This is a genomic window from Paenibacillus radicibacter, assembly GCF_024721995.1.
Taxonomy (GTDB): domain Bacteria; phylum Bacillota; class Bacilli; order Paenibacillales; family NBRC-103111; genus Paenibacillus_AM; species Paenibacillus_AM radicibacter.
This window is the reverse complement of sequence record NZ_JANQBC010000007.1, coordinates 1-57,671: the sequence shown is the minus strand read 5'-3', so window position 1 is coordinate 57,671 and position 57,671 is coordinate 1. Positions and strand designations below refer to the sequence as shown.

57 protein-coding genes and 1 riboswitch (1 of these 58 running past the window's edge) are annotated in these 57,671 nt (G+C 42.2%); of the genes, 16 read left to right on the top strand and 41 right to left on the bottom strand.

Going from position 1 to position 57,671, the window contains the following annotated elements; all coding sequences use genetic code 11:
• From NV379_RS13710 to NV379_RS13670, 9 genes are all read right to left on the bottom strand, one after another.
• Positions 1 to 903: the 5' portion of a DRTGG domain-containing protein gene (locus tag NV379_RS13710; protein WP_308860288.1), read on the bottom strand. It extends 441 nt beyond the left edge of the window; only the first 903 of its 1,344 coding nucleotides appear in the window; its start codon is at positions 901 to 903; the stop codon falls past the left edge of the window.
• 91 nt (positions 904 to 994) lie between these two features.
• Entirely contained in the window at positions 995 to 1,273 is a 279-nt protein-coding gene (locus NV379_RS13705; protein ID WP_258207884.1) for a hypothetical protein, read from the bottom strand.
• 64 nt (positions 1,274 to 1,337) lie between these two features.
• Positions 1,338 to 2,168 (bottom strand): PRD domain-containing protein, encoded by an 831-nt coding sequence (locus NV379_RS13700; protein WP_258207883.1) that lies wholly within the window; start codon positions 2,166 to 2,168, stop codon positions 1,338 to 1,340.
• The gene (locus NV379_RS13695) at positions 2,165 to 3,634 is read right to left on the bottom strand and encodes a PTS transporter subunit EIIC (protein WP_258207882.1); all 1,470 of its coding nucleotides are present in this window, start codon (positions 3,632 to 3,634) and stop codon (positions 2,165 to 2,167) included. Before NV379_RS13695 ends, NV379_RS13700 begins: the two co-directional genes overlap by 4 nt.
• Positions 3,635 to 3,653: 19 nt before the next feature.
• A complete protein-coding gene (locus NV379_RS13690; protein ID WP_258207881.1) occupies positions 3,654 to 4,484 on the bottom strand; it encodes a carbohydrate ABC transporter permease in 831 nt (276 codons plus the stop codon).
• A 16-nt stretch (positions 4,485 to 4,500) separates the two neighbouring features.
• Entirely contained in the window at positions 4,501 to 5,451 is a 951-nt protein-coding gene (locus tag NV379_RS13685) for a carbohydrate ABC transporter permease (RefSeq protein ID WP_258207880.1), read from the bottom strand.
• A gap of 88 nt (positions 5,452 to 5,539) precedes the next feature.
• Positions 5,540 to 6,913: an extracellular solute-binding protein gene (locus NV379_RS13680; RefSeq protein ID WP_258207879.1), complete on the bottom strand. Its 1,374-nt coding sequence runs from the start codon at positions 6,911 to 6,913 to the stop codon at positions 5,540 to 5,542.
• 206 nt (positions 6,914 to 7,119) lie between these two features.
• Positions 7,120 to 7,452, bottom strand: a complete 333-nt coding sequence (locus NV379_RS13675; RefSeq protein WP_258207878.1) for a YlbF/YmcA family competence regulator — start codon at positions 7,450 to 7,452, stop codon at positions 7,120 to 7,122.
• Between the two features lie 12 nt (positions 7,453 to 7,464).
• Complete coding sequence (locus NV379_RS13670; RefSeq protein ID WP_258207877.1) at positions 7,465 to 8,619, bottom strand: DUF445 family protein; 1,155 nt, start codon at positions 8,617 to 8,619, stop codon at positions 7,465 to 7,467.
• Positions 8,620 to 8,806: 187 nt separating this feature from the next.
• Here NV379_RS13670 and NV379_RS13665 point away from each other — a divergent pair, with 187 nt between their 5' ends.
• The 4 genes from NV379_RS13665 to NV379_RS13650 are packed head-to-tail and all read left to right on the top strand — an operon-like array spanning position 8,807 to position 13,634.
• A complete protein-coding gene (locus NV379_RS13665; RefSeq protein WP_258207876.1) occupies positions 8,807 to 10,009 on the top strand; it encodes a YheC/YheD family endospore coat-associated protein in 1,203 nt (400 codons plus the stop codon).
• Between the two features lie 14 nt (positions 10,010 to 10,023).
• A complete protein-coding gene (locus NV379_RS13660) occupies positions 10,024 to 11,391 on the top strand; it encodes a YheC/YheD family endospore coat-associated protein (protein ID WP_258207875.1) in 1,368 nt (455 codons plus the stop codon).
• A complete protein-coding gene (locus tag NV379_RS13655) occupies positions 11,392 to 12,525 on the top strand; it encodes a YheC/YheD family endospore coat-associated protein (RefSeq protein ID WP_258207874.1) in 1,134 nt (377 codons plus the stop codon).
• Positions 12,526 to 12,533: 8 nt separating this feature from the next.
• Complete coding sequence (locus NV379_RS13650; protein ID WP_258207873.1) at positions 12,534 to 13,634, top strand: YheC/YheD family endospore coat-associated protein; 1,101 nt, start codon at positions 12,534 to 12,536, stop codon at positions 13,632 to 13,634.
• A gap of 51 nt (positions 13,635 to 13,685) precedes the next feature.
• On the opposite strand, the gene NV379_RS13645 is transcribed toward NV379_RS13650, so the two are convergent.
• Positions 13,686 to 14,363, bottom strand: a complete 678-nt coding sequence (locus NV379_RS13645) for an HAD family hydrolase (RefSeq protein WP_258207872.1) — start codon at positions 14,361 to 14,363, stop codon at positions 13,686 to 13,688.
• 192 nt (positions 14,364 to 14,555) lie between these two features.
• Here NV379_RS13645 and NV379_RS13640 point away from each other — a divergent pair, with 192 nt between their 5' ends.
• The 3 genes from NV379_RS13640 to nagA are packed head-to-tail and all read left to right on the top strand — an operon-like array spanning position 14,556 to position 17,315.
• Complete coding sequence (locus NV379_RS13640; RefSeq protein WP_258207871.1) at positions 14,556 to 15,416, top strand: MurR/RpiR family transcriptional regulator; 861 nt, start codon at positions 14,556 to 14,558, stop codon at positions 15,414 to 15,416.
• Positions 15,416 to 16,150: a glucosamine-6-phosphate deaminase gene (nagB, locus tag NV379_RS13635; protein ID WP_258207870.1), complete on the top strand. Its 735-nt coding sequence runs from the start codon at positions 15,416 to 15,418 to the stop codon at positions 16,148 to 16,150. Before NV379_RS13640 ends, nagB begins: the two co-directional genes overlap by 1 nt.
• Positions 16,140 to 17,315 carry an N-acetylglucosamine-6-phosphate deacetylase gene (nagA, locus tag NV379_RS13630; RefSeq protein WP_258207869.1) on the top strand — a complete coding sequence of 392 codons (1,176 nt, stop codon included), beginning with the start codon at positions 16,140 to 16,142 and terminating at the stop codon, positions 17,313 to 17,315. Before nagB ends, nagA begins: the two co-directional genes overlap by 11 nt.
• Positions 17,316 to 17,374: 59 nt before the next feature.
• Here the strand turns inward: nagA and NV379_RS13625 are convergent, their stop codons facing one another.
• From NV379_RS13625 to NV379_RS13575, 11 genes are all read right to left on the bottom strand, one after another.
• A complete protein-coding gene (locus NV379_RS13625; RefSeq protein ID WP_258207868.1) occupies positions 17,375 to 17,803 on the bottom strand; it encodes a phage holin family protein in 429 nt (142 codons plus the stop codon).
• 154 nt (positions 17,804 to 17,957) lie between these two features.
• A complete protein-coding gene (locus NV379_RS13620; protein ID WP_258207867.1) occupies positions 17,958 to 18,698 on the bottom strand; it encodes a 3D domain-containing protein in 741 nt (246 codons plus the stop codon).
• A 6-nt stretch (positions 18,699 to 18,704) separates the two neighbouring features.
• A riboswitch (cyclic di-AMP (ydaO/yuaA leader) is annotated at positions 18,705 to 18,873 on the bottom strand.
• 193 nt (positions 18,874 to 19,066) lie between these two features.
• Positions 19,067 to 19,636: a manganese catalase family protein gene (locus NV379_RS13615; RefSeq protein ID WP_258207866.1), complete on the bottom strand. Its 570-nt coding sequence runs from the start codon at positions 19,634 to 19,636 to the stop codon at positions 19,067 to 19,069.
• 53 nt (positions 19,637 to 19,689) lie between these two features.
• Entirely contained in the window at positions 19,690 to 19,953 is a 264-nt protein-coding gene (locus tag NV379_RS13610; RefSeq protein ID WP_258207865.1) for a spore coat protein CotJB, read from the bottom strand.
• Positions 19,954 to 19,977: 24 nt separating this feature from the next.
• Complete coding sequence (locus NV379_RS13605; protein WP_258208124.1) at positions 19,978 to 20,184, bottom strand: spore coat associated protein CotJA; 207 nt, start codon at positions 20,182 to 20,184, stop codon at positions 19,978 to 19,980.
• Positions 20,185 to 20,322: 138 nt separating this feature from the next.
• On the bottom strand, positions 20,323 to 21,633 hold the full coding sequence (locus NV379_RS13600; protein WP_258208123.1) for a hemolysin family protein: 1,311 nt from the start codon (positions 21,631 to 21,633) through the stop codon (positions 20,323 to 20,325).
• A 65-nt stretch (positions 21,634 to 21,698) separates the two neighbouring features.
• Complete coding sequence (gene yfkAB / locus NV379_RS13595) at positions 21,699 to 22,829, bottom strand: radical SAM/CxCxxxxC motif protein YfkAB (RefSeq protein ID WP_258207864.1); 1,131 nt, start codon at positions 22,827 to 22,829, stop codon at positions 21,699 to 21,701.
• Between the two features lie 87 nt (positions 22,830 to 22,916).
• The gene (locus NV379_RS13590) at positions 22,917 to 25,127 is read right to left on the bottom strand and encodes an MMPL family transporter (protein ID WP_258207863.1); all 2,211 of its coding nucleotides are present in this window, start codon (positions 25,125 to 25,127) and stop codon (positions 22,917 to 22,919) included.
• 54 nt (positions 25,128 to 25,181) lie between these two features.
• Positions 25,182 to 26,276: an HD-GYP domain-containing protein gene (locus NV379_RS13585; protein WP_258207862.1), complete on the bottom strand. Its 1,095-nt coding sequence runs from the start codon at positions 26,274 to 26,276 to the stop codon at positions 25,182 to 25,184.
• A 114-nt stretch (positions 26,277 to 26,390) separates the two neighbouring features.
• Positions 26,391 to 27,209: an undecaprenyl-diphosphate phosphatase gene (locus NV379_RS13580; RefSeq protein ID WP_258207861.1), complete on the bottom strand. Its 819-nt coding sequence runs from the start codon at positions 27,207 to 27,209 to the stop codon at positions 26,391 to 26,393.
• A gap of 89 nt (positions 27,210 to 27,298) precedes the next feature.
• On the bottom strand, positions 27,299 to 28,738 hold the full coding sequence (locus tag NV379_RS13575) for a bifunctional metallophosphatase/5'-nucleotidase (RefSeq protein WP_258207860.1): 1,440 nt from the start codon (positions 28,736 to 28,738) through the stop codon (positions 27,299 to 27,301).
• A gap of 122 nt (positions 28,739 to 28,860) precedes the next feature.
• On the opposite strand from NV379_RS13575, the gene NV379_RS13570 reads away from it, so the two are divergent.
• Together NV379_RS13570 and NV379_RS13565 are read left to right on the top strand one after the other, a co-directional pair.
• Positions 28,861 to 29,895, top strand: a complete 1,035-nt coding sequence (locus NV379_RS13570) for a ThiF family adenylyltransferase (RefSeq protein ID WP_258207859.1) — start codon at positions 28,861 to 28,863, stop codon at positions 29,893 to 29,895.
• A 126-nt stretch (positions 29,896 to 30,021) separates the two neighbouring features.
• The gene (locus tag NV379_RS13565; RefSeq protein ID WP_258207858.1) at positions 30,022 to 31,119 is read left to right on the top strand and encodes an HD-GYP domain-containing protein; all 1,098 of its coding nucleotides are present in this window, start codon (positions 30,022 to 30,024) and stop codon (positions 31,117 to 31,119) included.
• A 123-nt stretch (positions 31,120 to 31,242) separates the two neighbouring features.
• Here the strand turns inward: NV379_RS13565 and sufB are convergent, their stop codons facing one another.
• The 6 genes from sufB to NV379_RS13535 all read right to left on the bottom strand — a co-directional run bounded on the left by sufB (position 31,243) and on the right by NV379_RS13535 (position 37,170).
• On the bottom strand, positions 31,243 to 32,640 hold the full coding sequence (gene sufB, locus NV379_RS13560; RefSeq protein ID WP_258207857.1) for a Fe-S cluster assembly protein SufB: 1,398 nt from the start codon (positions 32,638 to 32,640) through the stop codon (positions 31,243 to 31,245).
• A gap of 51 nt (positions 32,641 to 32,691) precedes the next feature.
• The gene (gene sufU, locus NV379_RS13555) at positions 32,692 to 33,117 is read right to left on the bottom strand and encodes a Fe-S cluster assembly sulfur transfer protein SufU (protein ID WP_258207856.1); all 426 of its coding nucleotides are present in this window, start codon (positions 33,115 to 33,117) and stop codon (positions 32,692 to 32,694) included.
• Positions 33,104 to 34,330, bottom strand: a complete 1,227-nt coding sequence (locus NV379_RS13550) for a cysteine desulfurase (RefSeq protein ID WP_258207855.1) — start codon at positions 34,328 to 34,330, stop codon at positions 33,104 to 33,106. Before NV379_RS13550 ends, sufU begins: the two co-directional genes overlap by 14 nt.
• Positions 34,327 to 35,622, bottom strand: coding sequence for a Fe-S cluster assembly protein SufD (sufD, locus tag NV379_RS13545; RefSeq protein WP_258207854.1), 1,296 nt, complete (start codon positions 35,620 to 35,622; stop codon positions 34,327 to 34,329). Before sufD ends, NV379_RS13550 begins: the two co-directional genes overlap by 4 nt.
• Positions 35,623 to 35,638: 16 nt before the next feature.
• Entirely contained in the window at positions 35,639 to 36,472 is an 834-nt protein-coding gene (gene sufC / locus NV379_RS13540) for a Fe-S cluster assembly ATPase SufC (RefSeq protein WP_258207853.1), read from the bottom strand.
• 116 nt (positions 36,473 to 36,588) lie between these two features.
• Positions 36,589 to 37,170, bottom strand: coding sequence for a DUF1802 family protein (locus NV379_RS13535; RefSeq protein WP_258207852.1), 582 nt, complete (start codon positions 37,168 to 37,170; stop codon positions 36,589 to 36,591).
• A 161-nt stretch (positions 37,171 to 37,331) separates the two neighbouring features.
• Between NV379_RS13535 and mtnK the strand changes: the two genes are divergently transcribed.
• Together mtnK and mtnA are read left to right on the top strand one after the other, a co-directional pair.
• Positions 37,332 to 38,555 carry an S-methyl-5-thioribose kinase gene (gene mtnK / locus NV379_RS13530; protein WP_258207851.1) on the top strand — a complete coding sequence of 408 codons (1,224 nt, stop codon included), beginning with the start codon at positions 37,332 to 37,334 and terminating at the stop codon, positions 38,553 to 38,555.
• A 27-nt stretch (positions 38,556 to 38,582) separates the two neighbouring features.
• The gene (mtnA, locus tag NV379_RS13525; RefSeq protein WP_258207850.1) at positions 38,583 to 39,662 is read left to right on the top strand and encodes an S-methyl-5-thioribose-1-phosphate isomerase; all 1,080 of its coding nucleotides are present in this window, start codon (positions 38,583 to 38,585) and stop codon (positions 39,660 to 39,662) included.
• 105 nt (positions 39,663 to 39,767) lie between these two features.
• Here the strand turns inward: mtnA and NV379_RS13520 are convergent, their stop codons facing one another.
• A complete protein-coding gene (locus NV379_RS13520) occupies positions 39,768 to 40,082 on the bottom strand; it encodes a YunC family protein (RefSeq protein WP_258208122.1) in 315 nt (104 codons plus the stop codon).
• A gap of 166 nt (positions 40,083 to 40,248) precedes the next feature.
• Here NV379_RS13520 and NV379_RS13515 point away from each other — a divergent pair, with 166 nt between their 5' ends.
• Positions 40,249 to 40,743 (top strand): hypothetical protein, encoded by a 495-nt coding sequence (locus tag NV379_RS13515; protein ID WP_258207849.1) that lies wholly within the window; start codon positions 40,249 to 40,251, stop codon positions 40,741 to 40,743.
• 54 nt (positions 40,744 to 40,797) lie between these two features.
• Here NV379_RS13515 and NV379_RS13510 read toward each other — a convergent pair whose 3' ends face one another.
• From NV379_RS13510 to NV379_RS13490, 5 genes are all read right to left on the bottom strand, one after another.
• Complete coding sequence (locus tag NV379_RS13510) at positions 40,798 to 42,681, bottom strand: EAL domain-containing protein (RefSeq protein ID WP_258207848.1); 1,884 nt, start codon at positions 42,679 to 42,681, stop codon at positions 40,798 to 40,800.
• 264 nt (positions 42,682 to 42,945) lie between these two features.
• Positions 42,946 to 43,323 (bottom strand): DUF423 domain-containing protein, encoded by a 378-nt coding sequence (locus NV379_RS13505; RefSeq protein ID WP_258207847.1) that lies wholly within the window; start codon positions 43,321 to 43,323, stop codon positions 42,946 to 42,948.
• Positions 43,324 to 43,346: 23 nt separating this feature from the next.
• The gene (locus NV379_RS13500) at positions 43,347 to 43,628 is read right to left on the bottom strand and encodes a hypothetical protein (RefSeq protein ID WP_308860287.1); all 282 of its coding nucleotides are present in this window, start codon (positions 43,626 to 43,628) and stop codon (positions 43,347 to 43,349) included.
• Positions 43,629 to 43,701: 73 nt separating this feature from the next.
• Positions 43,702 to 44,217 (bottom strand): DNA-deoxyinosine glycosylase, encoded by a 516-nt coding sequence (locus NV379_RS13495; protein WP_258207846.1) that lies wholly within the window; start codon positions 44,215 to 44,217, stop codon positions 43,702 to 43,704.
• Positions 44,218 to 44,259: 42 nt separating this feature from the next.
• Positions 44,260 to 46,395, bottom strand: a complete 2,136-nt coding sequence (locus tag NV379_RS13490; RefSeq protein WP_258207845.1) for a DNA topoisomerase III — start codon at positions 46,393 to 46,395, stop codon at positions 44,260 to 44,262.
• 276 nt (positions 46,396 to 46,671) lie between these two features.
• Between NV379_RS13490 and NV379_RS13485 the strand changes: the two genes are divergently transcribed.
• Together NV379_RS13485 and NV379_RS13480 are read left to right on the top strand one after the other, a co-directional pair.
• Positions 46,672 to 47,454 (top strand): MerR family transcriptional regulator, encoded by a 783-nt coding sequence (locus NV379_RS13485; protein ID WP_258207844.1) that lies wholly within the window; start codon positions 46,672 to 46,674, stop codon positions 47,452 to 47,454.
• A 5-nt stretch (positions 47,455 to 47,459) separates the two neighbouring features.
• Positions 47,460 to 48,116, top strand: coding sequence for a GNAT family N-acetyltransferase (locus NV379_RS13480; protein ID WP_258207843.1), 657 nt, complete (start codon positions 47,460 to 47,462; stop codon positions 48,114 to 48,116).
• Positions 48,117 to 48,245: 129 nt separating this feature from the next.
• Here NV379_RS13480 and NV379_RS13475 read toward each other — a convergent pair whose 3' ends face one another.
• Positions 48,246 to 49,250 (bottom strand): YdcF family protein, encoded by a 1,005-nt coding sequence (locus NV379_RS13475; RefSeq protein ID WP_258207842.1) that lies wholly within the window; start codon positions 49,248 to 49,250, stop codon positions 48,246 to 48,248.
• A gap of 183 nt (positions 49,251 to 49,433) precedes the next feature.
• Here NV379_RS13475 and yhbH point away from each other — a divergent pair, with 183 nt between their 5' ends.
• Positions 49,434 to 50,588, top strand: coding sequence for a sporulation protein YhbH (yhbH, locus tag NV379_RS13470; protein ID WP_258207841.1), 1,155 nt, complete (start codon positions 49,434 to 49,436; stop codon positions 50,586 to 50,588).
• A gap of 6 nt (positions 50,589 to 50,594) precedes the next feature.
• Positions 50,595 to 51,989, top strand: a complete 1,395-nt coding sequence (locus NV379_RS13465; RefSeq protein WP_258207840.1) for a SpoVR family protein — start codon at positions 50,595 to 50,597, stop codon at positions 51,987 to 51,989.
• A gap of 74 nt (positions 51,990 to 52,063) precedes the next feature.
• Here the strand turns inward: NV379_RS13465 and NV379_RS13460 are convergent, their stop codons facing one another.
• From NV379_RS13460 to NV379_RS13430, 7 genes are read right to left on the bottom strand one after another with little or no spacing between them, the layout of a single operon-like run.
• Complete coding sequence (locus NV379_RS13460) at positions 52,064 to 52,591, bottom strand: DUF5381 family protein (RefSeq protein WP_258207839.1); 528 nt, start codon at positions 52,589 to 52,591, stop codon at positions 52,064 to 52,066.
• 17 nt (positions 52,592 to 52,608) lie between these two features.
• Entirely contained in the window at positions 52,609 to 53,394 is a 786-nt protein-coding gene (locus NV379_RS13455; RefSeq protein ID WP_258207838.1) for a YfjC family protein, read from the bottom strand.
• A gap of 30 nt (positions 53,395 to 53,424) precedes the next feature.
• Positions 53,425 to 54,759, bottom strand: coding sequence for a YfjB-related protein (locus tag NV379_RS13450; protein ID WP_258207837.1), 1,335 nt, complete (start codon positions 54,757 to 54,759; stop codon positions 53,425 to 53,427).
• Positions 54,760 to 54,788: 29 nt separating this feature from the next.
• Positions 54,789 to 55,118, bottom strand: coding sequence for a hypothetical protein (locus NV379_RS13445; RefSeq protein ID WP_258207836.1), 330 nt, complete (start codon positions 55,116 to 55,118; stop codon positions 54,789 to 54,791).
• 39 nt (positions 55,119 to 55,157) lie between these two features.
• Positions 55,158 to 55,355 (bottom strand): hypothetical protein, encoded by a 198-nt coding sequence (locus NV379_RS13440; protein WP_258207835.1) that lies wholly within the window; start codon positions 55,353 to 55,355, stop codon positions 55,158 to 55,160.
• A gap of 13 nt (positions 55,356 to 55,368) precedes the next feature.
• The gene (locus NV379_RS13435; protein ID WP_258207834.1) at positions 55,369 to 56,772 is read right to left on the bottom strand and encodes a hypothetical protein; all 1,404 of its coding nucleotides are present in this window, start codon (positions 56,770 to 56,772) and stop codon (positions 55,369 to 55,371) included.
• Positions 56,773 to 56,781: 9 nt separating this feature from the next.
• A complete protein-coding gene (locus NV379_RS13430) occupies positions 56,782 to 57,468 on the bottom strand; it encodes a hypothetical protein (RefSeq protein WP_258207833.1) in 687 nt (228 codons plus the stop codon).
• Positions 57,469 to 57,671: the final 203 nt, after the last annotated feature.

Below are 57,671 nucleotides of genomic sequence, written 5' to 3'. Positions count from 1 at the left end.
CTTGCGATGATCATCAACAACAGGAAGCAGATCAATTCCTTCCCACACCATCATATGAGCGGCCGAAGCTACCGAAATATTCCGACTTACGGTAATCGGGTTACGTGTCATTAACTTGTCTACGGTCTGATCACTACTTGCACGCACCATATCTTTTGGCGTCACCATACCTATAATGCGCTGCGAATCATCCACGACTGGAAAGCGGCTGTGTCCGGTTTCTTCTAATAAACGCTGCCAATCGCTGCGTGTGGAGTTGCTTTTGAGCGTATATAGACCCTCTGTCGGTGTTGCGAGCAGTATATCTTCCACCAGCATAATCTTTTTCATAATCATCCGGTCATATAAGGCACGATTAATCATCGAAGCAACGGTAAATGAATCATACGAGCATCGAATAATCGGTAATTCCAGCTGATCTGCTAATCGCTTCGTCTCATCTGATGTTTCAAATCCCCCGGTGATGAGCACGCCTGCGCCATACTGCAAAGCAGCCGTGTGTGCCTTGTAACGATTCCCGACAATAAGCAGTGATCCCGGCTCAATATAACGTACCATCGCATCCTGCTGCATCGCCCCAATGACGAATTTATGCAAAGTCTTATCCAGTCCACTCGCACCGCCAAGCACTTCGCCTTCCACAATATTCACTACTTCACCGAACGTGAGTTTATCAATATTTTGACGTTGCTTCTTCTCGACCCGAATCGTACCTACCCGCTCTTTTGTCGATACAAGCCCGATGTTCTCTGCCTCTTTAATTGCTCGGTATGCGGTTCCCTCACTTACACCAAGATTCTTCGATATTTTTCGAACCGAAATCTTACTTCCTAAATTTAAGCTCTCTATGTATTGTAAAATCTGTTCATGTTTTGTGATCATTTCTCCATTTTTCTCACTCATCTGTTACACCCCAATATTAGAACTCTGTGCTAATCTGTATAACCCATTATACCCATATACGTTCTGATAAGTAAAAAAAGCAGCATCTCTGCTACTTTCGTACTTGAAGCACTTTGCGTTTACCCATCATTCGCTGCTGTGCTTGCCATTTTTTCACGCGCTGTACCTTCTTGAGCTGTTCTTTCTTCGCCTCATCCACCGCAACCATTTCTCTGAAATTGGCCGCAAGAATAATCAAGGCAAACACCAGCCACACCGCACTAAATACGGTTTGCAACGTCCAGCTCGCTTCAAATATAAGATGAGGAATCGCGTAGAGCAGCATCCCTAGCGCTAAGCAAAAATATAATATCCGCTTCATCCCTTTCATGATTTCCCCTCCAACATAGACTTGTACAATTCATCTATATGTAGGGAAATGAAGAAACATGCCCTTATTTAACGGGTACATTAAACCTTTCAATATGCAAGGTTAAGAAACCAATTTCGTCTTCTACGACAGGTAACTGTAGTTTCTTCTCAATCGTTACGGATAGTTGTTTCGCCTTCTCATACGATGCTGAGCATTCTTCTTTTATTTTGGACAAAAGGGGATTCTGGATCGACTTCTGGTTGCGTACGCGATCAATTAAGCTTTTGAGATGAGAAATAAACCGAATTGTTGAAAAACTACTTTCAAATTGAATCCCGATCGTCTTCGCCTCTTCAATAATTTGCGAAACAAGCCGAACTAGCTCCAGAGAATCTACCGTTCTTGTTTTGCTGCGAGAAGCATGAAAATGCATCGCAAGAAATGCAATCTCATCATCGGGAAGCTCGACATCAAGCTGTGTATTTAAGAATACAACCGCACGCTTGGCAATATCGTACTCTTCACTGTATAGATGCTGAATTTCATAGGCAAAAGGATTCGTAATCGCAATTCCACGTCTGGTGCGCTCAACGGCAAAGTTAATATGATCCACAAGCGCAGCGTGAATCGTCTCAGAGAAATCACCTGCAAGCTGACTATGTGCATACGCAATCACTTCTTCTGTCACACCAATAATTTTGGCATCAACTGAAGATAACACTTGCTCATAATGTTCAAGGACTTCAGAGGTATGAATGAGGAACTCCTGCGATACCTCCGATTCATCTAACTTCATCCCTGGCGTACGCTTAAATCCGATGCCTTTGCCAAACACGATCGAATTCTTGCCCGTAGAAAGCTTCGCCATCACCACATTATGTGAAAGCACATGTACAATCTTCCTCGTAATCATACAAGCCCCCCTACCCGGTATGTAGACATTCTTTTCTCGATGCTATCCTTAATCAATTCTGAATCCGTACCAAATACGATATGGACACTGCCACTGCCCATTTGCATCACACCAAAGGCACCGAATCTCTTCAGTTCAACTTCGTGTACAACGACATCATATTTTAACTTTAAGCGAAGTCTAGTAATGCAGGCATCCACGGATACGATGTTGTTCATCCCTCCAACTTGTCGGAGCACTAAGCTTACTTGATCTTCAATGGTATATGCACTCTGCTCAGCAGGTATAACCTCCACGCCTGAATCCTCCGCAAATTCTCGTCCTGGTGTTCGAAATCGAAATAGTCGAATTAATACTAGAAATACCACATAATACATAACGGAATAACACACGCCAACAGCTAGGAGCAGCGCTGGACGACTAGCTAAATTCCAATTCAACACAAAATCTATAAGTCCTGCCGAAAATCCAAATCCAAGTCGAATATCTAGCAAATAAACAATAACCATTGCAATTCCTGTTAGAAGCGCATGAACAACATAAAGCACGGGTGCTGCAAACATGAATGTGAATTCGATCGGTTCTGTTACCCCTGTAAAGAATGAAGTTAAACCTGCACTTAACAATAAAGGAACGACAATTTTACGCTGATCTTTATGTACAAATTTCATCATAGCAAAGGCTGCTGCAGGTAGCCCAAACATCATAATTGGGAAGAATCCTGTCATAAACATCCCTGCACTTGGATCACCTGCAAAGAATCTTGCCATATCGCCATGAACAATATCCCCTGTTGCTCCTGTATACTCACCAATCTGAAACCAAGATATCGAGTTAATAATATGATGCAGTCCGGTTGGAATGAGCAAGCGATTTAAGAATCCGTATATAAAGACTCCAGTCCCTCCAGCAGAGACAATCTCCATCCCAATTATGCGAATCCATTGCTGAATCGTCGGCCATATAAATCCCATACCTACTCCAACAAGCACCATCGTAAGGGAGGTGATGATCGGAATGAATCTTTTGCCACCAAAGAAACCGAGTACTGCCGGCAACCTAATATTCTTATAATTCCGATAATAATAGGCAACAATAAGTCCCGTCATCATGCCCCCTAATACACCCATATCCAGCCGTTCTGTCACTTTACCCGTGGCATCCACAATATCATAATTCGCAAGCACCTTTGCAAACACCATATAACCGACCGTTGCAGATAATGCTGCAATGCCATCTCCAGCTGTAAAACCAATTGCGATACCAATTGCAAAAAGCAGGGGCAAGTTATCAAAAATAACTTCACCACCTGCATGACACACCTTGGCTATTTGCTGTAGTAAGCTATGCTCAAATTCCATTCGCCCAATACGCTGCAAAATGGCTGAAGCAGGCAATACAGCAATCGGAATCATCAGCGATCTAGCGATCGTCTGCAAAAAACCTAATAATCTCAATTTCATCATAGGATGCCTCTCACTCTTCTTACTTGACTGCACCAGCCGTAATCCCGCCTGAAATCTGCCGTTGGAACAAGACATACACGATAAAGACTGGAATCATCGAGATCACTAGTGCTGCAAAGAGTGGTCCATATTCTGTCTTATATTGCATTTCTACTTGCATAACAGCGATGCCGACAGGCAATGTGTAGGTCTCTGGACGACTGACAAGTACAACTCCATATATGTACTCGTTCCAAATCGTTAAGAAATTCATGATCGTCACTGACATTAAGCCTGGCTTCGATAAAGGTAGCATAATTTTGAAAAATGTTCCATACAAAGAAGATCCATCAATCGATGCGGCTTCCTCAATTTCGCGCGGCAATGTCTTGAAAAAGCCAACCATGACGAAAATCCCGAACGGTAATTGGTAGGCTGCATACACGAGAATGAGACCAAATAGTGTATTACTTAAGCCCAGCGAGCTCAGCAAGAAGAATAACGGTACTAGTCCCATAATGAGCGGGATCATGAGTGCAGACACATACATGAAGAACAAGAATCCTCTGAGTTTAAACGAAAACCGCGCGATGACATACGAGGTTGACGCGGACAAAATCAAGGCAAGTGCTGTACTACACACCGTTACAATGACCGAGTTTATTAGAAAATGTCCAATGTTGTAGTTGTTCCATACATTCGCAAAATTGTCCCACATCAGTGGTAACTTCGGAAAGTCCCATGGTTTACCGAGTATGAATTGTTGATTGCTCTTAAGTGAGCTTACAAATGTCCAGAATAACGGATAGAGCACCATCAGCGCCCAGAATCCCAAGAAGATATAAAGAATAATTCGCAATACTTTACTCATTCCAGCACCCCCTTCATTACATCTCGTGAACTTCTCTGCGTAACAATCTGGATAAAATGGCTGTTGTAACTAGCGAAGCGAGCAAGATCAGCACACCAATGGCTGCAGCATAACCCATATGGGATTGTCTAAAGCCCATTTGGTACAAATACGAACCCATAACTTGCGTGGCATTATCTGGTCCGCCTTCTGTCATGATCCATACGATGACTAGGGAGCCATTGAGTGTTGTAATCGTGATATGTAAGATAGAAGTTTTCACTTGTTCCCATATAAGTGGGAGCGTTATTCTGAAAAATTGCTTGGCTCCTGTCGCTCCATCAATTTCACTCGCTTCATACATTTCCGATGGAATCGACAAGATCGCTGCTATGAGCAGTACCATATAGAAACCTATCCCTGCCCAGATGGAAGGTACAAGTATCGCCCAGATGGAATGTGAGTTGCCCAGCCATACGGTGCTGACAGGCTCTAACGTAAACAAAGACAGGAAACTATTCAGAAATCCGAGCGAAGGATGATAGACTGCACGCCAGAGTACGGCAATAACCGCTACGGAGATAATGTTCGGTATGAAGAAGATAACTCGGAAGAAGGATGCCCCCTGCACACGCATGCGTGTTACAGCAACAGCAAACAAGGTTGCGAGTACGACAATCCCTATCACTTTTCCGATAACGAGAAAATAGTCATTCAGTAGCCCGATAAGGATGATCGGATCATTCGCCATTTCTTTGTAATTATCAAGTCCAATAAACTTCATGCTCTCTGCACTACCTGACCAATCGAAGAAACTGACATATAAACCACGTAAAAGTGGGTATACGGTAAAGATACAATAGAAAATAAAGGTCGGTAATAAGAATACCGTCATGAACACTGTGCGGTGCCGCTTAGCCGTCTTCAAGCTTGATTTTTTCGTGGGTAGAAGAGGGGGCTTTGTTGCTTCAATCTTCGGACTCGACATATCTTAACCTCCGGTTCAAGTGGAATTAGAAGAGGATAAGGGGGAATACACCCTTACCCTCAAGCTACGTGTTCCGCCTTATTCAACATTATTTCTTTGCTTTGTTCGCCACATCAACAAGACGTTTGATCACTTCATCTGCAGTAATTTTCTTTTGCGTAAATGCAACTAGCGCATCATTACGTACTTTCTCATAGTCTTTATTGACGGCAATAACAGGAGCTACGATTGTATTCTTGTCATTGAAAGATTTTGCTGCATCCTTCGCCATTGCACCTGCTTTGGAAGACTCCAAATCTGCTTTCAAGTTCATTGGAACTCCTGCAAGTTCAGCCCACTGAACAGCTGATTTCTCCGTTAAGATGTACTGCACGAATGCTTTAGCTGCTTCTGGATTTTTCGATTTCTTCGCGATTGCCATTTGGCTTGTGTAAGGAACGACAACAGATGGTTTACCTGCATCTTGAGCGATCGAAGGAATGAAACCGAATGTAAATCCTGCTGGAATATTCGCTTTCATTTCATTCTCAACCCATAGACCATTTGGAATAAACGCATCTTTGTGCTGTAAGAAAAGCATTTGCGAATCGGTATGGTTAATCCCTACAGAAGCTGGATCGATGAAACCTGCATCACGAATTTGTGCAAGCTTATCTAAAGCTTTCTTAAATGGATCAGAAGAGAACACGGTTGGATCAAGTGCTTCGATTTTCTTCAAGATTGAAGCATCGCCGCCATTTTCCGAAATGATAGCTGAATCTAAGAATCCACCACTGATGTAATACGGGTACATACCTGTGTGAATGTAAGGCTTAATTCCCGCATCTTTAATGGTTTTGGATACTTCCATAAAGCTTTGGAAGTCAGTTGGTGTTTTCCAACCTTTTTCCTTAAACCAAGCTTTATCATAGAAAGTACCCCATGATCCGAATACGAGTGGGATTGTAAAAGTTTTGCCGCTATAATCAATTGGCTTGGCAATTAACAAGTCAGAAATTTGTTTGCCATCGGCATTCTTCGCGCCTTTGAACCAATCGGTAATATCCAAGAGCTGATCGTCTTTAACCATTTGCGCTTCGTTGGAACCCGCTCCATCGATATAGACGACATCGGGTGGATCACCTTGAATCCAACGCGGCTGCATTTGGTCGTTAATTTTTGGACCTGCAGACTGCTTAATTTTTAAATTCGGATGCAATTTACCGAACTCTTCAACCATCTTCTTCCACCAAGCATCCCCATAACCACCTACGAAATACTGGATCTCGAAATCACCTTTGAGCGTATCTGTGCTACCTGCTGGCGTAGCAGCCGGCGTTGCTGCTGCAGTAGATGCTGGTGTAGGTGTTGCTGCTGCAGATGGGCTAGGTGATGTTGCTGCTTCTTTACTACCACAACCCACACTTACAGCAAGTAAGGAAGCAATTACAGCTCCAGACAATGCGACTTTTTTCTTTTGCATTTTTCTACTCATCTCCCTTTTATAACGATATTTGGTATTAGTCATATCCCGCCTGATGAGCGCAAAAAAAGGGCATAGTTAAGAAGAATAATCTTCATAACTAATGCCCTTTCGGTAACATGTTATTGGTTGAATATGAATTTAAAACGATCATACATGAAATAATTGGAAGCGTCAACAGAAAATTGTAACTTCCGGTTGCAACACTACGCTAAATCTTGGAACGGAGCCGCGATGATTTTCTGTACATCTTCCATCAATACGGAAAGACGACGCTCTGCATCGAACAACTCCGCAATAACTGGATTTGCGCCAACTGCTTCGAACATCTTTTGCAAGTCTTGCATTTCATCTTCCGGTGGCATTTGTCCAGTCATCATTTGATTTTGCATTTCCGCTTGGCGAGTTCTGAAGTCTACCAACATCTTCTTCGCCTCTTCGTTCGCTTCTACTTTCTCCTTAGCCGCTTGCATCGCTTGAAACTCTGGGCAAGAACGAATAGCCTTTGCTAATTCATACGCGTTGTCATGTAAATTCATTGTTGTGTCCCCCTACAAGAAAATTTGAATAACCCCAATTAAACAGCCCAACAAAACGCCTAGCCAAGTAATAGCGCGGAACTCTTTGCCAGACAAACTTAGAATAATCATCTCGATTCGCTCAATTGGGAAGTCTGCGACTTGTTTCTCTACAATCGCAGGTAAATCAATAGCATTAATGACTCGATCTATTCTTGATTCTACAAATCGGAGAACGCGATCAACCACATATGGGATATGGGAAGTCAGCCAACTTGTACGCTCCTGCGTTAACAAGTCATTTACTTTCCTATCTCCAAGTCGTGTAAGCCATGATTCCCAAGGAATAACTTGATCCATCTGCTCCTTAACCCAACCGATGCCTCCGTTGTTAGACAACCACTGCAAGACCGAATCAACAGTCATGTCTTCATAAGTTTCCATCTTACGAAGAAGAAACTTCTGGATGCTCTCCTGCACCATCGGCGAATCCAACTGCTCGAATATCGCGCTGCGCACTTTACCTAGCATCTTGTCTTCATCCATAAACATGCCTGCTAGAGCACCTAAGAATCCACCTGATTTCTCAAGAAATTGCCCGGACATCCGGCGAAGCATACGTTCCCCGTTTAAGGTTTGTAGCTCTTTCTTTAATTCGCTGACAAGTGAGGTCACAATTGTTTGAGAAATAAGAAGCTTACGATCATCATTCCAATTCGGAATACATTCCCCAAGCTTCTTATTCGCGAAATCACCTGATGACCACAAGAGATCAACTGCATCGTGCGAACGCGCTCTCATCCACTCTGCGACTCTTGTTTCCCATACGGCTACTTCTTCTGCAGGCAAATACTGCAGCGCTAGTTCGCGGATGGTCTTCTCCTGCGTGCTTAAGGACTCAAGCCCATCTGTTAGCTTACGTTCAATCGTCATTCGTAATTCAGGAGAACGAAGCGCACCTTGAATGCCTTCAGAAGTTACTAGATACTCGCCTACTACTTTACCTAAAGATTGCCCAATTTCATCCTTGCGCTTTGGAATTAGACCTGGTGTAAAGGGTAGTTTGCGCCCAAATAAATAGATTGGATGACGAGGATGAAACAGCATTTTAATTGCCAAATGATTCGTTACACCGCCGATAAACCCAGCAATCGCGATACTCGCGACATTCGTCCATAAAGGATTCATACGATTATTTTCCTTCTTTCTTCTATAAACACACTAGGCGCGCCAAGCACAAGTGGTTTTATGTCCTCATATGATGAAGAAGTAATGGGTCACCAAACCCGCATCTTATTTTATCACAATACATGGTGAGCTGCGAAACATGTCCCTTTACTTCATTAGCACCCAATTCATGAGATCGAGGTGGACCATGAAGTCTATCACTCCAAAAGCAACAAATCAAGTGGTCGGTACCCTCGGGATCATGGCTACCCATAGCAGAAGTAAACGACATGATTTCCCATTTGCCGACGGAGCTTTTTACAGAGGTCTCTCGATCCAAAGTCAGGCACTCGATATTCAGGCTTTCGTATTCTCACCACTTGATATGGATTGGAGCTTAGAGCAGGTAAAGGGCTACTCTTGGAATATCCAATCACAATCTTGGCAGATGAATCTGTTCCCATTTCCTGAATTGATCTATGATCGCTGTTTCTATGCATCGCGCCGGGTCTATCAACAATATCAGCACATGCGCAGGAAGCTATCTGAACTCCCTGGGATACGCTTCTTAAGCTATGGACTACCAGGAAAATGGGAAATGTATCAAACCCTTCGCCAAGTGCCCGAGTTCATTCCCTATTTGCCCGTTACCGCTAAACTCTCATCTGCTCAAGTTCTATTAGATTGGTTAAAGCGCAAAGGCGAAGCTTTTATGAAGCCCAATGGAGGCAGTCAAGGTCGCGGCATACTGAAAGTCACCTCTACCTCAAATGAGAATGAACCTTTTCACATCACAGGAAGAAGTTCTAGCAATGAATCTTTGAATCAAGCTTTTCCAAATTTCACAGCACTATGGAGATGGATTCGGGCTTTTATCGGTAAACGAGACTATCTGGTTCAAGACAGCTTAAGTTTACACACCGAAGATGGAGTTGCATTTGACATCCGATCTTTAGTTCAAAAGAACGGATTCGGTGGCTGGCAAACAACCGGGATGGCTGTGCGTTGTGGTTCAAAGGACAGTATTACTGCCAATTTGCATGGAGGAGGTCAGGCAATTGCACCCGCACCATTCTTAAAAAAACGCTATGGCTATCAACAATCGCAGCAGATCATGAAACAGCTTACGATACTGTCCAAAGAAATACCAGAACATCTGGAACATTACTATGGCAGATTAGCAGAGCTTGGTTTGGATTTTGGGATTGACGCTGACGGACATATATGGATCGTTGAAGCCAACTCCAAGCCCGGACGATCCGTATTTACACATATGCACAACAAAGAAGCGCAAAAGCAAGCACTCGAGTGTCCGATCCACTATGCCCATTATTTATTGCAACGAAAAGGCGGCATGCCCTGGAAGTCGCACCAGATTGGCACCGTTAGTCGCTTAACGCATCATGCTTAGGAGGGTAATCTACAATGAGTTTGACAACATGCACCATCCATACCACACTCAAGCCTAGCAGAATGGTCTACGTATCCAACGATCTCGCACGCACTCTACATCTTACAAACTCTAAAACTATCCTCGTCCGGTTCGGCTCCAAATCATTTACTGCCCCACTTCGGGTGGTGAAAAAAGCCGGTTTACACTTGTATTTATCTAACTTGATGTTCAATTCGATCAAACTCCCACGGACAGGGGTATCACATGTCGTCTCCACCAATGGCAAAGAAATTAATCTCGGACCGCTTATCGGTATTTTCACCGCGCATACGGGTAACAATCTCTCGCCTTTTGGTGCTCGGACTTCTTTCATACGACAGATCATGCGCACGGGTAACGACAAATCATTCTTCATCGCTTTCGGACCGAACGACGTAGATTGGCAGAATGAAACCATAAACGGATACATCATGCGCCCAAATGGTGCATTCGTGCGCAAAGTTGTTCCGCTGCCAGATGTCGTCTACAATCGTTTATCTTCTCGCAAATTGGAGAAACAGCCGCAAATGGACGGATTTAAAGAACGTTTCGAGCGGCGTAATATCCCGCTATTTAACTGGAGCTTTTTCGATAAATCAGACGTATACGCCCTATTGGAAAATGACGAACAGTTCAAACACGTACCTGAATCCGTCATTAATCCATCTCCGAACAAAGTGAAAGAAATGCTGCAGGTACACCGGTTTATCTATTTAAAACCATCTGCAGGATCGCTGGGAATCGGGATTTATCGGGTAACCTTCCATCCACATCGCGGATATTTTGTCCGATATCGCAAGAACGGAAAGAACACCCTGCTTCGTTTCACCAAATTCGATGATCTCGTACGGATGCTTGGCATGCATCGTGGCATGTTAGGTTCTTATGTCGCTCAGCAAGGCATTCGATTAATTGAGATCGATAATTGTCCGATCGACTTCCGCTTCCATATGACCAAGAACTTGGATAATGAATGGGTTGTTGCTGCGATAGGCGCCAAGAAAGCCGGTAAAGGCAGTGTAACTACACATATTCGTACCGGCGGATCATTAATGACACCTGAACAAGTATTAGAGCAAGTATATGGCAATCACGCTGACGCTGTACTCAGTAATGCCAAAAATACAGCTATCAATTTAGCTCAAGCGCTAGAGCGGAACTATTCGCATCATCTTGGCGAACTCGGATTCGACCTTGGTATTGACCAACGTGAACAGATCTGGATGTTCGAAGCCAATTCCAAGCCAGGACGATCGATCTTTAAACATCCGTCTCTTAAAGCGGAAGAAAGGCAGTCATTAATGAATATTTATGATCATTGCCTATTCCTCAGCAATTTTCGCGTAAGGAGGAATGAATAAGTGTCTGCAGACTCCTCACATGAACATTCATCCTCTCCTAGCATTGGGATTCTAACGGTAGCAGATAAATCTGATCAATTCCAAGGCAACCGCTCTAACTTTATAGATCTCATACGTATTGGAAGTACTTATAATGCTAAAGTGTTTGTTGTTACAGCAGAAGACCTGAACTTAAGCAGCACTCGTGTTCACGCCTTCTGCTACGACCAGAACAATGAAGCTTGGTTTCGCCAATGGATGCCTTTCCCACAAGTTATCTATAATCGGATTCCCTACCGTCATCAAGAGATGCAGCCAGAAGTACAACAGAAAATTCAAGCATGTATCAAACAGAAGAACCTTCATCTATTCAATCCTGGCTTCTTTAACAAATGGTCCTTATACAAGTGGTTAAGTGAATCCTCTGAGACGAACGATTACATTCCAATCACACAACAATTATCGACTTCCAACGATCTAGAATCACTCATTAAATTGTTTCCGATCATCTACTTAAAACCTGTTCGAGGTAAAGCGGGTAAAGGCATTATGTTAGTCGAGCGCAAATCGCTAAATCCGATGATGCCGCTGTATAAGTTAACGATCCAAGACACAACTAAGACCCAAAACTCTCTTCATTCTACATCAGCAACCTTATGGAAAAAAATTCAAAAATATCAAAAGAATGAGGAGTACATTATTCAACAGGGTATTGATCTAGCCAATTACAAAGATCGCCCTTATGATTTACGTGCTTTGATCCAGAAAAACTCGAAGGGAGAATGGAGCTTTACAGGAATAGGTGCGAGACTCGCCGGGGCTTCGAGCATTACGACGCATGTGCCTAGAGGTGGCTCCATTGAAGACCCAGAGAAAATGCTCAGCCAAACATTCGGTAATGAACTCGCGCAAAATATTCTCAAGCAAATGAAATCGACAGCACTATTCATTGCCAAACATATTGAAAGATCTTCAGGTCAATTACTTGGTGAAATGTCGATGGATCTTGGAATCGATAAATCAGGGCGAACCTGGTTTTTTGAAGCAAACTCCAAGCCCATGAAATTCGATGAGCCCCATATTCGGAAGAAATCGCTCGAACGCATTATCCGATTCAGTATATTTTTAGCGAAAAAGAACAAAAAGAGAAGGTGAATTCGAGCATGTCTGAACAAACGCTCGGCATTATCGCCGTTTATCTAGATGGAACCACATTTGAAGAATTGGGCTATTACAAAAAACTTAGCATCTATGCCAAACAAATGGGCCTTTCCATCGCTGTATTTACGCCACTGGAATATTCCGCGGCAAGGCGGGAAATCCATGCCTATGTATATGACATCGAGGACGAAATATGGACCCGCAAATGGGTTCCAATCCCTTCACTTATTTATGATCGCTGTCGCTATCATGGCGCTGATAAATATCGAATGCTTCGGGCGTTTCGCAATAGACATAAGTTGAATTATATGGCTAAACCTCTTACAAACAAGTGGGCACTTCATCAGGTCATGTCGGAAGATCCACTGATCGGTACCATGCTTCCTAATACGAAGCAATATACAACGAATGCAGCTTTGCTAAACTTTTTGCGTAAACATAAAGTCATCTATTTAAAACCCAAGAGTGGTACCGGTGGTAGAGGTATTGTGCGTCTCCAACTGAAAGAGGATAACACTTGTGTCATCGAAGGTCGTAATGCCAATCGGACGATTATGACACCGCAGCGCATTGCACTTAAGGATATTGCGAGCAAGCTCACACCTTGGAAAATTGACGAGCGATACTTGATCCAACAAGGCATTGATCTAAGTCTGCCAAATGGCAGAGTTCATGATTACAGGCTGCTTATTCAAAAGGATGGCGAAGGGTATTGGGACATCACTGGTGTTGCTGGACGAATTGGCCCACAGCGCAGTATCACTTCAAATCTGCATGGCGGCGGTACAGCAATCTCCATGGATAAGTTACTAGAACAACGCTTTAATTCACGGAAGAAGATCAGCGAGATCGTAGAGAATGTGAATGAACTTGGCTACCAGACCGCCTACTTCTTAGAAGAACGCTATGGACAGCTATGTGAGCTTGGACTTGATATTGCGATAGATCCAGATGGTGGTGTGTGGTTACTTGAAGTTAATCCGAAGCCGTCTAGAGAGGTATTCTCCAAAATTGGTGAGACGAAAACATATCGCAAAGCGATTAAGCGCCCGCTTGAATATGCGAAGATGTTATTATCAGAGGCTTCTTTTATAGAAAAATAACTGTTGTAAATACAGAAGAACTCCCATTCCATAAGAATCGGGAGTTTCTTTTTATTGTTCAATATAATTCAATATTTCTTTAAATTCCTTAATACGAATATGTGCGCCTTCCAACTCACCAGCTGAACGGAATGTCGCATAATCACAAGCGACAACAGTCAGTCCATTCTCAAGACCTGCCTCAACATCTGATGAACGATCACCAACCATCCAAGCAGATTTCAGCTGATATTTGTTAAGCAAATGGGCAACAAGATCGACTTTCGTTGTCGTCTGATATTCCCCTGCACTGTATAAGTCTACGAACAAATCCGTAATCCCTTTAGCAGCTGCAACTCCGCGTACATAAGGTTCTTGTCCATTCGAAGCAACAAACAACTTAATACCGCGACTGCGAAGCTCCTTTAGTGTTACTTCAACTTCGTCATAAAGTTTACCATCCCCAGCAGCAAGCCCTTCTAACTCATAACGGCTAAGTAGCTCGTTCGCACGCTCATGCGCCTCAATAGATGCATCTGGCATTACTTTATCCCAGATTGTCTCCATCACCATACCTAAGCAGCTAAGCATCCGCTCCTCTGGTGGTGTTGGACCTTCAAACAAGCCCTCACTGCGTAATGTATCGAACAACTTATGATAAGCTTTCACAAGCAAAGTTTCTGTCTGAAATAAGGTTCCGTCCAAATCAAAAATCATAGCTTCAGGCACTTCGTGATGACTATTCTGCATAAGTTAGGACTCCTTTATATAAGCTAAATTTATTGTCTTGACTTCTACAATCATGTCTTCTCTTCACAACATTGTCAATCCTACCTCTTTGATATTGAAATTTGGAGTAAATTATTGTATGATATTTATGAAAATAATTTTCTTTTTTAAATAAAATTATTGTAAATACTTTTCTTGGGTCAGGTGTTCATGATGTCATCCATATTGACTGCAATTCAGGAAAAACATGAAGGTTTGAATCGACAGGAGCAAAATTTAGCCCGCTACATTCTCGATCATTCCCAACAAGTTGTTACGATGGGAATTACAGATTTAGCGGAACAATCTCAGACTAGCACAGCTACGATATCGCGATTTTGCAAAACGTTTCATTTTCAAGGATTTACTGATTTCAAAATGAAGCTGTCTACTGAGCTTGTTCAAATGCCCAGTAATGCAACTTATCAAGATATTGTCGCTGGTAATCCGATGGATCGGATTGTGCAAGCCGTAGAAGCGAATCACTTGCGCTCTATCGCAGATACAACGCGACTGATCGATTTTAAACAACTCAAACTTGCAGTAGACGCCTTGCATAAGGCGAAACAAGTTGATTTATATGGCGTAGGAACTTCTTCCGTCGTCACACAAGATTTTTATCAGAAGCTGGTTCGTATCGGTAAACGATCAACTGCTTTTCCTGACCCACACATGCAGATCACTTCTGCTTCTGCTTTATCAACAGGTGATGTTGCGATCGCTATTTCTTATTCAGGTGAAACACCAGAGACGATCCACTCCCTGCAAAGCGCGCAAGAACGAGGTGCCACAACGATCTCTCTTACAAAATACGGTTCCAATACCCTAAGCAATATTTCCGACATTCGTCTATTCTCCTCAACACTCGAAGAAGGCATGCGACGTGGAGATATGGCGTCACGGATTGGGCAGTTGCATGTAATCGACATTATTTTCACATGCTTAGTAAGTGAGCATTTTCATGAATTGGTACCAACGCTTGAGCGATCTTATCAGATGGTTAAACAATACACATATAAAGGGAGAGACAATTAATGATTATCCACGTATTTAACAGTCAGCAAGAATTAAACCAAGCAGGTGCTGGTATTATTACAGCTCTAATCCAAACTAAACCCGATGCAGTTCTAGGTCTAGCTACTGGTGGCACACCTGTCGGCATTTATGAAGAGCTAGTTAAGAACTATAACGCTGCTCGCGTATCTTTCCGCCACGCGAAATCCTTCAACTTAGATGAGTATGTTGGTTTGCCAGATGGTCATTCCGAGAGCTACCGCACTTATATGAACCACCACTTATTCGATCACGTTGATATTCAAATGGAAGAAACACATGTACCTAACGGAAATGCAGATGATGTTGATGAAGAGTGTGAAGAATACGATGCAATGATGGCTGATGCAGGTCAAGTTGACTTGCAGATCCTTGGAATTGGTCATAACGGTCATATTGGTTTTAACGAGCCTGGTCGTGAATTAACTGCAGGTACTCACCGCGTAGAACTAAAAGCAGAAACTCGTGAAGCGAATGCTCGTTACTTCCCATCCATCGATGAAGTTCCGACTCATGCGATTACAATGGGTATTGCTTCTATTATGAAGGCTAAACAAATTATTCTAATTGTACGTGGTGCGGATAAAGCAGAAATCGTAGAACGTGCTCTCTTCGGTCCAATTACAACAGATTGCCCTGCAAGCTTACTTCAAGCGCACCCGAATCTTGTCGTGTTACTTGATAATGAAGCTGGGAGTGGTTTAATTGAACAATAATCAAACCTATTGGATCATTAACGCGAATGTTGTGCTGGAACAGGAAGTCCTTAAAGGCGGAGCATTAAAAGTTGTTGGCGATAAGATAGATGCTGTATACCACCAAGGTGATGCTGCGATCCCTTCTTCTAAAGAAAATTGCATCGATGCTAACGGAAGCTGGTTGCTTCCTGGATTTATCGATATTCACGTACATGGTGGTTTCGGCTGCGACTTCATGGATGCAAAAGAAGAGTCTATCGAGACGATTGCCCGCTTCCACAGCACGCATGGTACAACAGCGATTGTTGCTACATCCATGACAGCACTACATGATGATATTTCAAGTGTGCTTGATTCTGTTCATTCCTATCAACAAAACGAAATGCCGTACGCGCAAGTCGTGGGTGTTCATCTTGAAGGACCATTCATTAATCCGAATAAAGTCGGTGCACAAAATCCAGCTTTCGTATCGCTTCCTCGCGTAGATTGGATGCAAGAATGGAACGAACAATATCCGGGTCTAATTAAAATCTTATCTCTTGCTCCTGAACGTGAAGGCGCGCTTGAGCTAATCGCATGGCTTCGCGACAACGGCATCGTCGCTTCAGCAGCACATACAGATGCGAACTATGAGCAAATGGAAGCCGCTCGCTTGCATGGTCTGAGCCATTCCGTTCATATGTATAATGCGATGAGTCCACTGCATCACCGCGAACCGGGAACAGTTGGTGCGATCCTAACGATGAACGATGTATCGGCTGAAATTATTGCAGACGGTATTCACGTACATCCTGTATGTACACGCCTGCTTGTAGCCATGAAACAACAAGATAACCTTGTCATGATCACAGATGCGATGTCAGCGACAGGTCTAGAAGATGGTATTTATCAGTTAGGTGGTCAAGACGTACTTGTAAAAGGCGGCGTAGCGCGCCTGAAAGTAGGAGACTCCCTTGCAGGAAGCACGTTAACGACTATTCGTGGTTTCCGTCACCTTGTTCAAGACATTGGACTTACCGTACCAGAAGCAAGCCGCAGAGCGTCACTAAACCCTGCTAAAGTGCTTCGTTTGAATGATACAATCGGTTCTATTCGCGGCGGTAAGCAAGCTGATCTTCTTCTAGTGTCTGAGGACTTAGAATTACAACAAGTTATCATCAAAGGTAAGCAAATTCATAGCTAATCTACACAGAAAAAAGAACCGTTATTGATTGGATAAACCCCTTTCATAACGGTTCTTTATTATTCTAAGTTGTTATTGTTCTTGTTCGTATCGTCCTTCTTCGTACGAAGAAGATCAATTGCCTTCAGCAAGATAGGCGGTATCGGCACGCCAGCCTTCGCGCTATTGTCCACAATTAGAATCCAACCGTGAGACAAGTAGTAATAGATACAACCGGTTAGAATGGCATCTTTGGTCCCTAGTAGGACGTCAAAGTTGTGGGCCATAATCACGAATAGAATGACAATCACATTCTTCAAGAAAAGTCTGTTATCTAGAAACGATCTCCAACCCTTCTTCTCCTTTAATAAATTTACAATGGCCTGTGTCGTGTATTCTGCAAACATAGTGAACAATAAGAACTGTAAAAGGAATGACCATTCCCCAAACGAATCTGTCATTACTAGCCCAAAAGCAGCCGCGATACTGTTGAATATAACCAAATACATGAATCATCCCTCCTTCTATCTTTTACTAATAGAATATGAGAAAGCTACTTGTTTTGCGCCAACGCTTGTACATAGCACGATACGCCATTTTGCACAAAAAAAAGAAGCTCAGCTTTTACCCTGAACTTCTGTTTATTTACCCTATTATTAGAACCTACAATACGTATACTTCAACGTTCTGAATTCCGAATTTCTTCGCAATGGAAGAGGATCCTGGAACGAAAATATCAATACGATTACCATTGATGCTACTGCCCATATCAGATGCTTTTGCGATCATACCTTTACCAGGCAAACCACTAGAAGAATAACCTGTAATGTAAACCTTCGAGCCCATCGGAATCACGCTTGGATCTACAGCAATCGTTCCTAATACAAGTGGGTTACCGAAGTAGTCCACAGGACCCCATTGACCATTTTCTTTCGGATCAGCAGAGTAAGCTGTTGCACGAACAGAAATTTTCTTCTTATATTTCTTCTCGCCATCTGGTGTCTTAATTGTCTTGGAACCACTTGAGCTAGAAGTTGTCACTTGTGGTTTCTTTTTCTCTGGAGCTTTACTTGCTTTAGGTTTAGCTGTTGCTGCTGGCTTAGCAGTCGGTGCTGGTGTTGATGCCGGTGCTTGCTGTGGCGCTGCTGGTGCAGCTGCTGCCATAACAGCCGCGATCTCAGCTGCATGTGCTAGATTTAATTTTTTCAAGAAGTAAGATGCAAATACATCAAGTAAAGAGTGATCTACTTCTCCTTCTTGGCTATGTAACTGCATCACAGCCGGCTCTTCATCTAAACTTGCAAGCAATTTATCGTTTGTTGCTGCATTTGCTGGTACGCTCATAGATACAAGTGATGCACCCAAAGTTAAACTTAAAATCGTATTTTTAATCGTCTTTTTCATCAATAATCTCTCCCTTTCTGATACCTACGAGGTTAGTTGTCGGGTTCGGGCTCAAGGAGTCGGCCCTACGTCTTTATGACGCTTCACCCCAAACGAATGACCAATCTTGCGATCGACTTCGTATTAAATCATCCCCCGCACTTTCGTTAATGAAAAGTTTCGGTGATTACAAGCTAACACAGATATCAGAGAGTGGGAACACACAGGAATTGGTAATTTTGTAATCTTAACAAACGATTAACACGCAAAAAAAGCAGCAAGAACAAGGGTTCCAGCTACTTTTCATTCAAATTAATATCCAATTGTTTTTGTAAAGTTTCAGGCCATACTCATGAACCTCTCACATGATTCTCATCGTTCTCTAATGTTCAGAAGATTTTCTGTCGGTCACGATCACCTTTCAAAATCTCAACAGCTTCACGGAATCTCAGGGAATGCACGATCTCTCTTTCACGTAAAAATTTCAATGAATCTTGTAAATCCACATCATCTGTCATATCTATTAACCATTGATAGGAAGCTCTTGCCTTCTCCTCGGCAGCAATGTCCTCATACAAATCTGCGATTGGATCCCCCTTAGCTGCGATATAGGTAGCAGTAAACGGCACGCCCGAGGCACTATTGTAGAACAAAGCACGATTATGGTTCACATAGCTTTCTCCAAGACCCGCCGCTTTCAGTTGATCAACCGTCGCGTCCTTCGTCAATTTATACACCATCGTTGCAATCATTTCTAAGTGGCCAAATTCTTCTGTGGCGATATCCGTCAATAAACCAATTACATTATCCGGAATCGTATATCTCTGATTCATATATCGAAGTGCAGCGGCTAGCTCTCCATCTGATCCTCCATACTGTTCAATCAAGTACTTCGCCATACGGGGATCACACTTGGAAACGCGTACTGGATATTGTAGCTTCTTCTCATATACCCACATGGTGTTTCCTCCTTAAGCCCTGGTCTTCATTGCCACTCTTCTCAATCACCCAATCATACTTGCCATGGCCACGGCGTGTCGATCCATTGCCAATTGGTGCATCCAGCTTGCTGCCCAAAGGGATTAAGTGGACCGAACTCTGCTTCAAACCTGCGCGCAAGTTCCATTCGATTGTGACTAAATTGCCTAATCTGTTCAATCGCTTGGGCATCACAAGGATGCGTATCCAAATATAAAGTCAGTTCAATAATAACGAAATCTACGGCTTGCAGATCCTTCAGCATCGAATAATAATGTTCAGGAAGCTCCTTTCTCATCGAATGTGCTCCTTTCCTCCAGAATCAAGTCTGACTCGCTTCATAGCCGGAATATAGATCTGGCCATAGTGTTCCACGCTTCAGCGCCTCATAAGGTGAATACTGCGGCAATCCTGGCGGCTGAAATGGAATATAGAGTTGAGGCGGTGTATAAAACTTTCGTTCCAGAAACGGGGGGCAGGGATCAAACGGTGAGATGTAGGGACGATACGTCTTCACAGGTGTACCGATCACAATCAAATCCTCCTTAACTATAATGTCAATATTTCATATATAAGCCGACACCCGCCAACTTATGACAAAATGCAACTTGTACCACCAAAAAAAGAACCTGTTGCTTGGCTGTACGCAAGTAACAAGTTCTTATCTTTATTCTTCATTCGGTGATGACTTCTCATCTGAGGCATGAATGATTTCCTTAATGTTCACACGCATGATCCTTAAGTGATCCGACTCTCCAACTTCGAAGATATGATTGCCATACATAATCTTTGTCCCTTTAATCGTTGAGCCCTCCAGCTTCTTGAACAACCAGCCGCCGATGGAGTCCACTTCATCATCTTCAATCGTCGTACCGAGCAGATCATTCAATTCTTCAATTAACAACCGTCCATCCACTGAAGTTACATCACCGCGTACTTCCATGATCGGTCTTTCGTTCTCATCGAACTCATCATGCAGTTCACCGACAATTTCCTCAAGAATATCTTCTAACGTCAATATTCCAGCGGTTCCGCCATACTCATCAACAACTATGGCAAGCTGTGAGTGCTTGCGCTGCATCAGCTTCAGCACACGGCTAATTTCCATCGATTCAGGAACACTCAAGATCGGACGAATAAAATGCCGCATATCTTGCTCTTCATCGGGATCAGCAGTCAATAAATCGGTAATATGTACGAAACCGACGATACTGTCCTTATCATGCTCTCCGACTGGATACCGTGTATGTTTCGTCCGATAAATGATACTTAAGTTATACTCAAACTTATCATCGAGTAATAAGCAGTCCATATCCGTGCGCGGGAGCATCACCTCACGAGCAATGCGATCTGAGAATTCGAATATATTATCGAATAAAGCGAGTTCATCTTTATCAATGATGCCGCTCTTGGCACTTTGACTCATTAGAATCCGAATTTCTTCCTCTGTATGCGCAGCGTCATGCTCACTGACTGGCTCAAGCCCAATCCATCGCAGTAATCGGTTCGCTGCACCATTAAGAATCCATATAGCAGGGAGGAATAGTTTATAGAAGAAAAGCAGCGGCCCCGATAACCAGATCGAGGTCGCTTCTGATCGCTGAATCGCAATCGATTTGGGAGCTAATTCACCGATTACAATATGAAGGAACGTAATCATGCCAAACGCTACTATAAAAGAAATCGTATGAATAACAGCCGCAGATTCGACTTGTAAAAGATGTAGAATCGGTTCAACAAGGAGTTTAGAAACCGCAGGTTCTCCAATCCAACCAAGTCCAAGTGAAGCCAGTGTAATACCAAGCTGCGTCGCAGACAAATACGCGTCTAATTTCTTCGTGACAGCAAGCGCGTACTTCGCTTTCGAGTGTCCTTCATTCACCAACTGCTGCAGACGAGATTCGCGCACTTTAACGAGCGCAAATTCTGCAGCGACGAAGAATCCATTGAGCAGAACGAGTGCAATGACAATAAACATATTAATCAATATAAGTCCAAGGTCAAATGTTGTATTGCTCAAGGGGTGCTCTCTCCTTTTTGATGCTAGATGACAGCTTTACGTTGTTTGAAATCGACACCTTGATAATAAGCATGTGCTACTAATAAATTTGGACCACAGCAAGCAGCAGCCTCACAATAACAGTTTACCAATTGGTTCAACGAATGACTCTCCCAGCGCGAGAAAATTTCATCCAATGAATGTTCATAAATATTTCCTTGAGCCGGCAGATCAGCAAAGTCCGTAATGTACACATCACCTGTGAATAAGTTTACATTCAAACGGTTACGGCCATCAGGATCATTACGAACTGTAACATTACGTTCATTACGCAATCTCTGTACAATTTGATGATCCTGCTCACTAGTGCTGCAAGCGTAGAATGGAAGTGTACCGAACAGCATCCACATCTCTGGATTACGCACATCAAGCAGTTCATTCAGGCTAGTGCGAATTTGATCTAAGCTAATCAGCGGTAGGTTAGATGCGAACGAGCTTGGATACATCGGGTGCACTTCATGACGCTTACATCCCATTTCATCAATCAGCTTATGGATACCCGCAAGTTTGGTGTGGGTGCGATAATTAATCATCGTCTCTGCTGAGATGTACATTCCTGCTTTACTCAGTTCAATTGTATTATCAACCATACGGTCATACATCTTAGCCGCGGTGCTTAGAGCCACTTCATGATTCGCACGAACGAAGCCTACCGCATGGAAGTCTTCTGCACTTAGGTAGTTGAACGAGATGTGCATCACATCCAAGTAAGGCGCGATTTCTTCATAACGCGCGAGATCAAGTGTTAAGTTGGAATTGATCTGCGTGCGTATGCCGCGATCGGAACAATATTTTAGAAGTGGAACAATATATTCCGTAACGGTTTTCTTACTATAGGTAGGTTCACCACCAGTTATAGATAGTGTCTCCAAATGTTCAACTTCATCTAACTTCTGAAGCAATAAGCTAATTGGCAGCTTCTCAGGCTCCGTCATCGTGAGCGTATCTCCTACCGCACAATGCTCACAACGCATGTTGCAGAGGTTGCTCATTGTCACTTCAACAGATGTAAGAACATGCTTCTTATGCTCTCTATAGGAACGAATCGGGTCCCAGGGGTCATAGATTGTCGATATGGGTTGTTTACTATTTGCTACTTGCGAATTCAAATTCATCTTTAATCACATCCGATTTTATTCTGATTACTATTTCTATGTTTATTCTTGTTATTGTACCTAATGCTCGGTAAAAAATAAAATGAGCTATTTTTCAGAACGACGCAGCCACTTCGGTGCCCACCAGTTCGCCGTTCCCATGAGTTTCATTAATGCAGGAACGAGTAGGACACGAATAATCGTCGCATCAATTAATACCGCAAGTCCAAGTCCAATACCCACGGCCTTCATAATTTCGATATCTGTAAAAATAAACGAACCCACGACCGCAATCAAGATGAAAGCCGCGCTCGTAATTAGACTGCCAGTCTTCTTCAAACCTTCTGCTGTACTTCGATCATTATCACCAGTATTCTCATACTCCTCTTGGATCCGTGAGATCAAGAAAACCTCATAATCCATCGAAATTCCGAATACGACACAGAAAATAATGACGGGCAACGTAGCATTGATACTCCCAATTGAAGTGATATGGAATAAATCCGCCATATAACCTTTTTGGAAGATGAGCGTCACGATCCCTAAGCTCGCACCAAGCGAGAATACATTCATGATAACTGCTTTTATTGGTAAAATGATTGAGCGGAACGCGAACATTAAGACGACAAATGTAACAGCTAGCACACTACTCACGACAAGTACTAGCTTACTTTGAATCCGATCGATAACATCATATCGATAAGCCGGTGCACCCGTAACGATGGTCTCAAGTCCTTCCTCGGATAGTGCGCGAATTGTCGGTACAAGCTTCTCTGTCTTTTCCCCTGGCTCGGTATTAGGTACAGCTACAACGAGCATCTGATTACCACGAATAATTTTATTTGCTTCTAATTGTTGTTGCATTTGAGGGTTTTGCAAGGCTAGTGATGCTTCCCTTTCGGGCATCCCCTTTACGGCTTGTACATAACTTCGCACTTCCGCGATTCCTGTCGTACGCTCTAATTGTTCCACATAGCTACGGACTTGCTTGATCGTCGACTCTTCCCAATATTGGCCTTGAGCCTTTACGATTACTTGGAAAGCGTCTGTTTCCTTCATATTATAAGTGGACTTCATTAACTCTGAACCATATCTTGATCCATACGAAGGCGGTAGTACTTCCGATGTAGGTACTCCTAACTTAATTCCAGCAAGAGGTGTGATCGCGTAAATGAGTACGCCGGAAATTACTACAGTAAGCAAGATCGGACGCTTCATGACCCCATACGCAATCTTTTCCCAAAATTGAGAGGGATTCTTCCTACGCCAGCTAGTTGGAATCACCTTTAACTTATTAATCCGATCCCCGAGCACTGCAAAGAGCGCCATCAACATCGTGTTCGCAACGAGAACAGACATCGATACGACAATAATCCCGCCTATACTAAGACTGCGGAAGAAATTCATATCAATAAATAACATGCCTAAGAGTCCAATTAATACAGCTATCCCCGAGAAGAAGATCGACTTACCTGCCGTCTGACAAGTCATCGCAACCGCTTCGCTAACTGTAGATTGCTTCTTAAGTTCTTCACGGAATCGACTAACCATGAATAGTGCATAATCAATACCAACAGCTAGTCCCAACATCGATACTAGATTCGGTAAGAAATTCGACATGGCATAGCCTTGTGCAATAAAATATGTAATCCCAAGTGTCATCGATACACTGACCATACCAACTGCAAGTGGAAGAAGTGCACCAGCAACTGTTCCGAACACGAGCAACAATACAATAAAGGCAATCGGAAGACCAATCATCTCAGCTTTAACAATGTCGCTTTTACTTGCCTCTTGCATGTCATATAACGATGCCGTACCCCCAGCAATATACACACTCATCTGATCAGGAGCTTTAACCAGCTTCGTAATACCTGGGTAATGTTCGAGTACTTCTTCTGACGGTAGATTTATCATGACATCAACAGTCTGAACTCCTGTTTTCTTTAGCCCTTCATCACTACGCGGAGTTTTGGTAAATTCAATATGATCCACATAAGGGCTTGCTTGAAGGTCTTTAAGTTCATTTAGAATGGATTGTTTGTGCTCATCTAAGGTTAAATCCAGCGTCTTACTTTCATAGACGAGATTTAGCACAGATCCCGGAAATCCAAAATCATCGCGTAGTGAGATTAATCCCACGTCAGACTGACTACCTTTTGGCGTAAACCCATTGTCCTTTAATAAACCAGGGGCTTGTACAGCAAATATCGCCGACACTCCCAATAAGACAATCCAGATGCAAAGCACAAGCCATCTGAACTTAAACATCAAATTTCCCCAATGCCAGAATCTTCCCTTTGTTTCTGTTTCTCTCATGCTGCGCCTCCACTTAAAAAAACCTGGTTGCCCAGGTTTTCATTCTTATCATTATTATGCCATTATCGGATTAACTTCCGTCACCATGACAGACAATTTTTTCGATAAGTCAATTTCATAAATTTGCGTTACTGGCTGACTGTCCGCATCATATAGAATACGAACAATTGGACGCTGCGGTGAATCTGTATTCAGATCTGCAACAACGCCAACTTCACCAGATGACAATTTAAGTGTACTGCCAATCGGATAAATCGCTACCTTTTTTCTAAAAAGATCGACTTTCGCAATGTCATATAACGAATGTGCATCCGCAAGTATAATCTCCATTGCGACATGTGGAAGCATCGCTTCCCGATACACGCGTTGTGAAGTGAGTGCGTCGAACGAATCGGCAATCCCAATCCATTGGGCAAATTCATGAATGTCCTTACCTGCCAAGTTTCGAGGATAACCCGTACCGTTCCAGCGTTCATGATGCTGCAAAGCACAATGCGCGGACAATAACGGAATGTTAGGCTCATCCTTCAGAATTTGAAATCCGAAAGTCGTGTGCTTCTTCATCTCTTCATATTCTTGATCCGAAAGCCTACCTGGCTTCTTCAATATTTCCTGGGGAATCTTCGTCTTTCCGATATCATGAAGTAATGCACCTAGTCCTAATGTTTGCAATTCATCTTGTTTATAGCCATATGCCATTCCAAGCATTGTTGAATAAATGCATACATTGAGTGAATGTTGGAACAGATACTGATCCGTTATACACATATTCGTTAACATGATCATGGCATTCTTATGGCCACTTAAATCATCAAGAATTGAATCCATAAGTCCGCAGAACGATTTGCCCAAATGAAAATAGGGCAGCTTGGATTTACTACCGTTATTATCAATTAGATTCCGGAAAGTCTGTCGGATTTCACTTAATGCTCGGGCTTTCAGCTCGGGCTGAAGCAGTTCACTTACCATAATATCTTCTGTTAATGGGTCTTGAATATACAGATAATCGATCCCATTAGCTTGCAATCTATTCAGTAAGCGCTGTGTTAACTCCACATTTTCAGCGAGTAAGACGACGCCTTCCTCATTGTAAATGTTTTGACTGAGCTTCATGCCTGGCTGACACATGCTTATTGGCATCAATCTCATTTCTTAACCCCCACGACCAATTAATCTTTCAAACCTACTGTAACGGATTACATGGGGAAAAATCAATACGAAAACCGTCACTTTTCGACAACAATTAAGACTCTTTTACTAACTTTACTTCGTTACAATCAAATAAATAAGAAAAAATGCAGCTAATGCAAAACGATAATAAGCAAAATAAGTCAGTTTCATTCTACCTACTAATTTAATAAATGTAACGACAGCAAGTAGGGCAACGATGAATGATACAACGAATCCGACAGTGAAGAATCCAATCCAGCTTGCATCAAAGAGCTTCCAGCTTTTGAGTAGTGAATAGCCCGTTGCAGCGAACATAATCGGAATCGCCATAATAAATGTAAAGTCAGCGGATGCTTTACGACTCACGCCCCCTAACATCCCCCCTGCAATCGTTGAACCTGAGCGGGAGAAGCCTGGCCATAGCGATACAATTTGCCATAGACCCACTTGAAAAGCTTGTTTATACGATAGATCGTCAATATCCTCAATAAGAGGTTTGGTATGTTTCTTGTTTTCGGCAACGATAAGTAAAATACCACCTAATACCAAGCCAATAATAACGGTATATTTAGAGAATAAATAAGTTTCAATCAAATTATCAAAAATAAGAGCCAATAGCATGACCGGTACGATACCTGCCAAGATATGCAGCAAGTTCATCCGTTTCTGCTTATGCTTCTGAACGCCTACGCGGATACCGAACAAATTTAAGATTCTACTCCAGTACACAATAACAACAGCTAGAATTGCTCCAAGTTGGATTACGATGTTGAAAGTCTTCATCATGTTATCATCTTCAGAAATGCCTAGTAGTGCTTGTGTCAAGATCATATGACCTGTCGATGATACAGGCAAGAATTCAGTAAGTCCTTCTACGATCCCAATAATTATCGCTACCCAATAATCATACATTCTCTTACCTACCTCTATCCCAATTTATATAGTCTAAATTCCATTCATAAACGTACCATATTTTTTAAAATAGCACAATTTGCCACGAACTATGTCAAATCAAACCACCGACTCTTCGCAGCCTTTGTAATTTCATTGCTTAACTGCAATTGCGAGCGAAGTACATCACGTAGAAATTCAGGTAGTAAGTAGCGTGTTTCCATTCCACGGCTCAACGAAAGATAACCTACGCCAAACGTAAACATATCAATCGTTCCTACTGTGTACATATTGTCAGCGATTAATGGCTTCCCTCCAATTTGAACATCAATAATGCGCTCCATTGGCGGCTTAGAAGAATCATAGGTCACTTCTGCCCCGTCTATACAAAGCATACCAAGGAATTCACCACGGAATCCATAGCCACGAATCGGCTTGTGTGTATATTCTGTTAATAAGGATTGCTCCAGCGCTTCTAGTAGATCCGACCCTCGCAGCAGAATACGGCACGGATTAATGGGAGGTGGGCAAATTTCAAGTAACTTTCCTTTGGTAACACTCCCAGCCTCTAGTCCGCGTAATATTTGACCGGCATTTACTAAACCAATCTCCGCATCTGCCCAGCTCCGTAGTCCGGATGCAAGTAGATTCCCAAGTACCGACTCTTCGTACCAATTCATATGAAGTGCTTCGGGTAACTTCGCAGCTTCTAGCCCTAAAGTTGCCTTTGCCACAACACTTGCGTGATCAATAATTGCACGAATTCCCTTGTTATCTTCTAAGTCAACAGTCGATTGTAAGCGCCCCGTAATACTTACCAGCTTCTTCGCATCTTGATCAAACGAAACATGCACCTCGCCCACATACTCACCAAACTTGCCTGCCGCACATAAATAAGACGATCCAATTAATCGTGGTTCTTCGATAACATGATGGGTATGACCGCCTAAGATCACGTCAATTCCTTCTACTTCCTCAGCTAATCGCTCATCATGACGAATGCCCAAGTGGGACATCACAACGAGCAGATCGACCTGCGGTCTTAATATTCGCGCCCAATGTGCAGCACACTTAATGGGATCCTCAACCTTCCATCCTAATTCTTCATAGAAATCTGTAAAATCAATCGTTAAACCGATCAGACCAACTCGAATCCCATTTTTCACAGTAATAAGATAGGGAACCATCCATGAAGGAAGATCACCCGTTGCTTGTTCCTTTATATTACTGCCAATAAGCGTAAACTTCGCGTTATGCTCATAACAGGCTTGCAAATCAGCACGTGTAAATGTTAATCCTTCATTATTACCAAGAACAGCAGCCTCATAATGTGTAGCATTCATGATCTCTATGTTTGCTTGTCCTGCTGTACCCTCAGTCTGAGGGAACATGCGGTCCATATGATCACCTATGTCGAGAAGTAACAGTTGATCCTCCCCTATGCGTGTTCTCATTTCACTTACATATTGAGCGATCTTCGGCATTTGTTCGAAGTGACTATGCAAATCGTTCGTATGTAAAATAACTAGCTTCGACATTTGTCGTGACACGACTATCACCTCCGTAAATCTAGGCTAATTATACCATCTCCATATCCATTATGCTTCTAATTGTGTTATGCTGAAATGACTTCAAATATGCAAGATTTAGATCGCAAAAGGAGCTTGCACACATGGAAATTCCGTCCCGTTATTCGCGCCATACTCGGTTTCAGCCTATCGGTGAGGCAGGTCAACAACAATTAATCAACTCTCGTGTTGCCATTGTCGGTTTAGGTGCACTAGGAACCGTCTTAGCCAATCATATGGTTCGTTCAGGTGTAGGATTTATTCGTATCATTGATCGAGACTTTGTAGAAGAAAGCAATTTACAACGGCAAATACTCTATGACGAAGAAGATGCTAATTTACATACACCCAAAGCAATCGCTGCCGCAAGTAAGCTTCGCCTCATTAACTCCCTTGTAGAAATTGAACCACACATCGCTGATCTCAATAGTGCGAATGCTGAGCAATTACTTAGCAATGTTGATCTCATCTTAGATGGAACAGATAATTTTACCGTGCGATTCCTAATCAACGATGTTGCAATCAAACATCAGATTCCTTGGATATATGGTGGGGCCGTTTCCTCTCGAGGAGTCTCTTATACCATCATTCCAGATCAGACACCTTGCCTCAGATGTTTGTTCCATAGTGCTCCCGCACTTGGCACAACAGATACTTGTGACACCGCTGGAGTTATTGGTACGATCATTCATGTTGTGGCCTCTTTTCAAGCGACAGAAGCAATGAAACTTCTAATTGGTGATCGTGACCATCTGCAAGGCAGAATGAATCAATGGGACTTGTGGGAAAACCATTATAGCAGTATTGATGTTTCCAAAGCTCGCAAAGTCGATTGTCCCGCTTGTGGTAAACATGATTATGAGTATTTAGATGCCGTATTAGATGAAGAATGGATTCAGACACTTTGTGGTCGCGACTCTGTTCAGATTCACCCTGTTCAAGCTACATCGCTCTCCCTTGAGCAACTCGAACAGAAATTGCAGGCTCTTGGTGATACAACGCGCAATCGTTTCCTATTAAAATTTGCTCCGAGTGCGCATATCCGAATGATGATCTTCCCAGATGGAAGAGTTATGATACAAGGTACGGACGACATTGTTCAAGCAAAAACCTTGTATGCGAAATACTTAGGCATGTAGCAAAAGCTAAATCTTATTTATACCTATTAATGAAGAGAATATCATTGCTAGATACAAACAGAACTGGTATTCTTGAAGATGTGATAAATTGTTAAAACTATTCAGAAATTACAGAAGGTGAACCGCATGAGGATTCCAGTATTCGATTTGCATATCGGAGATCAACTAACCGAAGATATTTATAACTCGTTTGGTCTTCACTTATTATCTGCCAAAACAATGATCAATTCGAATGATATTGCATATCTCCTCAAACATAACATTGATATGGTAAGTATTGAACCTCGCATTGGATTCTCTCCAATTGAGGAGGTTGCGGTTGCGATTGATGATCCTGTTATTCCTGAGATCATTATCGATAACACGTTCACCGATCATTCTTCTTACTTTACTACCATCGCATTTGAAGAAGCGATCTCTGGTATCAAGGACTTATTTGAACAAACAAGCCTACATAATCATCTCGATGCTTCCAGCGCCGATGCTTCCTTCATCCCATTAATTACGAATGTGAAGATGGAGAAGGATGTTGTGTCGCTCCTACTATCTCTGAACTCGAACGATGATTACACATTCCAACATAGTGTACAAGTCGGTCTCATCTGTTACTTCCTCGCAACTTGGCTTGGTAAGTCAGAGAAAGAAGCGAAGCACATTAGTAAAGCGGGATACTTGCATGATATCGGTAAAAGTAAAATTTCTGAAGACATACTGACTAAACCTGGTAAGCTAACTGACGAAGAATTTACAGAGATGAAGAACCACACAGTATATGGCTATGAGTTAATCCTTGCTTCAATGGGGGATGAGGAACTCGCACTTTCTGCACTTGAGCACCATGAACGTATGGATGGATCAGGTTATCCACATGGCAAGCAATCTATTGAAATTCACCCAATCAGCAACATCGTAGCTGTAGCTGATATCTATAGTGCAATGATCTCCAATCGTGTTTTCCAGAAGAAAAAAGATTTGCTCTACGTACTGAAGGAATTACACCGAATGAGCTTCGGACAACTTGATCCTAACGTCGTTCAAGTATTTATTAAGAATATGGTTCCGAACTTTATTGGTAAGAAAATTACGATGGAGTCCGGCGAAACAGGCAAGATCATCATGATCAACCAAACTGACTTCTTCCGCCCACTCATTCAGATTAATGATCAATTCATTGATTTGACGCAGAATCGTAATTTAGATATTCAGATGATTCATATGGCATAACATGAAAGCCCTTCCGCTCAGGAAGGGCTTTTTTTAATGTAATAAACCTCCAACCATTCACTATCATCACACAAAAAAGCGCATCCGAATAACTCGGACACGCTTTTTTTAGAGGCAATTGGATTAACCAATAGAGCCTTCCATTTCGAACTTAATCAATCTATTCATCTCTACCGCATATTCCATCGGCAATTCTTTTGTGAATGGTTCAATGAAGCCCATAACGATCATTTGCGTAGCTTCTGCATCTGTTAATCCGCGGCTCATCAAGTAGAACAATTGGTCTTCAGATACCTTGGATACAGTCGCTTCGTGCTCAAGCGTAATGTTATCGTTCATGATTTCATTGTAAGGAATTGTATCGGAAGTGGACTCGTTATCTAGGATAAGCGTATCACACTTGATGTTGGATTTCGAACCTTCAGAGTTGCGACCGAAGGAAGCAAGACCACGGTACGTTACTTTACCGCCGTGCTTGGAAATCGACTTGGATACAATTGTAGAAGTTGTATCTGGTGCCAAGTGAATCATCTTCGCACCTGCGTCTTGGTGCTGATCTTTACCCGCAACTGCAATCGAAAGTACGGAACCTTTAGCGCCGCGACCTTTCAAGACTACTGCTGGGTATTTCATTGTCAGCTTGGAACCGATGTTACCATCAACCCATTCCATCGTCGCATTCTCTTCAGCAACTGCACGCTTCGTAACCAAGTTGTAGATATTCGGTGCCCAGTTCTGAATCGTTGTGTAACGAGCACGGGAATTTTTCTTACAAATGATCTCAACTACTGCAGAGTGCAAAGAGTTAGTGGAGTATACAGGAGCTGTACAGCCTTCAACATAGTGAACGAAGCTGTCTTCATCTGTTACGATCATTGTACGTTCGAATTGACCCATGTTCTCGGAGTTAATACGGAAGTAAGCTTGAAGCGGAACTTCACATTTCACACCTTTAGGAACATAGATAAAGCTTCCACCAGACCATACCGCAGAGTTAAGTGCTGCGAACTTGTTGTCTGTTGGAGGAATTACAGTACCGAAGTACTTCTTGAAGAGTTCCGGGTACTCACGAAGAGCCGTGTCTGTATCAGTAAAGATAACACCTTGATCTTCAAGGTCCTTCTGCATGCTGTGGTATACAACCTCAGATTCGTACTGAGCGGATACACCAGCAAGGAACTTCTGTTCAGCTTCAGGAATACCAAGCTTATCGAAAGTTTCCTTAATCTCGATAGGCACTTCTTCCCAAGTCTTACCTTGCTTCTCGGACGGTTTTACGTAATACTGAATGTCGTTGAAATCAAGGTCATCTAGGTCCCCGCCCCAATTAGGCATCGGCATTGCAAAGAATTGCTCTAATGATTTCAAACGGAAATCAAGCATCCATTGCGGCTCACCTTTCATTGCGGAAATTTCTGCAACGATTTCGCGAGTCAATCCCTTACCAGACTGAAAAATCGATTTATGCTCATCTCTAAAACCGTACTTATACTCTTCCATTTCGGGCATTGATTTAGCCATCGGTTTAACCTCCTATTATTATAATATATTCACCGCTACTCGGCTTGTTTACTACTCTTTCGACCGTTCGATACCTTTGCGAAGCGCGTTCCATGCAAGTGTCGCACACTTGATGCGAGCTGGGAACTTGTTAACACCAGAGAGTGCTGCAATATCTTCATAATCGAATTCAATATCTTGACCCTTCATGAGTTCGGAAAATTGTTCTGCGAGCTTCAATGCTTCTTCTAGTGTTTTACCGCGAACAGCATCAGTCATCATGGATGCAGAAGACATCGAAATCGAGCAACCTTCGCCCTCGAATTTCGCTGCTTTTACGATCCCATCTACGATCTGCATTTGTAATGAAATTTTGTCACCACATGTGGGGTTGTTTAAGTCAACTGTTACAGCTTCATCATTCTCAAAACGGCCGCGATTATGCGGACGCTTATAATGATCCATAATCACCTGACGGTATAAATTATCTAAGTCCATGATCGAAGTACTCCTTTGTGTGAATTAACGCGGATACGAGTCGATCAATATCTTCTTCTGTATTATATAAGTAGAAGCTTGCACGTGCTGTGGACGATACCCCTAACCAGCGCATAAGCGGTTGGCAGCAGTGATGTCCTGCACGGATCGCAATCCCTCTCGAATCAACAACAGTCGATAGATCATGCGGATGCACGTCTTCTAAATTAAAAGTAACAAGACCCGTACGATTTTGCATTGGACCATAAATGGTGATTCCATCAATCTCAGATAGACGATCCTGTGCGTACTGTGCCAGTTTGCGGTCATGAGCTTCAATGTTATCGAGCCCAATTTGCTCAAGGAAGTCAATTGCTGCACCAAGTCCAACTGCACTTGCAATCATCGGAGTACCAGCTTCAAATCGAGCCGGCGCATCTTTCCAAGTCGATTCTTGAAGATCTACGAAATCAATCATTTCACCGCCGAATTCGATCGGTTCCATGTTGTTAAGCAGCTTCTTCTTCCCATATAAAGCGCCAATACCTGTCGGTCCACACATCTTATGTCCGGAAAATGCATAAAAATCGCAATCTAGCTCGCGTACGTCCACTTTCATGTGCGGTGTACTTTGAGCACCATCTACGACCATTACTGCACCATGACGGTGCGCAATTGCTGCAATTTCACGAATCGGATTCGTAACACCGAGTACGTTAGATACATACGTAACAGAAACAACTTTCGTACGCTCTGTAACGGTCTTCTCAACATCTTCTAAAGAGATCGAACCATCAGCTTGCAAAGGGATATATTTAAGCGTTGCCCCCGTTGCCTTAGCCACTTGTTGCCATGGAATGAGGTTCGCGTGATGTTCCATCGGCGTAATGACGATTTCATCACCTTCCCCACACACACTTCTCGCATACGATCCAGCAACTAAGTTAAGTGCTGTCGTTGTACCACGAGTAAAAATAATCTCTTCCTCAGAAGCTGCGTTAAGGAAACGCGCTACTTTAGCACGAGCGCCTTCGTATGCTTCTGTTGCCCGAGATCCAAGTGTGTGCACCCCACGGTGTACATTGGAGTGATTGAATTCTTCGTAATGCTTCATTGCTTCAATCACGGAAATGGGCCTCTGTGAAGAGGCGCCACTGTCCAAATATACAAGCGGATGTCCGTTTATTTCTTGATGCAGGATGGGGAACAACTTACGGATTTCCGAAGTGTTCATTGACCCAGCTTCCTCTCCACCGTACGTTGTAATTGTTCCTCGATTGCTACAATTGGAACTTCAGATACAATTGGAGCAAGGAATCCATAAATGATCAAGCGTTGTGCTTCTGCCTTCGTAATACCACGAGACATCAAGTAATGAACTTGTTCAGGGTTCACTTGACCTACGCTTGCTGCGTGACCTGCTTTTACATCATCTTCGTCAATGAGTAGAATTGGGTTCGCATCTCCACGTGATTTCGGACTAAGCATAAGCACTTTTTCCGTTTGCTGGCCGTTACAACCTGTCGCACCTTTTTCAATCTTCGTAACACCGTTGATGATCGCTGTTGCACTATCTCTCATAACAGCACGAGTAATCATATCACTATTGGACACTTTACCAAAGTGTACAGCACGTGTCGTAACGTTTAATTTTTGCTCATCAGATCCTACACAAATCACTTTTGTATCGGAGTTAGAGCCATTTCCTTTAAGGATTGCTGTTGTATCCGACATGGAATTACCACTGTTCATTTCGCCTACTACGAAATTTGCAGTTGCATCGTTTCCAATAATGGATCTACGGTATGTTAAGTCCGTAACATGTTCGCCAAGAGCATGAAGGGATGCTACTGTTACGTTAGCTCCAGCCTTCACGACTACCTCAACAACACCGTTCTGAACAACATTGCCGCTATTGCCAACAGATTCAAAGTTTTCAACATAAGTAACAGAGGAATTCTCTTCTGCTACGATTAGAACGTGTGGTACGAAGTTTGCTTCGCTGTCGTCTGTTACGAACAACGCTTGAAGTGGAACTTGTACGTTGACATTACGAGGTACGTATAAGAATACTCCGCCACTCCATAGTGCTGCGTGAAGTGCAGTCAATTTATTCTCGCCCTTCGCAACGACAGTCATAAAGTGCTTTTGCACCAAATCACTGTGAGATTGCAAAGCGGATTCTAAGCTTGTATAAATAACGCCTTGTGCAGCAAGCTCCTCGGATACCTTACGGAATACCGAAGTGGAGTTGCGTTGTATCAGTACGTTATCGCCAGCAACTAATGCTTGCAAGTTCTCCGGAAGCTCTTGAATAGAGGCAAGCGGAGCTGCGGATTTATGAGTACCGTAGGAAGCAATTTCCCAACGATCGATTCTTGTTTTTTCTAAAACTGGTAGTTCCAATGTCCCAGCAAGCTCTAACGCTTCAACACGAAGGGTTGTCATCCATTCCGGTTCGCCCTTAGATTGAGATAAGTCGATTACGGCTTGGCGGTCGATTGGAAGAATTGTTTGTGCGGTCATCTTCTTATCCCCCAATTTAACTGTACTTCGGTGCTGTTGTGTTCATTGGTACTTTGAATTCTTCTTCGTCTTGTCCAACTGTTTCGTCTTCGATTCCAAGCTCTTCTTTAATCCAGTCGTAACCTTCTTTTTCAAGACGTTGTGCAAGCTCAGGACCACCGGATTTCACGATGCGACCTTGCATCATTACGTGTACGTGATCTGGTGTAATGTAGTCAAGCAAACGTTGGTAGTGCGTGATGATCAAGAATGCACGGTCTTCACTGCGCATTGCGTTTACACCATTAGCAACGATACGAAGTGCATCGATATCTAGACCGGAGTCAATCTCATCCAGAATAACTACGCTTGGCTCAAGAAGCATCATTTGCAGAATCTCATTACGCTTCTTCTCACCACCAGAGAAACCTTCATTCAGGTAACGGTGCATGAACTCGCCGTTCATCTCAAGTTCTTTCATCTTCGCTTCCATTTGACGGATGAACTTGATCAAGGAAATTTCGCTGCCTTCTTCGCGGCGTGCATTAATTGCAGAACGCAAGAAGTCCGCATTCGTTACACCTGTAATTTCACTTGGGTATTGCATCGCTAGGAATAGACCAGCGCGAGCTCTTTCATCTACTGCCATTTCTAGCACGTCTTCACCGTTCAAAGTAATAGAACCTTCAGTTACTTCGTATTTCGGGTGACCCATTAGCGTGGAAGCAAGCGTACTTTTACCTGTTCCGTTAGGACCCATGATGGCATGAATCTCTCCGCCTTTTACTTCTATGTTTAAACCTTTAAGAATTTCTTTTCCTTCAATTGTTGCTTTAAGGCCTTCTATCGTTAATGTGGGTGCTTTTCCCATTTGTGTAAACCTCCAGCTTTTTAAATTAATGTTATTTGATAATCATTATAAAGTGATTCTCAATGATTCTCAACCTCTAAATAATATTATATATCCAAGACGTAAAGCAATAAACGTTATTTTTCACCTATTTTTGACAAAGCCGCTTCGATTGCTTCCATTTGCTCAGCAAAAACTTCATCTGAAAGTACAGGATCTAATGATGATATTTCCTCATGATGATAGAACTCAATCCATGACTTACAACCAAGAAAGTCAGACGATACTGATAATTTAAACGGAACCGCTAGCTTGTATACTCTTACTATTAAGACATGCAATGGCTTCGTGCGTTTCCATCTTAAACGCTCATCCGCAAAAGCTTCCGTCCAGATATGATGCGGCAGTAGGCGCTCAAGAGCAGCTTCATCCGTAATTTCAATATCTTTTACGAGCTTCGCAACGCTCGTAATTTGAACTTCTACTTTCTCCATCTGCAAGCCAGACAATGTCTCTTCAATCCGATCTTGAAATTCAGGCTTAAGCAAAGACTTACGCTGATGCTCATAGGTTGGGTACATATAAAAACTATCCGATTTCACTTGAAAATCCTTTGTTTCCTCCGCAATACCGCCTTTGCGCATTAGGCATATTTGCTCTCCCGACTCAAGAGCGGAAATAACAACTGCCCACTCTTTGAGGGCGATCTGTCGTAACATTCAACCACCTCCAGCGTAAACAATCCATGGGTAAATTATCCCTGAATCATGCAATCTCTATTATACTTGTCGACTCCACTTCATAGCAAATGACAGCATCGCATTTTTAATCTATACTATGATTTAAATCATTTCTTTAAGTTAGATAGGAGGAACAAGAATTGACTCAATACCACCCTTTATCCGAGCTTGATGCCATTACCTACGCCAAAAATTTGCCAAACATTTTTGATAACGATGCACAGCTGACCTGTCACGAGATCGGAGACGGTAATTTAAATTTAGTATTTCACATAACTGACACAAAATCAGCCAAAGGTGTAATTATTAAACAAGCACTGCCGTATGCCAAAGTTGTAGGTGAATCTTGGCCGTTGACCCTTGATCGTGCACGTATCGAAAGCGAAGCATTAATTGCACAAGCACAGGTATGTCCAACACTTGTTCCTGAGGTATATGCGTATGATCCTAATCTTGCTGTCACTGCGATGGAAGACCTTAGCGATCATATCATTATGCGAAAAGGATTAATGCAAACCGTGCGTTACCCACGATTTGCTGAAGACATCGGAACATTCCTTGCTCGCACATTATTCTACACATCCGACCTTGGTATGAACCAGCAAGACAAGAAGCGTCAAGTCGAGAACTTTATCAATCCTGATTTGTGTAAAATAACAGAAGATTTAATCTTTGAAGCTCCCTATACAGATGCAGATACGAACAATTACGAAGCGCATTTGCAGGATGTGGTTGATCGATTACACAATAATGTTAATTTACACCTCGAAGTCGCAATATTACGTCAAAAGTTCCTTACATCTGCTCAAGCGTTATTGCATGGCGATTTGCACACAGGAAGTATTTTTGTAACACCTGAATCGACGAAAGTTATTGATCCTGAATTTGCTTACTATGGTCCAATGGGCTTTGATATCGGTGCAGTATTTGCCAACTTGCTCCTCAATTACGCTGCACAAGAAGCTTGGAGCGAGAGTCCCGAAGCTTGCCAAGACTACCGTAACTACCTATTAAATACGCTTACAGAGGTGTGGAATGTATTTAATCGTGAGTTCAGAGCGCTTTGGAATGAGCATTGTGTGGATCGTATCGCGAAAACAACAGGCTACCAAGATTTCTACATGCAGCAGTTATTACGTGATACCGTCGGATTTACAGGATGCAAGATGGTTCGCAGGGTAATCGGCCTAGCCCATGTCGCAGACATTGATCAGATTGAAAATCTTGATACAAGAGAGCGCGCGCAGCGTATCGCGCTTCATCTTGGGCAGCAGCTAATTCTACTCAACCGACAGGCTGCTTCCATTGACGATCTGATCGACCTTGCATTAAAATGCATGATATTAGAAGAAGCCGTCAGTTAAGGTGCGGACACAAAGGAGAATCATACGATGACAACTACACAAACAGACACAGCATTGCAATCATTGATTTGGACTGGTGATAAGCTGGATTTATTAGATCAGCGTCTACTCCCTGAAGAAATCATCTACCTACCTCTTACAACAGCTATAGAAGTATGGGAAGCGATTCGTCATTTGAAAGTACGTGGTGCTCCAGCTATCGGTATTGCAGCAGCATATGGCGTCTATCTCGGCGGGCAGAATTATGTAGCAGCAAATCAAGGACAACAAGATCGCGAAGCATTTTATCAAAATATTACCCAGGTTATTGAATATCTGGCAACTTCCAGACCAACTGCAGTGAACTTGTTCTGGGCACTAGATCGCATGAAAGCTCACGCAACGACATTGCACGAATCAGGTACTTCCACATCCGATCTACTTGATGCATTGCTTGCTGAAGCGATTGCGATTCATAAGGAAGATGAAGAGACGAACCGTAAAATCGGAGAGTATGCCCTTGAGCTATTTGAAGATGGCATGGGTGTTCTTACACACTGTAATGCCGGTGGTCTTGCGACTGCGAAGTACGGCACAGCACTCGCTCCATTCTACCTTGCTCATGAAAAAGGTTGGAAACTTAAAGTGTATGCAGACGAAACACGTCCTGTCCTTCAAGGTGCGCGTCTTACTGCATTTGAGCTGCAACAAGCAGGTGTTGATGTGACGCTGATCTGTGACAACATGGCAGGTGCTGTGATGTCCAAGGGCTGGATTCAAGCGGTTATTGTCGGTGCAGACCGAGTGGCTGCCAATGGTGATTTTGCTAACAAGATCGGTACGTACTCTGTAGCTGTACTTGCTAAAGCACATGGCATTCCATTCTATGTGGCTTGTCCACTGTCAACGATTGATCTTAACACGAAGACCGGTCAAGACATTCCGATCGAAGAGCGTCCAGATGAAGAAATTACAGAAGGTTTCGGTAAGCGGACAGCGCCTCTTGGGGTTAAAGTATTCAACCCTGCGTTTGATGTTACGCCACACGAATACGTCACAGCGATTATTACGGAAAAAGGTATCATTCGTGAACCTTACTTAAATGGGCTAGCAGCACTTTTTAATTAATTGAATAAACCTAACAAAAGCGCCTAGATCGGCTGTAAACATTCTGGAGCACTTGACCAGATTACAGGGATTAGGCGCTATTTCTTACATGTGATCAATTTCTAATTAATTTTCAGTTGCCAGAAGTATCTTGATAGCATCACGCCCGATTGTACCTGACGTTATTCCGAGCTCTTCTGCTGCATAAGTGACCGACTCAAGTGGCGCATTAAGCAGATCTTCGATGGTGCGAACACCTACTGCTCTACCTGCGCGAATATGTCGATCCTTTAACTTTGCATTTAACAATCCAACATCTAGTGCACCACACATGATATAGCCCGTGCGCGTTGTCACGGCAAGCAAGGTGGTTTTCGGTAACTGAACTTCGATTGCGATCGCGGTGTGTCCGTCAAACTCAAGAGGCTCCATATGGACCATCATATACCACTTCCTTTCGAGCAGTTTCAGTGCATTATATGCTTGTCGAATTCAAACGGTTAAATTGCTACTAAAGTCTTAGTTATTTTGCACATATAGTTCCATTGTCATGTTATAGTAGATGTACTAAAGATAAATGTTATATAAAAGGATGTTGTATGAGGATATGGAACCAACTAACAATGAACAATCAAAATCACTCCATCTATTTTCTGTTGAGATTTTACTAGACGCACCAAACAACCACATCGCTGTTGAAAAGTTACTGCACATCTTAAATCAAGCTGAATGTGTGAACGATTACAAAGTAATTTCTGGGATCAAAATTGGCAATCTGGTAGAGCAAAATCGTCCACAGAACAACACCTATACAGCGCTGCCTATTTCAAAACCAACCACGACTATCACCAAAACCGTTGCAACTAAACCATGCAACGAAGAACAGCATACATCGATCATTAATCAAATGGATCAACTCAAGAAAAGTAATACCTTAGTTCGTTTTTCAGTTATTAAAGAAAAAGGCGTTAAGCTAAGTATTCCTTGCCGAATCTTGAATTACGATCCAGAGCAACAGAACATCACGATCTATCATGTTGATGAAAAGAAAGTCTACTTGATTCAACTCAATGAAATCGATGATTTCTCCATTGTAGGATAAACAAACAGGTACTCTGATATATATTCAGAGTACCTGTTTGTTTATGAACCTTGTTTATAGACCTTGCTTATATTCTTGTTCGGATGAAATAACGGAATCAATGTGCTGTTCAAGCATAAATCCCATACGCTCGGCTGTAATTGGCGGAGAGAACCAGTAGCCTTGCACTTCATCACAATGATTTTCATGTAAGAAGGATAACTGTTCTTCGGTTTCAACACCTTCTGCGATTACTTTAAGATTTAAGTGACGCGTCATCGCAATAATCGTAGATACAATTGCTGCATCATTGGGATCTTCCATAATATCGCGTACAAATGAACGATCAATCTTAAGCTTATCAATCGGAAACTTCTTCAAATAATGAAGAGAGCTGTAACCTGTGCCGAAATCATCTATTGCAACCGTGACACCAAGTTTTTTCAGTTCCAATAAGGATACGATTGCATTCTCAACATCCATCGTCATACTCTCGGTAATTTCTAGCTCCAAGAATCTCGGATTAAGCCCTGTTTGCTGCAAAGTTTGTGCAATCTTTCCTTTAATGTTGTGCTGAATAAATTGACGCATCGACAAGTTCACAGACACAGGAACGTGAAGAAAACCTTTGTCCTGCCACTCTTTATTTTGCCTGCAAGCCTCATAAAGTGCCCACTCCCCAATTGGAACAATCAAGCCTGTCTCCTCTGCAAATGGAATGAACTCACCAGGAGAAACAAGACCACGTTCCGGATGATTCCAGCGAATCAATGCTTCCGATCCAATAATTTGACCGCTATCGATATCCACCTGTGGTTGGTAATGAAGTATGAATTCTTCTTGAGCTAATGCTCGACGTAAGTCACTTTCTAACTTCAAGCGCTGTAAGGAATAGGATTGCATCTCGATGTTGTATACGACAACCCCGCTTTTCTCGGTTTCCTTCGCACGCGTTAATGCAATATTCGCATTTTTCATTAAGGTTTCGGCATCTTCATCATCTGCATATTGAAGCACAATGCCGATTGAAGTTGTTATATGTAATTCTAAATCATCTAAAGAAAAAGGCTGCTCTAGAACATGTTTAATGCGATCAGCGAGCTCAATTGCATGTTGACTATCCCGCACATGAGCGTAATAAATCGAGAATTGATCGCCTTCCGATCTAGCAAGAAAATCATCGATGCCTACGCATCTAGAGAATCGTTCTGCCAATTGGAGCAATAACATATTCCCAAATTCAAATCCGAAGCCTTCATTAATTAATCGGAACCCATCAATATCGATATAGAACACGGCAAGTCTCTCTTGCGTCTGCTTGTTTCTTATCAACTTGCGATTTAGCTCTTCACGGAACAATCTTCGATTCGGCAGACCCGTCATATCATCATAAAATGCTAAATGACGAATTTGCTCATCCGCCCGCTTACGATCCGTGCTATCCTCACAAATAAGTAAGAAGCTGTGCACTTGTTCATTCAATATGACCGGGACTGCGCGAGTTTTCATATCACTGCGATATCCTGTCTTATGGAGTAAAGCTGTCTCGAACGTCTGTGTGGAACCTTCACTTGCTTTAAGTAACGAAGCCTTCGTCACTTCTTGCTGTTCATTTGCTACGTAATTTAAGAAAGAAGTTCCTGTTAAGTGCTCTGCAGAAATCCCAAGAACTTGCTCTGCAGCAGGGTTAACTTGCATAAGCTGCCCCTCTTTGTTGCACAAACCAATCGCATTCGGACTATTCGTCAGAAGGGATTGAAACAATTGCTGTGTCTGCACGTTTGAATCCACTTTGTCAGATTGATCTGTGCGATTACGATCCCTCTTCTTATACATAGAAATTAATAAATATGCAAGAACGAGCGAGGCAATAGCATAAATTAGAGCTGCCTGTGGCTTGAATAATAAAGAGCTGACTACTACGACAAGAACATAGCTAGCTCCATAGAACCATTTCATCGGTATACCTCCTATGGCTGATATAAATGCTAATGAATCATGCAATCTCCAAGAACGAGAAGCACATGTGAAGTTTGATGAAATGAAAATTTCAATGACCTAAATACGAACGTTATTCAATCAAATCAGTCTAATTTGTAGTATTATTTCTACATCTTACGCACTATTCCTGCTTTACCCCACGAAAAAGTTAAGCAAAAAGTGTGAAAAAGTCGAAAATTGCCGAATAATGGGCAACTTCCGACTTCACTGTTTACTTTTGATCTATGATTTTCTTTTCCAAGCTGCGATCGTAAGAAGTACCCAACCAAGTAAGAAGAATACGCCACCAATCGGAGTTAAGAATACAAGGAATTTAATTTCTGTCATGCAATATGCATAAAGACTTCCTGAGAAAAAGATAATTCCAGCAAAAAGCGACCAGCCTGCAGTTGATACAAGCTTTGAATTTCCTAGCTTCTCACATAAAAAAGCAATAGCTAGAAGTCCAAGAGCGTGAATCAGATGATATTGTACACCCGTCTCGAACGTTGCCATAAGCTTCTCTGATAGCTTGGACTGCAATCCATGTGCGCCGAAGGCACCTAAAGCTACTCCTAGAAACGCATTAATTGAACCCAAAATAACAAACAATCTAAACATAACTAAACACCCTCGCTTTATTTCTATTGAATGATTAATCCTACATCATGCTGTCCAACAATAAGCTGCACGGGTTCAAGAATCACACGAGTCACTTCCGGCTTACTCAACATATCAATTTCAATGTCTACAACTTTACTACGCATTTGCTTACCCTCTCGGGTGTCATTGACAACTTCAAATTGCTGAAGCCCGAGTCCATGTGTGAGCACGGTACTTCCCATCATAATGAAAGGCGCTTCGATCACACCGTGTTCAAACAATACCTCCGAAATAATCTCATCCTCCATATCAACAATTTTCACCCATTGGCAAATGCAGCAACGCATCATCTTTTCCTCTCCTTAAACCGAAGTATGTGATTACAATCCCTAACATCTATACATTCTCTTCATGTCGAAATTTCCCTGCTAATTCGCCAATGACTGACCAGCTTTTCAATTTCTTATCCATTGAGATTGTATGAGCAGGACTGGAGGATGGGAGAGGATAGAGCGTAATAAGATCAAGATCCAAGTCCGCTTGGACATGCCGCTTGAACAAATCATACGCTTTACCGCCATTGAAACAGAGATGACGAATATTCGGATATGTGGCGAGCAGCTCTGCAAAGTTATTCGCAACAGGCTTTTGGATGTTCACATCCAAACTTCCCTCTCGCTCACAATATTGAAGGACATCCCATAAGGCTATCCCTTTGGACTGACTGAAGGCAAGTCTGCTCTCGTATTCCTCAGGTACTGTCCCATTAAACATATGAAAGATTATTTTCCAAAAATGATTCCGTGGGTGCGCATAATACTGCTGCAGCCTAAGTGACTCTGCTCCAGGCATTGAACCTAGAATCAAGATGGAACATTGTTCATGAATAACAGGTGGAAATGACGAGAGCATGACGCATGCCTCCTTCTAGTTGTAGTTAAGCTATTCGCTTGTTTACTCGAATTTCTTCATCGCTTCTTTCAGTGCATCGCCTAATGATGAGCCTAACGTCTCATTGTCGCTGTACTGCTTAATAAGCTTCGCTTGCTGATGCTTCTTCACTTTGCCGCTCTGCTCTCCAAGCTTCTCAATTACATTGCAAGGACGGCATTGTACGTACTTTCCGGCTTTACCGGTATGAAGTTCCATCTTCTTGCGGCATTGCGGACAACGTTTATTGACAACAGGTGCTTCCGCAGCGCGGCGGTAATCACAAGTGCGACTCGAGCAGACGAGCGTCTTACCTCTCTTGCCATTACGTTCCAATAAGAAGTTCTGGCACTCTGGGCACTTGGAATGCGTCAAGTTATGCGGCTTGTAATCGATGTCGCTTTCTTTTACTTCATTCACAAGCTCTCTTGTCTGCTCACGAATACTTTGAATGAATTGCTTGTGATTGCCTTTACCCTTCGCAATTCGTTCTAACTCCTGTTCCCACTGCGCTGTTAGCTCTGGTGAACGCAACTTAGCTGCAACCAATTCAATCAATTGCTTCCCTTTGCCAGTTGGCACAAGATTGTTTATTCTTCGTTCAATCGTATCACTTGAGATGAGCTTCTCAATAATGTCAGCTCGTGTAGCCGGTGTACCTAGGTTGTGCTTCTCCATCTGAGAGAGCAGTGCTGCTTCTGTATAACGTCCAGGCGGCTTAGTCGACTGCTCGGTTTTTAGGCACGATTTTATTGAGAAAGAAGAACCTTCTTTCAGCTCTGGAAGCTGCTGTTTCAATGTGGATCGTTCATCGAATCCTTGATCATCTTCATCGTCAGAATCGAAGTCCTGCGTATTCCCATACACCACTTTCCAGCCGCTATCCTTCTGCACCCGCCCCTTCGCATAGAACGATTCTCCACTTGCCGTGATGGTAAGGCTTGTCTCTTCATATTTATAAGCCGGATAAAATAACGCGATAAAGCGACGCGCGATAAGATCGTAAAGCTTACGTTCTTCTGACGACAATGCATTTAAGTTCACATACTGCTCCGTTGGAATAATGGCATGGTGATCGGTGACTTTACTATCATCTACCACCCGCTTCGTTGCCTGAATCGGCTTACGTAGTAGCGGCCTTACTAATTCTGCATAAGGACCAACTGCTACGCTTTCGAGTCTACTCTTCAGTGTTGGCACCATATCCGACGTAATGTATCTCGAATCCGTCCGCGGATAAGTCACGATCTTATGCTGCTCGTACAAACGTTGGAGCACGTTGGAAGTCATTTTTGCGGAAAAACCAAGCTTCTTATTCGCATCTCGTTGCAGCTCAGTTAGATCATAAGCCAGCGGATGCGGCTCTAACTTCTCGACTTTCGTCAATTTCGTTAATTTTGCATTCGACTTGCTAACTTGGCTTAGGATTGAATCTGCTTTTTGTTGATCAAAAATGCGAGCATTCCCCTTCGGATCACGCCACTGGGCTTGTACACCGCTGAAATCAGCAGTAACGGTCCAATATGGTGTCGATTTGAAATTGTTAATTTCACGTTCACGTTCCATAAGCATTGCAAGTGTAGGTGTCTGAACCCGACCTGCAGATAACTGTGCATCATAACGGCAAGTCAGTGCTCGCGTCACATTAAGTCCAACTATCCAATCTGCTTCTGCGCGACATACAGCTGATGCATAGAGATGGTCATAATCACGTCCGGGCTTTAAGCTAGCGAATCCGTCCTTAATCGCTTTATCTGTCTGAGAAGATATCCACAGTCGCTTGAACGGCTTACGCCAACCTGCCATCTCCATGATCCAACGCGCGACTAATTCACCTTCACGCCCTGCATCCGTTGCAACGATTAATTCACCTAGATCCTGCCGTTTACACAACTGTGCCACTGCACGATATTGATGTGAAGTCTCCTTCATGATCTTTAGCTTCATTCGCTCCGGCATGATCGGCAAGTCTTCCAAGTTCCAAGTCTTGTATTTGTTATCGTAATCTTCTGGTGTCGCAAGCTCGATGAGATGCCCTAACGCCCAAGTGACGACATATTTCGGTCCTTCGATATAGCTTTTATGTTTCTGCGTGCATCCGAGTACACGTGCGATTTCTTTCGCTACACTTGGTTTTTCACATAATATAAGTGATTTCATAAGTTCTCCTAACAATTCTTTTTATAATTAATCGAATATGTTTAAAAATTGGTCACTATAGAGAAAAAAGCACTTCCGTTTCATTTTTTAAACATACTCTATGACATTAACAAGATTGTAACTCGATATCGTAACCAATTTTACAATAAAATATCGCCTTACACCAAGTTAGGATGATTGAATCCATAAATTCATGCAAACACTTGACCTTAGGTCTGACCTAAGGTGTATCGTTAGGATATACCCAGCTTTATCCCGAGGAGTGAGCGTTACGTTATGAAAAGTGAAATTACAATTAGTGAATTAGCGAAGCTTATGCATGTGTCGGTTCATCAAATCCGTTATTTTGAGGAGAAAGGCATTCTCGATCCTGCTTATATCGATCATAACCAATATAGGATGTATGGCATGGATCAAATCTATCAGCTCTCGCACATCTTACTGCTTCGCAAGCTAGGAGTTCCCGTTCAGGCTATTAAGGAATGTTTAACTTCCTATACAGCAGAGCAATATCAAGAGCTATTCCGTACTTCGTTGCATGAGATTGAGTTAGAGCTCCAACGCCTTAGCCAGCTTAAACAATTCATTAACAAAGTTGTTCATGAACAACAAAACTTTCATACGCAGACTAGCCCCTATCCAATTAATCAGAGATCGCTCACCTATCTCACGCATTGGATGGATCTGGATGCGAGCTCCTTAATTAGTGCGAAACAAGTAGCCCAGCATACGGAGCAATTACCGAACTTGTTCGAGCTTGATGTTCACTATCTCATTAAGGCATCAGGCAAAAGCAGCATGTATCTAGAATCGACACTACCTACTGATTATTCTTTGCCTGAGGGAAATTACCTGACCATGCAATGCCTCCTCCACCATGATGATGAACTCGATCCAATCATTGAACAGTTTTATAAATACGCAGCTTCTCAAGCTTATGACGTAATAGGACCACTTCTTATCATTGAAAAATCATACCTTTCCCTATTTGCAGGCGACAAGCTGCATTACGAACTGCAAATCTTAATTAACCCACTTCCTACTTCCAAAGGAGAATGATAAGTATGAAGATTAATTCATCACCAATATCAATTGAGCCTATGCAGACTAAGCACAATGCACAAGTCAGCTGCTTACTCGTACATGGGTTTCGCGGAAAATTCCAGCACCTAACCAATATGAGAGAAGCCGATCTTGTACTATTTTTCGAAAAATTGCTTGAGCAATACCCTTCAGAACCCGCTAGTCAAAGGATTGTCGCTGTGCAAGATGGCGAAGTGATCGGAACGATGTCCATCAAATGGAAAGCAGACTTCAATCTGAAGTTAGATAAGAGCACACTGCCTTCGTGGAAGAGATTCAAACATTTCAGTACGTGGAACCTTTTTATATTATTTATTGGATTAATACTGTTATCCCATCAACCACAAGCCGGGGAATGTTATATTGCTGACGTTACAGTGCACCCCGATCATCGCAGTAAAGGCGTTGGAAAACTAATGCTAGATTGGGCGAAACAGTATGTCCTAGACACACCTAACCTGCATTTACTATGCCTACATGTGGCTGGAAACAACTCACGCGCTAAACAGTTATACGAACAATTATCATTTGCTACCTTATTACAAGAAAATTGTAGAATACGGCATCTATTTTTCAATGAACGAAAGTGGCTCTTTATGGTGCAGAACTTGAAGGATAAGAGGATCTTATTTATATAGAAGAAAATCCAACCCCTGCCGCTCATATAACCCCCTAAATCACTAAAAAAAGTCTGCTTATCTCACTTCGCAACCGCGGGTGATTGGGCAGACTCTCTTTTTTACAACAACTCACGCAAAACTTATATTTTAGAAACGAGAAACATACACAAACAAGATGATCATAATAGATATTGCGACATGCCACCATTTATACATCATCAATGTTCCGATATACTCACGCAAGAACGCACTCGGTAAATAATACCTAGCTGTTCGCGAACCAACACCTTCACATGGATTTAAACCTGCTTGCCTCGCATAAAAACTCGCCCGTAGTACGTGATAATTGTTCGTAATAAAAATACTCTTATACGTGTCTTGATATTGATCCATAATTCGCTTCGAGAATGTCATATTCTGCAGTGTATTGCGAGATTGATCTTCCATTAATACATCATTTTCCTGCATGCCTTGCTCCAATAGATACTTCTTCATCGCTGCCGCTTCACTTAATAACTCATCTGGACCTTGTCCACCCGATACAATAATCTTCGGCTTATCCTTATATTTCTTGAATTGTTCGATCCCTTTATCTAAGCGTGATGCTAGCAGTGGCGGAACACGCTCTCCACCGATTAATCCTGAGCCTAATACGATGATAAAGTCGGGCGTATAGCTGATTTTAGCAAAATGATAAAACACCGCGTAGACCAAGTAACTCATAAATATATAAGCATAGTAGAGGAACAACAAAAGAACAGTAATATACAAATAATATAAGTTTATATTGTAAGTAAGAAACAAAATATAAATGCCAAAAACAATCATTCCCATCATCATGATACTCAAGATAAGAGAAAGTAAATTCGCTAACCTTCTACCCTCACGCTGAAGCATTAATCTCCCATTCACAAACAAGTAAAAACTTAGTAACACAATACCTAAAGGAATAATCCCAAATACAAACCCCAATACGAGTAAGCCGGTAATTCCCCCCAAATTTATCATCGATATGTAATACATCAAGCTAAATAAAACAAGAAATAGACTTAAAGAAAGTACATAGCCAAGACTTATTCGTCTTCTTTCTTTAGTAAATAAAAATCCGAAAACAGCTAACAAGATGAATCCCATTATTGTGACAATAACCATGATGTGTTCCTTCCTCTTCTGTAACATCTAAGATGCCTGAGCATAATTACTATTAGCACATTGTCACAATTTCAATCAACTGTCAAATTGAAAAAACCATCCCTTGCCGCTCACATAACCCCCTTAATCTTGAATATATTGAATAACAAGTCATGCTATGCCATGAATATAAGGAGGTGCACCGTGATTAAGCCGCTATTTACAGTATCTCGCGAAGATTGGTCGCTGCATCGCAAAGGATACCAAGATCAGACTCGGCACCAACAAAAAGTACGCGAAGCCATCAAGAAGAACTTGCCTGATCTTGTAACCGAAGAAAGCATTATCATGTCCGACGGAAAACAAATCATTAAGGTGCCCATTCGCTCATTAGACGAATATCGTCTGCGATACAACTACAATAAGAGTAAGCATGTCGGTCAAGGCGATGGCGACTCTGAAGTCGGTGATGTACTCGGTGTCGACCCTACACCTGCTCAAGGACCAGGCAAAGGGAAGGGCGAGGCTGGCGATCAAGCCGGTGACGATTATTTTGAAGCGGAAGTACCGCTCGAAGAGCTGCAAGCCATGCTTTTTTCAGAGTTAGAGCTGCCGAACCTTCAGAATAAGGAAAAAGACAACATCATGAACAACGAAATTGTGTTCAACGATATCCGTAAGAAAGGCATCATGTCGAACATCGACAAGAAACGCACTATCCTCGAAAACCTCAAGCGCAACGCAAGCTCCGGTCAACCGGGCATTCACGGCATCTCGCCAGACGATCTACGTTTTAAGACATGGGAAGAAACCGAGAATCCACAGTCCAACGCACTCATTATTGCGATGATGGACACCTCAGGCAGTATGGGTTCTTTTGAGAAATATATCGCACGCAGCTTTTTCTTCTGGATGACACGCTTCTTACGCACCAAATACGAGCATGTCGAAATCGTCTTTATTTCCCACCATACAGAAGCGAAAGTCGTGACCGAAGAAGAATTTTTCACTAAAGGAGAAAGTGGTGGGACGATCTGTTCATCTGCCTATCAGACGGCACTCGATCTCATTGACCGCAAATATCCACCTGCCAAGTACAACATCTATCCATTCCATTTCTCCGACGGAGACAATTTAACTTCCGATAATGAAAAGTGTGTCAAGCTCATCACTCAGCTCATGGAGCGCTCTAATCTGTTCGGCTATGGCGAGGTTAACCAATACAACCGTTCCTCCACCTTAATGTCTGCCTATCGCAACATCCACAATCCGAAGTTCCTGCATTATATTATTCGTGAAAAGGGAGAAGTGTACAAAGCACTCAAGACGTTCTTCTCTCCTCGTAAAATGGAGGTGTAACGCGTCATGTCTACGAACGGAATCCATGAATTAGAGACTGCCATTGAGAAAATAACGGAAATCGCAGCAGAATTCGGATTGGATTTTTTCCCGATGCGCTATGAGATTTGCCCTGCCGAAATCATTTACACCTTCGGTGCTTATGGCATGCCAACTCGATACTCGCATTGGAGTTTCGGGAAAAACTTTCATCGAATGAAGATGCAATATGATTTTGGACTGAGCAAAATTTATGAACTTGTCATCAATTCCGACCCTTGCTACGCCTTCTTATTAGAGGGTAATTCCTTGATTCAGAATAAGCTCATAGTCGCGCACGTGCTTGCGCACTGCGATTTTTTCAAGAATAATGTTCGATTCTCCAAGACCAACCGTAATATGGTCGATAGCATGGCAGCTACTGCCGAGCGAATTCGTCAATACGAAATAGAATATGGGATAGATGAAGTCGAACAGTTTATCGATGCGGTCTTGGCTATTCAGGAGCATGTCGATCCAAGTATAACAAAGCCCTATTTAATAGATGCTGAAAAACACATGCAGCGAAATAGAAGCAGGAAATCGTCTTCCAGCAAAACAACATCAGATCGATTAACCGGCTATGAAGATCTGTGGGATATTGATAAGTCTGCTGTGAAGCAAGAAACTGACAACGTGGCAGCCAAGAAAACATTCCCAGAGAAACATGAAAAAGACCTCGTCTGGTTCATTCAACAATACGCTACCGATCTCACCGATTGGCAGCGTGACATTATGACCATGCTTCGCGATGAAATGCTATACTTCTGGCCGCAGCTGGAGACGAAGATCATGAACGAAGGCTGGGCATCGTATTGGCACCAACGTATCCTACGTGAACTCGACCTCACTCCTGAGGAAACGATCGAATACTCCAAACTGAACTCTTCCGTTGTCATACCTTCTAAGAACAGCCTTAATCCTTACTATTTGGGACTCAAAATATTTGAGGATATTGAAAAACGATTCGATCGGAACAAGATTTTTGAAGTACGAGAAGTCGAATCTGACAGCTCGTTTATTCGCAACTACATGACGAAGGAACTCGTCGAGGAGTTAGACCTGTATATTTTCGAGAAAAAGGGACCGGAATGGAAAATTACCGACAAAACGTGGGAGAACATCCGAGACCAACTCGTCTACTCGCGTGTGAACGGCGGCTTTCCGTATATCGAAGTCATTGATGGGGATTATCAGCGTAATGGAGAGTTGTTCCTGCGTCACTCTTATGAGGGTATCGAACTTGATCTGAAGTACTTGGAGAAGACCTTGCCTCACATCCAGCGGCTTTGGGGTAAGACGGTGCACATGGAGACGATGATCGAGGAGAAGAAAGTGCAGTTTACTTTCGATGGGAAGAAGCATCACCGGAAGTTTGTGTAAAGTTGAAATGAAACTAAGGACAGCCAATTACTGGATGATATCCGGTGAATGGCTGTTTTTATTGAATATGTTCATTAAATAAGTTTCTTTGATACACCTTTTGAATTTGAATCCCAACTCTTTCTGTAATCTGCAGCTGCATGAGGAATCATATACTGCTCAATGAATGTTGCTATAGCTTGACCAGATAACAAATTATAATATCGGAAGTAGTACTCTTCGTTACGCACAGTTGTTATGATAAGGTCTTTAAAAACCATTCCACTCTTTTTCTTGGAATGCCATCCGAATTGTACATGTGCAATTTCTTGTAGCGCAACTCGGTGCTTACGATTTATCAGATAACCGTCCTCAATTTCTAGTAGAACCCGACCTTTTGATATTACAGATATAATCGTTAATAAAACCCAACTAGAAAAAACGAGCCCAATTAAACCTACAACAACGCCATACAATCTTCTTGATTCATCAACTTCAGGAATCAAAATAAAAACTAAACCCGAAGTAAGAATCATAATTACCATTGCAATCAAAAAACGTATAGCAACAAAATTTGTGAAACTTACCTGTACACCTCTAGCTGTTTCTTTTAAATTCTTCATACTCATTCTCCTTAAGTTTATCTCCACACGACAGAAACAGGCTCATTCAGATGCTTATGCAGCGTAGATAGAATAATAGATTGCGTGCACGTCCGAACTACATAGGAGTCATTCACACGTGTGATGATCCATGGATTAGACTTACCAGTAGTAAATAAGAATGCATCTTTTGTCTTCGGATCTTTATTGTCCTTCATCTCCAAAATTACCATTGTGTTCATATACCCCTTGGTTTCACGAAGTACATCTACAAATTCCTTTTGCTGTCCTTGAATCTCATCTAGCCATGCTTCCGATTGCTCTGTTTCCTCATCGATTGCATGGATGATCTGATCAAATTCTGCCTGATCGATCACTAGTTCTATCTCTTCTTCCCCTATAGGTGTAACGCCAAAAAACTCACAAATACTACCCGCTACATGCTCTTGATCCATCTGCTTAAAGACATGAACTTGTCCTTCATAGAGAAGAGAATGTTCATATATTCCTTTATCAGTCACATGATAGGAAACCGAATCCTCCTCACCGTCTTCTGCATGCTTAGATGACTTAATCGAATAATGAGAAAAATTTAATGCTGCAATGATATCCTCTATATCTTTTCGAAGCTCAAATTTGTGGTTCTGGAACTGAAGCATATCTTTGGCTAATAGTGAGCGGCAGGCAGCTTGAAGGAGCAACTCCATCTGCTCTTCCGTTACTTCTTTCATATAGAAATGCCTAAGTCCATTACCATTCTCAAAGTACCCTTCACTATAGAAACTGTATATAAGCTCCTCTATACTTAGTAAAATTGTGTCCATCATGATCCCCCAATACATCACAAAGTCAATTTAACCAAACACACTTCTGGCACTCTTGAGTAAATTCTGAGCACCCTCCTTAACCTCCTTAAAACCATTCTTTACACTTCTTGCTCCATTCGCCACTGCTTCAATTCCTTTATGTATCGTATCTTTAGCTTTGACGGCCTGATTCTCAACCCATTTCGTAACACCTGGCGTTTTACTAACGAACACATCACCAACCCAGCTGCCTACAAAACTCCCCACAGACGAACCAACTACAGTCCCAATCGGACCTGCCAGGCTACCTACTGCTCCGAATACGACAGCACCTGTAATGGACGCACCAGATACAACTGCTGTTTTATATACAGCGTTGCCGACTGCCTTTGCATTCTCTTCTTTTAATTTTTCAATATCATCACCGTATTTGTTGTAATTCTCCGTAATCTTAATGCCTGCACCTATGCCCTCAGTTACACCTGTTATCACAATAGCTGATACGGCATTAGCTTTACCTACCCGGAATGCATTTTTGGCTAATGCCCCTGCATTTACTTTTACTGCACCCAAGTCAATGGCTGAAGTAGCCATACCTTTTAACTGATTCCATAGCAGCCTTGAGTTGTTCGATAGGTCAGCTGCAAGGGACGGTAGCAACTTCGTTTGGCTCTTAAATAAGAGTTCAGCCAAGGATTTATCTTTATACTTAAAGTGCAATGGATTTACTATAAATCTAGCAACGTTGTTGAGCTTTGAATTTTCTATCCACGAGAGAAATGAACCGATAGGAAGCTTGATCCTACCAGCAGTAACACTACCCTGCATCACAAACTTGAATAAATCATCTGTCTTCGTGAAGCTCCATCCTAAACCTGTCATTGCAAGCCCCGAAGTGATGAATTGCAGTGCTCTCATGAAATCTCCTGCTCGACCTACTGTGTTATTGTACTTCTCATACGCGTCGCTAAACATGTTATTGTCGAACAGCCACTGTACAAAGTCATTTGCGAAATCCTTTAACCCATCAATTGAGTTAAATTTGCCGTCAGCAATCAATTGGGATAATGAAGATATGCCTTTCTTCGAATCCAGATACTTCGGTTGCAAGTTCTTGATGATATGAGTTTCTGCTTGGTCATACTTATCTGGCGATTGGTTTGTGAAATTGAGTAAGCGATTTAACCTGTCATCTATGCTTTGAATGAAACTGTTAGCTCGGCTGAGTCTTCCGTAAATGTTTCGCCGACTAGCAATCTGTGAGTCTACACTATTCTTCACAGAAGAGACTCCCGACTCAACAGTTGCAACCTTAGACGCCTCTTGCCTTAACTTTCTGCTGATTTCATTCACTTGATTCATATCGATGCGAATCTTAGACATTCCTGACACCTCCTTCACTTATATATCAATTACTTCTTCTGTGCAGACGCTCTAGCTGCCGCTGCCGCGGCGGCTGCGGCTCTTGCGGCTGCTGCAGCTCTTTCCTCTTCTTCACGCTTGATCTCATAGGCTACCGCTACAATATCATTACCTAATCCATCCAAATGTGAAGACAATTCTGCAATCTCTGTATTGATCTGATCTATCGCTAGATTGACGAAAGCCATCTCATCGGCTTGCCATACTTGATTGAGATTAGACTTGATCAAGGACAAATTATGCTTCGTGTCTCTCAGCGTATTCACATAGTAATTGAGTTTATTAGCCTGGGCTTGTGCTTGTCCAACGTTAACTCCCATTTACCTATCACCCGCTTCATTAATTTCTCAACTCAGGACTTACAATCGCTGCAAGCTACTCGCTACTTCTCTATAACTCTCTGACATATTCATAATTTTATTTGCACAAATCTGAGTACCAATTCCCTTAAATTCATTTCGCATACCAGTTGAGATCGAATCCAGCTCGCGGGTAATCGAATAAATCTGTCTAATAATGCTATTAATCTCACTTCTTGTCCTAGCATCTATTTCCATACTCATCCCTCCACTACATCGTATTTGCCTTTCTAATCAGACCCATTTCCGCCTGTTCCAGCTTTTCTGCACTTGTTTGAAGATACTCAATGCACTGATTGATCTTGTAATGATTTTCCGTCAATCGATCTGCTCGAAACACATTATGTATGCCGGAGAACCCCACTCTGAAATACAAGTCTTCTATTCGTTCATTCACTTCACTTACTTGTCTTCGAATGGACATTAATCTTTGCGCATATTCTTGCAGCCTACCAATATTGATGGAAATGTGGGGCTCCAATGGCGTTGATGTATCACGGCCGAAGAACCAGTCTTTCATCTCTTGGAAATAAAGTTTCGCCTTTTGAGCGACCTGATCAAACCACACATTCACCCTGTCAATTGTCTCTCTTGTCCAATTTTCCAATTTAGAAGCGAGCTCGATACATTTATCCTTAATAAATTTCACAGCCTCGTATGCCTCTTGCGATACTGCGACATAGGTTGCTTTCACGACCTCAGTAAGAAAATAGTAAATACTTCCCTTGTTATTTATAGTATTTATAAGAGCTTCAAATCCTATGGAAAGAAACCGATCCGTGAGATTAGGTTTTCGAGAAGACTTAAAATTTCCATTCAAATCAAATTCCACACTCTCTAGTGAATGCGGATACATGGGGTTAAAAGATTTCCAGGAAATCCCCTTGAGATTTACTACTCGATCTACATACTCTACATGTCCGATGTCGCTGATGAAATCCCTATTGTGAACTATGAACGTGTATCGGTCACCTCGAAGCGCTTCCCTCTGCTTTTCTGTCAGATCATTCCAATACACCGGTTGTCCATTGACAGAATACGCATAGATGTCCATATCCAAATTATTGAGGAATACTTCTGCACCTAGATTATTCCCTTTGGAATGCCCATAAATCGAATTCGTCCCTCCCTCAACCTTGTACTTATCAAAGAATGCATTGGCTTGCTCAACTTGCTTGGAAGTCCCTGTTAACGATGAATCGGCATTATCCGACCAGTCTATCCATTCGTCCAGGTCTAACGAAGTACCAAGTTCACTTCCTCTAAATAGTACCCCTCTATTTCCATTGCTATCTTCTAATGCGTAGCCTACGAATCCACTCTTATCATTTACTGTAGGATTTCCTGTTGGATTATGATTTTCATATCCAATCAATCTAACATCGCTTAAAGCCGTTTTATTTTCTATAATCATGGTGTCGTATTTGTTAATGAGTAAATTAATTTTCTCAATGTTATCTTTTTTTGTATCATGTGTAGCAATATAAACTAATGCGTCACGGATAGAAGGTTTATTTGAACTTGAGATAGGTGGCCTATTAGATAAATCAATATATGATAGTTCCAACAAAAAATATTTTTCCTCGTCCGTTAAATCATTCATATTGATTGACATATGCTATCTTCACCCCCTGACTAAATCTTCAAAATACTCCACATCTCGTATCGTACGATCACTTATAATATCTATCACATGTATTACATCGTCTCCCAACCAATCCCAGCTGAAATTAGTCGTATGTGAGATTCTTATTAAGTCTTTAGCAGACTGTATTTTATCTTGCTTAATATATGCCACTGAAATTTCAAATTCACGATGCGTTAAATTCAACATAAAAGAATGTAAATCATGTATAAATTTCGCATCTTTCTTGTATTCCTGCACATCGTCTGTACTTACCACAAGGTACAAATGAATATCTGATTCATTACTTTTATCATTTGCGAAATCGTCAATCGGTTGTTTTAAAATACTAGGATCTTCAGGATAAACTTTCGTTCCAAATCTAAATTTTACAGCCTTCACTCTCTCATCTATCGACTCAACACCTGACTTGTATTTTTCAGTAAATAGATAACATAAGCTAGCATGTACATAATTATCGTTAAATCCTGATGACTTCACATTCTTATTTACATGAAAAGGTATATCCCGATTAATAGTCGGATAGACGAGCATACTATCTCCACCATATAGCTCTGGCATCAAAACATTTCCCGGATCAAATTGCTCTTCCACAAACTTTTCTCCATACTTATCCTCTAAATAATCCAACATCTTTTTAACCCTGTACTCTTTAGGTGCAAACATGCATCCCGACACTCCTAACATCGATATAATCATTAATATATGTAAAATAATTCTTTTTTTCAAAGTTAGTGAACTTCCCTTCTCGAAATGGCCTCGACATCTAAAAGGCATTTGCCTTTCTAATTAGACCCGTTTCCGCCTGTTCCAGCTTTTCTGCACTTGTTTGAAGATACTCGATGTAATGATTGATCTTGTAATGATTC

Excerpts from the sequence above, each read along its gene's own strand:
- NV379_RS13705 (WP_258207884.1), bottom strand. The coding sequence starts at position 1,273 with ATGAAAGGGATGAAGCGGATATTATATTTTTGCTTAGCGCTAGGGATG.
- NV379_RS13700 (WP_258207883.1), bottom strand. The coding sequence starts at position 2,168 with ATGATTACGAGGAAGATTGTACATGTGCTTTCACATAATGTGGTGATG.
- NV379_RS13695 (WP_258207882.1), bottom strand. The coding sequence starts at position 3,634 with ATGATGAAATTGAGATTATTAGGTTTTTTGCAGACGATCGCTAGATCG.
- NV379_RS13690 (WP_258207881.1), bottom strand. The coding sequence starts at position 4,484 with ATGAGTAAAGTATTGCGAATTATTCTTTATATCTTCTTGGGATTCTGG.
- NV379_RS13685 (WP_258207880.1), bottom strand. The coding sequence starts at position 5,451 with ATGTCGAGTCCGAAGATTGAAGCAACAAAGCCCCCTCTTCTACCCACG.
- NV379_RS13680 (WP_258207879.1), bottom strand. The coding sequence starts at position 6,913 with ATGCAAAAGAAAAAAGTCGCATTGTCTGGAGCTGTAATTGCTTCCTTA.
- NV379_RS13675 (WP_258207878.1), bottom strand. The coding sequence starts at position 7,452 with ATGAATTTACATGACAACGCGTATGAATTAGCAAAGGCTATTCGTTCT.
- NV379_RS13670 (WP_258207877.1), bottom strand. The coding sequence starts at position 8,619 with ATGAATCCTTTATGGACGAATGTCGCGAGTATCGCGATTGCTGGGTTT.
- NV379_RS13665 (WP_258207876.1), top strand. The coding sequence starts at position 8,807 with ATGAAGTCTATCACTCCAAAAGCAACAAATCAAGTGGTCGGTACCCTC.
- NV379_RS13660 (WP_258207875.1), top strand. The coding sequence starts at position 10,024 with ATGAGTTTGACAACATGCACCATCCATACCACACTCAAGCCTAGCAGA.
- NV379_RS13650 (WP_258207873.1), top strand. The coding sequence starts at position 12,534 with ATGTCTGAACAAACGCTCGGCATTATCGCCGTTTATCTAGATGGAACC.
- NV379_RS13645 (WP_258207872.1), bottom strand. The coding sequence starts at position 14,363 with ATGCAGAATAGTCATCACGAAGTGCCTGAAGCTATGATTTTTGATTTG.
- NV379_RS13640 (WP_258207871.1), top strand. The coding sequence starts at position 14,556 with ATGTCATCCATATTGACTGCAATTCAGGAAAAACATGAAGGTTTGAAT.
- nagB (WP_258207870.1), top strand. The coding sequence starts at position 15,416 with ATGATTATCCACGTATTTAACAGTCAGCAAGAATTAAACCAAGCAGGT.
- NV379_RS13625 (WP_258207868.1), bottom strand. The coding sequence starts at position 17,803 with ATGTATTTGGTTATATTCAACAGTATCGCGGCTGCTTTTGGGCTAGTA.
- NV379_RS13620 (WP_258207867.1), bottom strand. The coding sequence starts at position 18,698 with ATGAAAAAGACGATTAAAAATACGATTTTAAGTTTAACTTTGGGTGCA.
- NV379_RS13615 (WP_258207866.1), bottom strand. The coding sequence starts at position 19,636 with ATGTGGGTATATGAGAAGAAGCTACAATATCCAGTACGCGTTTCCAAG.
- NV379_RS13610 (WP_258207865.1), bottom strand. The coding sequence starts at position 19,953 with ATGAGAAAGGAGCTTCCTGAACATTATTATTCGATGCTGAAGGATCTG.
- NV379_RS13600 (WP_258208123.1), bottom strand. The coding sequence starts at position 21,633 with ATGTTTATTGTCATTGCACTCGTTCTGCTCAATGGATTCTTCGTCGCT.
- yfkAB (WP_258207864.1), bottom strand. The coding sequence starts at position 22,829 with ATGAATTTGAATTCGCAAGTAGCAAATAGTAAACAACCCATATCGACA.
- NV379_RS13590 (WP_258207863.1), bottom strand. The coding sequence starts at position 25,127 with ATGAGAGAAACAGAAACAAAGGGAAGATTCTGGCATTGGGGAAATTTG.
- NV379_RS13585 (WP_258207862.1), bottom strand. The coding sequence starts at position 26,276 with ATGAGATTGATGCCAATAAGCATGTGTCAGCCAGGCATGAAGCTCAGT.
- NV379_RS13580 (WP_258207861.1), bottom strand. The coding sequence starts at position 27,209 with ATGTATGATTATTGGGTAGCGATAATTATTGGGATCGTAGAAGGACTT.
- NV379_RS13570 (WP_258207859.1), top strand. The coding sequence starts at position 28,861 with ATGGAAATTCCGTCCCGTTATTCGCGCCATACTCGGTTTCAGCCTATC.
- NV379_RS13565 (WP_258207858.1), top strand. The coding sequence starts at position 30,022 with ATGAGGATTCCAGTATTCGATTTGCATATCGGAGATCAACTAACCGAA.
- sufB (WP_258207857.1), bottom strand. The coding sequence starts at position 32,640 with ATGGCTAAATCAATGCCCGAAATGGAAGAGTATAAGTACGGTTTTAGA.
- sufU (WP_258207856.1), bottom strand. The coding sequence starts at position 33,117 with ATGGACTTAGATAATTTATACCGTCAGGTGATTATGGATCATTATAAG.
- NV379_RS13550 (WP_258207855.1), bottom strand. The coding sequence starts at position 34,330 with ATGAACACTTCGGAAATCCGTAAGTTGTTCCCCATCCTGCATCAAGAA.
- sufD (WP_258207854.1), bottom strand. The coding sequence starts at position 35,622 with ATGACCGCACAAACAATTCTTCCAATCGACCGCCAAGCCGTAATCGAC.
- sufC (WP_258207853.1), bottom strand. The coding sequence starts at position 36,472 with ATGGGAAAAGCACCCACATTAACGATAGAAGGCCTTAAAGCAACAATT.
- NV379_RS13535 (WP_258207852.1), bottom strand. The coding sequence starts at position 37,170 with ATGTTACGACAGATCGCCCTCAAAGAGTGGGCAGTTGTTATTTCCGCT.
- mtnA (WP_258207850.1), top strand. The coding sequence starts at position 38,583 with ATGACAACTACACAAACAGACACAGCATTGCAATCATTGATTTGGACT.
- NV379_RS13520 (WP_258208122.1), bottom strand. The coding sequence starts at position 40,082 with ATGGTCCATATGGAGCCTCTTGAGTTTGACGGACACACCGCGATCGCA.
- NV379_RS13515 (WP_258207849.1), top strand. The coding sequence starts at position 40,249 with ATGGAACCAACTAACAATGAACAATCAAAATCACTCCATCTATTTTCT.
- NV379_RS13510 (WP_258207848.1), bottom strand. The coding sequence starts at position 42,681 with ATGAAATGGTTCTATGGAGCTAGCTATGTTCTTGTCGTAGTAGTCAGC.
- NV379_RS13505 (WP_258207847.1), bottom strand. The coding sequence starts at position 43,323 with ATGTTTAGATTGTTTGTTATTTTGGGTTCAATTAATGCGTTTCTAGGA.
- NV379_RS13495 (WP_258207846.1), bottom strand. The coding sequence starts at position 44,217 with ATGCTCTCGTCATTTCCACCTGTTATTCATGAACAATGTTCCATCTTG.
- NV379_RS13490 (WP_258207845.1), bottom strand. The coding sequence starts at position 46,395 with ATGAAATCACTTATATTATGTGAAAAACCAAGTGTAGCGAAAGAAATC.
- NV379_RS13485 (WP_258207844.1), top strand. The coding sequence starts at position 46,672 with ATGAAAAGTGAAATTACAATTAGTGAATTAGCGAAGCTTATGCATGTG.
- NV379_RS13480 (WP_258207843.1), top strand. The coding sequence starts at position 47,460 with ATGAAGATTAATTCATCACCAATATCAATTGAGCCTATGCAGACTAAG.
- NV379_RS13475 (WP_258207842.1), bottom strand. The coding sequence starts at position 49,250 with ATGGTTATTGTCACAATAATGGGATTCATCTTGTTAGCTGTTTTCGGA.
- NV379_RS13465 (WP_258207840.1), top strand. The coding sequence starts at position 50,595 with ATGTCTACGAACGGAATCCATGAATTAGAGACTGCCATTGAGAAAATA.
- NV379_RS13460 (WP_258207839.1), bottom strand. The coding sequence starts at position 52,591 with ATGAAGAATTTAAAAGAAACAGCTAGAGGTGTACAGGTAAGTTTCACA.
- NV379_RS13455 (WP_258207838.1), bottom strand. The coding sequence starts at position 53,394 with ATGGACACAATTTTACTAAGTATAGAGGAGCTTATATACAGTTTCTAT.
- NV379_RS13450 (WP_258207837.1), bottom strand. The coding sequence starts at position 54,759 with ATGTCTAAGATTCGCATCGATATGAATCAAGTGAATGAAATCAGCAGA.
- NV379_RS13445 (WP_258207836.1), bottom strand. The coding sequence starts at position 55,118 with ATGGGAGTTAACGTTGGACAAGCACAAGCCCAGGCTAATAAACTCAAT.
- NV379_RS13440 (WP_258207835.1), bottom strand. The coding sequence starts at position 55,355 with ATGGAAATAGATGCTAGGACAAGAAGTGAGATTAATAGCATTATTAGA.
- NV379_RS13435 (WP_258207834.1), bottom strand. The coding sequence starts at position 56,772 with ATGTCAATCAATATGAATGATTTAACGGACGAGGAAAAATATTTTTTG.
- NV379_RS13430 (WP_258207833.1), bottom strand. The coding sequence starts at position 57,468 with ATGTTTGCACCTAAAGAGTACAGGGTTAAAAAGATGTTGGATTATTTA.